This is a genomic window from Nostocoides australiense Ben110 (assembly GCF_001050535.1).
Classification (GTDB): domain Bacteria; phylum Actinomycetota; class Actinomycetes; order Actinomycetales; family Dermatophilaceae; genus Nostocoides_A; species Nostocoides_A australiense.
This window is the reverse complement of the sequence record NZ_HG764815.1, coordinates 1-55,284: the sequence shown is the minus strand read 5'-3', so window position 1 is coordinate 55,284 and position 55,284 is coordinate 1. Positions and strand designations below refer to the sequence as shown.

The 55,284-nt window shown below is 68.7% G+C and carries 52 protein-coding genes and 1 pseudogene; 27 read left to right on the top strand and 26 right to left on the bottom strand.

The annotated features are described in order from the left end of the window. Together BN11_RS00265 and BN11_RS00260 are read right to left on the bottom strand one after the other, a co-directional pair. Positions 1-972 (bottom strand): AAA family ATPase (locus BN11_RS00265; protein ID WP_048692948.1); only part of this gene is annotated, 972 nt, incomplete at its 3' end. After that, positions 969-2,144 (bottom strand): exonuclease SbcCD subunit D, encoded by a 1,176-nt coding sequence (locus BN11_RS00260; protein ID WP_048692945.1) that lies wholly within the window; start codon positions 2,142-2,144, stop codon positions 969-971. The genes BN11_RS00265 and BN11_RS00260, both read right to left, overlap by 4 nt. A 141-nt stretch (positions 2,145-2,285) precedes the next feature. Here BN11_RS00260 and BN11_RS00255 point away from each other — a divergent pair, with 141 nt between their 5' ends. Further along, a complete protein-coding gene (locus BN11_RS00255; protein WP_048692941.1) occupies positions 2,286-3,770 on the top strand; it encodes a glutamate--cysteine ligase family protein in 1,485 nt (494 codons plus the stop codon). Between the two features lie 3 nt (positions 3,771-3,773). Here BN11_RS00255 and BN11_RS00250 read toward each other — a convergent pair whose 3' ends face one another. Beyond that, positions 3,774-4,388 carry a histidine phosphatase family protein gene (locus tag BN11_RS00250; protein ID WP_048692940.1) on the bottom strand — a complete coding sequence of 205 codons (615 nt, stop codon included), beginning with the start codon at positions 4,386-4,388 and terminating at the stop codon, positions 3,774-3,776. Positions 4,389-4,427: 39 nt separating this feature from the next. On the opposite strand from BN11_RS00250, the gene BN11_RS00245 reads away from it, so the two are divergent. Together BN11_RS00245 and BN11_RS00240 are read left to right on the top strand one after the other, a co-directional pair. Next, a complete protein-coding gene (locus BN11_RS00245; protein WP_048692937.1) occupies positions 4,428-4,886 on the top strand; it encodes an OsmC family protein in 459 nt (152 codons plus the stop codon). 41 nt (positions 4,887-4,927) lie between these two features. Next, positions 4,928-6,868 (top strand): alpha-amylase family protein, encoded by a 1,941-nt coding sequence (locus tag BN11_RS00240; protein WP_048700490.1) that lies wholly within the window; start codon positions 4,928-4,930, stop codon positions 6,866-6,868. A 25-nt stretch (positions 6,869-6,893) separates the two neighbouring features. Here the strand turns inward: BN11_RS00240 and BN11_RS00235 are convergent, their stop codons facing one another. The 6 genes from BN11_RS00235 to BN11_RS00210 form a co-directional block, all read right to left on the bottom strand. Then, the gene (locus BN11_RS00235) at positions 6,894-7,091 is read right to left on the bottom strand and encodes a hypothetical protein (RefSeq protein WP_048692934.1); all 198 of its coding nucleotides are present in this window, start codon (positions 7,089-7,091) and stop codon (positions 6,894-6,896) included. A gap of 109 nt (positions 7,092-7,200) precedes the next feature. Further along, positions 7,201-9,477: a hypothetical protein gene (locus BN11_RS00230; RefSeq protein ID WP_157043892.1), complete on the bottom strand. Its 2,277-nt coding sequence runs from the start codon at positions 9,475-9,477 to the stop codon at positions 7,201-7,203. Beyond that, positions 9,470-10,483: a thiamine pyrophosphate-dependent enzyme gene (locus BN11_RS00225; protein ID WP_053083947.1), complete on the bottom strand. Its 1,014-nt coding sequence runs from the start codon at positions 10,481-10,483 to the stop codon at positions 9,470-9,472. The genes BN11_RS00230 and BN11_RS00225 overlap by 8 nt, the downstream gene beginning before the upstream one ends. Further along, a complete protein-coding gene (locus BN11_RS00220) occupies positions 10,480-12,390 on the bottom strand; it encodes a 2-oxoacid:acceptor oxidoreductase subunit alpha (RefSeq protein ID WP_083433409.1) in 1,911 nt (636 codons plus the stop codon). The genes BN11_RS00225 and BN11_RS00220 overlap by 4 nt, the downstream gene beginning before the upstream one ends. Beyond that, a complete protein-coding gene (gene gltA / locus BN11_RS00215) occupies positions 12,387-13,892 on the bottom strand; it encodes an NADPH-dependent glutamate synthase (RefSeq protein WP_235435308.1) in 1,506 nt (501 codons plus the stop codon). The genes BN11_RS00220 and gltA overlap by 4 nt, the downstream gene beginning before the upstream one ends. Before the next feature lie 2 nt (positions 13,893-13,894). Next, a complete protein-coding gene (locus tag BN11_RS00210; protein WP_053084213.1) occupies positions 13,895-14,878 on the bottom strand; it encodes a sulfide/dihydroorotate dehydrogenase-like FAD/NAD-binding protein in 984 nt (327 codons plus the stop codon). A 193-nt stretch (positions 14,879-15,071) separates the two neighbouring features. On the opposite strand from BN11_RS00210, the gene tpx reads away from it, so the two are divergent. Beyond that, positions 15,072-15,569 (top strand): thiol peroxidase, encoded by a 498-nt coding sequence (tpx, locus tag BN11_RS00205; RefSeq protein WP_048692927.1) that lies wholly within the window; start codon positions 15,072-15,074, stop codon positions 15,567-15,569. Here tpx and BN11_RS00200 read toward each other — a convergent pair. After that, positions 15,539-16,705: a methyltransferase domain-containing protein gene (locus BN11_RS00200; RefSeq protein WP_048692924.1), complete on the bottom strand. Its 1,167-nt coding sequence runs from the start codon at positions 16,703-16,705 to the stop codon at positions 15,539-15,541. The genes tpx and BN11_RS00200 overlap by 31 nt on opposite strands. Before the next feature lie 30 nt (positions 16,706-16,735). Here BN11_RS00200 and BN11_RS24540 point away from each other — a divergent pair, with 30 nt between their 5' ends. The 5 genes and pseudogenes from BN11_RS24540 (at position 16,736) to BN11_RS00180 (ending at position 19,201) form a co-directional block, all read left to right on the top strand. Beyond that, a complete protein-coding gene (locus BN11_RS24540) occupies positions 16,736-17,005 on the top strand; it encodes a DUF167 domain-containing protein (protein WP_048692918.1) in 270 nt (89 codons plus the stop codon). A 31-nt stretch (positions 17,006-17,036) separates the two neighbouring features. Next, positions 17,037-17,660: an L-threonylcarbamoyladenylate synthase gene (locus tag BN11_RS00190; protein ID WP_048692915.1), complete on the top strand. Its 624-nt coding sequence runs from the start codon at positions 17,037-17,039 to the stop codon at positions 17,658-17,660. Between the two features lie 60 nt (positions 17,661-17,720). After that, a pseudogene (locus BN11_RS21485) lies at positions 17,721-17,945 on the top strand (redox-sensitive transcriptional activator SoxR); the annotation flags it as partial. Between the two features lie 64 nt (positions 17,946-18,009). Continuing rightward, the gene (locus BN11_RS00185; RefSeq protein WP_048692912.1) at positions 18,010-18,684 is read left to right on the top strand and encodes a 4a-hydroxytetrahydrobiopterin dehydratase; all 675 of its coding nucleotides are present in this window, start codon (positions 18,010-18,012) and stop codon (positions 18,682-18,684) included. A gap of 10 nt (positions 18,685-18,694) precedes the next feature. Continuing rightward, complete coding sequence (locus BN11_RS00180; protein ID WP_048692909.1) at positions 18,695-19,201, top strand: 4'-phosphopantetheinyl transferase family protein; 507 nt, start codon at positions 18,695-18,697, stop codon at positions 19,199-19,201. Here the strand turns inward: BN11_RS00180 and BN11_RS00175 are convergent. Together BN11_RS00175 and BN11_RS00170 are read right to left on the bottom strand one after the other, a co-directional pair. Next, entirely contained in the window at positions 19,155-20,468 is a 1,314-nt protein-coding gene (locus tag BN11_RS00175; protein WP_235435307.1) for a M1 family metallopeptidase, read from the bottom strand. The two genes, BN11_RS00180 and BN11_RS00175, sit on opposite strands and share 47 nt — an antisense overlap. A 2-nt stretch (positions 20,469-20,470) precedes the next feature. Beyond that, positions 20,471-24,415: a Pls/PosA family non-ribosomal peptide synthetase gene (locus BN11_RS00170; protein WP_083433407.1), complete on the bottom strand. Its 3,945-nt coding sequence runs from the start codon at positions 24,413-24,415 to the stop codon at positions 20,471-20,473. Between the two features lie 735 nt (positions 24,416-25,150). On the opposite strand from BN11_RS00170, the gene BN11_RS00160 reads away from it, so the two are divergent. Then, positions 25,151-26,512 (top strand): GntP family permease, encoded by a 1,362-nt coding sequence (locus BN11_RS00160; RefSeq protein WP_048692897.1) that lies wholly within the window; start codon positions 25,151-25,153, stop codon positions 26,510-26,512. Between the two features lie 54 nt (positions 26,513-26,566). Then, positions 26,567-27,163, top strand: coding sequence for an N-acetyltransferase (locus BN11_RS00155; RefSeq protein WP_048692894.1), 597 nt, complete (start codon positions 26,567-26,569; stop codon positions 27,161-27,163). A 16-nt stretch (positions 27,164-27,179) separates the two neighbouring features. On the opposite strand, the gene BN11_RS00150 is transcribed toward BN11_RS00155, so the two are convergent. After that, complete coding sequence (locus BN11_RS00150) at positions 27,180-27,761, bottom strand: dihydrofolate reductase family protein (RefSeq protein ID WP_048692891.1); 582 nt, start codon at positions 27,759-27,761, stop codon at positions 27,180-27,182. Positions 27,762-27,834: 73 nt separating this feature from the next. On the opposite strand from BN11_RS00150, the gene BN11_RS00145 reads away from it, so the two are divergent. Next, entirely contained in the window at positions 27,835-28,356 is a 522-nt protein-coding gene (locus tag BN11_RS00145) for a winged helix-turn-helix transcriptional regulator (protein WP_048692889.1), read from the top strand. On the opposite strand, the gene glmS is transcribed toward BN11_RS00145, so the two are convergent. Both glmS and BN11_RS00135 read right to left on the bottom strand, forming a co-directional pair. Next, positions 28,343-30,163, bottom strand: coding sequence for a glutamine--fructose-6-phosphate transaminase (isomerizing) (gene glmS, locus BN11_RS00140; RefSeq protein ID WP_048692886.1), 1,821 nt, complete (start codon positions 30,161-30,163; stop codon positions 28,343-28,345). The two genes, BN11_RS00145 and glmS, sit on opposite strands and share 14 nt — an antisense overlap. A 65-nt stretch (positions 30,164-30,228) precedes the next feature. After that, the gene (locus BN11_RS00135) at positions 30,229-30,489 is read right to left on the bottom strand and encodes an HU family DNA-binding protein (protein WP_201329185.1); all 261 of its coding nucleotides are present in this window, start codon (positions 30,487-30,489) and stop codon (positions 30,229-30,231) included. A gap of 138 nt (positions 30,490-30,627) precedes the next feature. Between BN11_RS00135 and BN11_RS24535 the strand changes: the two genes are divergently transcribed. Then, positions 30,628-31,332: a hypothetical protein gene (locus tag BN11_RS24535; protein WP_048692880.1), complete on the top strand. Its 705-nt coding sequence runs from the start codon at positions 30,628-30,630 to the stop codon at positions 31,330-31,332. A 6-nt stretch (positions 31,333-31,338) separates the two neighbouring features. On the opposite strand, the gene BN11_RS00125 is transcribed toward BN11_RS24535, so the two are convergent. Beyond that, positions 31,339-32,961, bottom strand: coding sequence for an FAD-dependent oxidoreductase (locus BN11_RS00125; RefSeq protein ID WP_048692877.1), 1,623 nt, complete (start codon positions 32,959-32,961; stop codon positions 31,339-31,341). A gap of 86 nt (positions 32,962-33,047) precedes the next feature. Between BN11_RS00125 and treS the strand changes: the two genes are divergently transcribed. Beyond that, positions 33,048-35,279 (top strand): maltose alpha-D-glucosyltransferase, encoded by a 2,232-nt coding sequence (treS, locus tag BN11_RS00120; RefSeq protein WP_048692875.1) that lies wholly within the window; start codon positions 33,048-33,050, stop codon positions 35,277-35,279. On the opposite strand, the gene BN11_RS00115 is transcribed toward treS, so the two are convergent. Continuing rightward, positions 35,257-35,640 (bottom strand): single-stranded DNA-binding protein, encoded by a 384-nt coding sequence (locus tag BN11_RS00115; protein ID WP_083433406.1) that lies wholly within the window; start codon positions 35,638-35,640, stop codon positions 35,257-35,259. The two genes, treS and BN11_RS00115, sit on opposite strands and share 23 nt — an antisense overlap. 237 nt (positions 35,641-35,877) lie before the next feature. Here BN11_RS00115 and BN11_RS21155 point away from each other — a divergent pair, with 237 nt between their 5' ends. Both BN11_RS21155 and BN11_RS00105 read left to right on the top strand, forming a co-directional pair. Next, positions 35,878-37,161, top strand: coding sequence for a M15 family metallopeptidase (locus BN11_RS21155; protein WP_053083946.1), 1,284 nt, complete (start codon positions 35,878-35,880; stop codon positions 37,159-37,161). 81 nt (positions 37,162-37,242) lie between these two features. Continuing rightward, positions 37,243-38,631 (top strand): MFS transporter, encoded by a 1,389-nt coding sequence (locus tag BN11_RS00105; RefSeq protein WP_048692873.1) that lies wholly within the window; start codon positions 37,243-37,245, stop codon positions 38,629-38,631. A 127-nt stretch (positions 38,632-38,758) separates the two neighbouring features. Here BN11_RS00105 and BN11_RS00100 read toward each other — a convergent pair whose 3' ends face one another. The 4 genes from BN11_RS00100 to lnt form a co-directional block, all read right to left on the bottom strand. Next, a complete protein-coding gene (locus BN11_RS00100; protein ID WP_048692870.1) occupies positions 38,759-39,115 on the bottom strand; it encodes an RNA polymerase-binding protein RbpA in 357 nt (118 codons plus the stop codon). A 193-nt stretch (positions 39,116-39,308) separates the two neighbouring features. Continuing rightward, positions 39,309-39,827, bottom strand: coding sequence for an FxsA family protein (locus BN11_RS00095; RefSeq protein ID WP_235435306.1), 519 nt, complete (start codon positions 39,825-39,827; stop codon positions 39,309-39,311). Between the two features lie 27 nt (positions 39,828-39,854). Then, complete coding sequence (locus BN11_RS00090; protein WP_048692864.1) at positions 39,855-40,640, bottom strand: polyprenol monophosphomannose synthase; 786 nt, start codon at positions 40,638-40,640, stop codon at positions 39,855-39,857. After that, positions 40,633-42,261 (bottom strand): apolipoprotein N-acyltransferase, encoded by a 1,629-nt coding sequence (gene lnt, locus BN11_RS00085; RefSeq protein WP_053083945.1) that lies wholly within the window; start codon positions 42,259-42,261, stop codon positions 40,633-40,635. Before lnt ends, BN11_RS00090 begins: the two co-directional genes overlap by 8 nt. 119 nt (positions 42,262-42,380) lie before the next feature. Between lnt and BN11_RS00080 the strand changes: the two genes are divergently transcribed. The 8 genes from BN11_RS00080 to BN11_RS00045 are packed head-to-tail and all read left to right on the top strand — an operon-like array spanning position 42,381 to position 47,737. Beyond that, positions 42,381-42,743: a hypothetical protein gene (locus tag BN11_RS00080; RefSeq protein WP_048692859.1), complete on the top strand. Its 363-nt coding sequence runs from the start codon at positions 42,381-42,383 to the stop codon at positions 42,741-42,743. Between the two features lie 9 nt (positions 42,744-42,752). Continuing rightward, complete coding sequence (locus tag BN11_RS00075) at positions 42,753-43,439, top strand: response regulator transcription factor (RefSeq protein WP_048692854.1); 687 nt, start codon at positions 42,753-42,755, stop codon at positions 43,437-43,439. Continuing rightward, complete coding sequence (locus BN11_RS24875; protein ID WP_048692851.1) at positions 43,436-43,972, top strand: hypothetical protein; 537 nt, start codon at positions 43,436-43,438, stop codon at positions 43,970-43,972. Before BN11_RS00075 ends, BN11_RS24875 begins: the two co-directional genes overlap by 4 nt. Next, positions 43,905-44,300, top strand: a complete 396-nt coding sequence (locus tag BN11_RS21480) for a histidine kinase dimerization/phospho-acceptor domain-containing protein (protein WP_235435305.1) — start codon at positions 43,905-43,907, stop codon at positions 44,298-44,300. The genes BN11_RS24875 and BN11_RS21480 overlap by 68 nt, the downstream gene beginning before the upstream one ends. Next, positions 44,301-44,702, top strand: a complete 402-nt coding sequence (locus BN11_RS00060) for a sensor histidine kinase (RefSeq protein ID WP_048692846.1) — start codon at positions 44,301-44,303, stop codon at positions 44,700-44,702. It begins immediately after the preceding gene. Positions 44,703-44,748: 46 nt separating this feature from the next. Next, on the top strand, positions 44,749-45,531 hold the full coding sequence (locus BN11_RS00055) for an ABC transporter ATP-binding protein (protein ID WP_048692843.1): 783 nt from the start codon (positions 44,749-44,751) through the stop codon (positions 45,529-45,531). A gap of 2 nt (positions 45,532-45,533) precedes the next feature. Beyond that, positions 45,534-47,471, top strand: a complete 1,938-nt coding sequence (locus BN11_RS00050; protein WP_235435579.1) for an ABC transporter permease — start codon at positions 45,534-45,536, stop codon at positions 47,469-47,471. Beyond that, the gene (locus BN11_RS00045) at positions 47,471-47,737 is read left to right on the top strand and encodes a hypothetical protein (RefSeq protein WP_048692836.1); all 267 of its coding nucleotides are present in this window, start codon (positions 47,471-47,473) and stop codon (positions 47,735-47,737) included. The genes BN11_RS00050 and BN11_RS00045 overlap by 1 nt, the downstream gene beginning before the upstream one ends. A 27-nt stretch (positions 47,738-47,764) precedes the next feature. Here BN11_RS00045 and kal read toward each other — a convergent pair whose 3' ends face one another. The 3 genes from kal to kamD are packed head-to-tail and all read right to left on the bottom strand — an operon-like array spanning position 47,765 to position 50,600. Then, positions 47,765-48,148, bottom strand: coding sequence for a 3-aminobutyryl-CoA ammonia lyase (gene kal / locus BN11_RS00040; RefSeq protein WP_048692830.1), 384 nt, complete (start codon positions 48,146-48,148; stop codon positions 47,765-47,767). Beyond that, positions 48,145-49,005: a lysine 5,6-aminomutase subunit beta gene (gene kamE, locus BN11_RS00035; RefSeq protein ID WP_235435304.1), complete on the bottom strand. Its 861-nt coding sequence runs from the start codon at positions 49,003-49,005 to the stop codon at positions 48,145-48,147. Before kamE ends, kal begins: the two co-directional genes overlap by 4 nt. Continuing rightward, complete coding sequence (gene kamD / locus BN11_RS00030; protein ID WP_235435303.1) at positions 49,002-50,600, bottom strand: lysine 5,6-aminomutase subunit alpha; 1,599 nt, start codon at positions 50,598-50,600, stop codon at positions 49,002-49,004. Before kamD ends, kamE begins: the two co-directional genes overlap by 4 nt. A gap of 236 nt (positions 50,601-50,836) precedes the next feature. Between kamD and BN11_RS00025 the strand changes: the two genes are divergently transcribed. After that, on the top strand, positions 50,837-51,490 hold the full coding sequence (locus BN11_RS00025; protein ID WP_157043889.1) for a hypothetical protein: 654 nt from the start codon (positions 50,837-50,839) through the stop codon (positions 51,488-51,490). A 4-nt stretch (positions 51,491-51,494) separates the two neighbouring features. On the opposite strand, the gene BN11_RS00020 is transcribed toward BN11_RS00025, so the two are convergent. Then, positions 51,495-51,788 carry an MTH1187 family thiamine-binding protein gene (locus tag BN11_RS00020; RefSeq protein WP_048692825.1) on the bottom strand — a complete coding sequence of 98 codons (294 nt, stop codon included), beginning with the start codon at positions 51,786-51,788 and terminating at the stop codon, positions 51,495-51,497. Positions 51,789-51,887: 99 nt separating this feature from the next. Between BN11_RS00020 and BN11_RS00015 the strand changes: the two genes are divergently transcribed. Together BN11_RS00015 and mgrA are read left to right on the top strand one after the other, a co-directional pair. Next, the gene (locus tag BN11_RS00015) at positions 51,888-53,606 is read left to right on the top strand and encodes an NAD-dependent malic enzyme (RefSeq protein ID WP_048692822.1); all 1,719 of its coding nucleotides are present in this window, start codon (positions 51,888-51,890) and stop codon (positions 53,604-53,606) included. 72 nt (positions 53,607-53,678) lie between these two features. Then, complete coding sequence (gene mgrA / locus BN11_RS00010) at positions 53,679-54,746, top strand: L-glyceraldehyde 3-phosphate reductase (protein WP_048692820.1); 1,068 nt, start codon at positions 53,679-53,681, stop codon at positions 54,744-54,746. Here the strand turns inward: mgrA and BN11_RS23270 are convergent. Next, the coding region (locus tag BN11_RS23270) for a hypothetical protein (protein WP_048692817.1) at positions 54,715-55,284 on the bottom strand (570 nt) is incomplete at its 5' end. The two genes, mgrA and BN11_RS23270, sit on opposite strands and share 32 nt — an antisense overlap.

The following is a 55,284-nucleotide window of genomic DNA, read 5'->3' as shown; positions in this document are numbered from 1 at the left end:
CAGCCCGTCGGCCGCCCGCTGCCGGAGGACCTCGATCCGGGTGGCATCCTCGCGCAAGCGCGTGAGAGCGTCAGACGCCACGCGCGCCCGAGCCCGCAACCCGGCGATGCGCTCGGCCTCGTCCCGACGGGCACCCGCGGCCTGCTCCTGGGTCTCGGCTCGCTGGAAAGCGCCGAATTCGTCACCCGCCCAGGCCGACAGGGCCACCTCGAGCCGCGGCACGAGGCCCGCCCATTCCCCGACGGGCACCGCCGCGAACGCGAGTTCGTCGGCATCGGACAGGGGAGCCAGCGCCGCCGGGGGCGCAGTGGCCAAGACGTCGGTCAACGTCGCGATCTGGTGGTGCAGCGCCTGCTGCGCCGCGGCGACCTGTTGCGTCAGCGTCCGCCGCCGCTCGGCGAACCAGGACTCCAGTGTCGTGAAGCGCTCGACGTCGAAGAGCCGCTCGAGCAGGGCGCGGCGCGCCTCGGGTGTGGTGTGCAGGAAGGCAGCGAAGTCGCCCTGGGGGAGAAGAGCAACGCGCCGGAACTGGTTCAGGCCCATCCCGAGCAGATCCTGCAGCACCTCGGCCGCCTCGTCGATGCGCGTGCTCACCGGCCGCCACTGGCTGCCCGCGAACTCGCTCAACGTCACGGTCGACTGCACGCGCACCTGTCCGGTGCCGCGCCGCTTGGGCCGGGTGAACTCCGCGGTGCGCTCGACCCGCATCCGCCGGCCGGCCGCGGTGAACTCCAGGCGCACCCGCGGCGGGCAGTCGGGTTCGGCGAGTTCGCTGCGCAGGCCGCGGGCCTGCCGGTCGCCCGGGACGTCGGAGAAGAGGGCGAAGCAGATCGCGTCCAGCAGGCTGGTCTTGCCGGCCCCGGTCGGGCCGTGCACGAGGAACACCCCGGCCCCGGACACATCGTCGAAGTCGATCTCCTGCCGCGCGACGAACGGCCCGAAGGCCTCGACGCTGAGATGGTGCAGTTTCATGCCACCCCGGATGCCGGCGTGACCACACCCTCCTCCTCCCGCACCGCGCGACCGACCCGACTCGCCTCGACCGCCTCGCGCAACAGCCGGCGCTCCCCGGGCCCCGCAGCGACACCACCGCGCACATGGGCGAGGAAGTCGCAGCAGATGTCGAGGTCGCTGCGGTCGGCGATCCGGGCGGCATAGGTGCGGCGCTCCTGCCCGAAGCCGCCCTCGGGTTGCCATTCGAGCTTGATCGCGTGCGGGAACCGGCGCCGGATCCGGTCCATGGCGCCCAGCGGACGCACCGGATCGGTGAGGGTGACGGCGACGAACGAAGCCTCGGCGGCGGCATACTGCGGCTGCGTCAGCAACTCCTCCAGCCGGCCCCGCAGCACCGCCAGCGCCCGCTCGACCGGCGCCCGGACCAACTCGACCCGCGGCGCGGCCATACCCTCGATCTCGACGACGGCATAGCCCTTGACGTGCCCGGCCTCACCGAACGACATCGCCACCGGCGACCCGCTGTAGTGGACGTTCGGACCCGCCTGCTGGCGACCGTGGAGGTGACCCAAGGCGGCATAGGACACCCCGGCGAAGGTCTCGACCGGCACGGCGGCGACCCCGCCGATGGAGATATCGCGTTCGGACTCACAGGAGAGGCCACCGGAGACGAAGGCGTGCCCCATCACCACCGACGGCCCGCCCCGGGACGCAAGATCCGCGCGCACCCGCGTCATCGCCGCCTCGAGGACGGCCGCGTGCGAGCGCCTTGACGCCTGCAGGGCGTCGGCGGTCAGCGCCGGCTCGAGATAGGGGAGGGGGTAGATCGCGACCCCGGCGACGAGCACCGGCGTGCCCACCTCCGCGAGCGAGGTCCGCACGTGCAGGCCGGCACGCTGGAGCAGCCGGGAGGCGAAACCCAGGCGGATCGCCGAGTCGTGATTGCCGCTGGTGACCACGACCTGGGCACCGGCGTCGACGAGCCGCTCGAACGTCTCCGACAACAGCGTGACCGCATCGGGATTGGGGAGCGCCTTGTCATAGACATCACCGCTGACCAGCACAGCATCGACCTGCTCGCGGCGCACCGTCGCCACCAGATCGTCGAGCACGAGCGCCTGGGCACCGAGCAGCCCGACGCCACCGAGGGAACGCCCCAGGTGCCAGTCGGAGGTGTGCACAAGCCGCATGTCCTGCAGGCTAGGAGAGCCCACCGACAACCCTGCGGATTTGCCCCGGTGCGCCGCCCGCGACCCGCCGTGGGGGCGCGATTCCAGTCAGCTGTCAAGACAAGCCGCCGCTGGGCCCCCGGGTGTGGTTCGCTTGAGCGCATGGGTGCGGAGGTCGATGCCAAGAGTTACAGCCGCGAAGAGCGACAGCGCTACCGCGAGAAGGTGCGCCAGAACCTCGACGTCTTCGAGCGCATGCTCTCCAACAGCAAGTTCGAGTTCGAGAAGCCGATGACCGGCATGGAACTCGAACTCAACCTCGTCGACGGCGACTTCCAGCCCCGGTTCGCCAACCTCGATGTGCTGGCCGCCATCGCCGACGCCGATTTCACGACCGAACTGGCGCAGTACAACATCGAGATGAACGTCCGGCCGCGGCCGCTGCCGGGCGACGCGGCCCTCGAACTCGAGGAGGACCTGCGCCGGGCGCTGAACAATGCCGAGCAGAAGGCCCACAGCGCCGAGGCGCGCATCGTCCCGATCGGGATCCTCCCGACGATCATGCCCGAGCACTTCGAGGGCGACTGGATCACGGACAACAACCGCTATTGGGCCCTCAACGACTCCATCTTCTATGCCCGCGGCGAGGACATCTACCTCGACATCGAAGGCCCGACGGGGGAGCGGGTGTCGACCTACAGCGACACCATCGCCCCGGAATCGGCGTGCACCTCGATGCAATTGCACCTGCAGGTCGCGCCCCAGGATTTCGCCGCCTACTGGAATGCCGCCCAGGCGATCGCGGGCCCGCAGCTCGCGCTCGGGGCCAATTCGCCCTTCTTCTTCGGCAAGCGCCTGCACGCCGAGACCCGCATCGAGCTCTTCAAGCAAGCCACCGACACCCGCTCGATCGAGTTGAAGAACCAGGGCGTGCGCCCGCGGGTCTTCTTCGGCGAGCGCTGGATCACCTCGATCTTCGACCTGTTCGAGGAGAACGTCCGATACTTCCCGGCCCTGCTGGCCGAGTGCAGCGACGAGGATCCGCTCGCGCAGCTCGACGCCGGCATCGCGCCGAACCTGCCCGAGCTGCGCCTGCACAATGGCACCGTCTATCGCTGGAACCGCCCGATCTACGACGTCGTCGGCGGCAGGCCGCACCTGCGTGTCGAGAACCGTGTGCTGCCCGCCGGGCCGTCGATGATCGACGTGCTCGCCAACGCTGCCTTCTACTACGGAGTGGTGCGCACGCTCGCCGACGATGACCGACCCGTATGGTCGCGGATGAGTTTTGCTGCGGCAGAAGAGAATTTCCGCCGCTGCTCTCGCGACGGCATCGACGCGCGCATCTACTGGCCGGGTTTCGGCGAGGTGCCGGCGGACGAGTTGGTGCTGCGTCACCTGCTCCCGATGGCCCACGAGGGATTGGCCGTATGGGGTGTCTCGCAGGCCGTGCGCGACCGCTATCTCTCGGTGATCGAGGGACGGTGCACCACCGGGATCAACGGCGCCGTATGGCAGTCCGAGACGGTCGCGCACCTGGAGGCCCGCGGGATGGAGCGGCCCCAGGCGCTGCGCGAGATGCTCTCGCGCTATATCGAGCACGTGCACGGCAACGAACCGGTCCACACCTGGCCCCGGGCCGAGTGATCCCTACTCGGGCAACGCCGGAAGGCGGTTCCACGTGCGCACGGACGGAAACTCCTTGTCGTACTGGAGCACGCTGACCGAGCCCGCATCGAGCAGCAGCTGCGCCGCGAAACGGACCTCCTGACGCAGCCATACGGTCGTCAGGATCCGCAGCGCGTGGCCGTGACCGATGAGTGCGACGTCCCGCTCCGCGAGCACCGGCATGGCCTTGGCGATGATCCGCGACATCCGGGCCGCGACCTCCTCGACCTGCTCGCCCGGCGTCGCCCCGGGTTGCACGCCGTGGGTGAACACCGACCAGTCGTAGCCCAGCTCGGCCCGGATCTCCTTGGTGGTGCGGCCCTCGGCCGAGCCGTAGTCCCACTCCACGAGGTCGGGGTCGGTCTCGGCGTGCAGGCCGGCGAGTTCGGCGGTGCGGGCCGCCCGCTGCAGGGGAGAGGCGAGGATGAGACCGAAGTCGTAGCCGCCGAGCAGGCTGCCGGCGGCTTGGGCGAGTTCCTCGCCGTGCGCCGTCAGCGGCAGATCGGTCAGGCCGGTGTGCTGGCCGGACTTCGACCACTCGGTCTCGCCGTGCCGGAGCAAAACCAGTTTGCCCTTGGGCGGGTTTTCGGGACTCATGGAAGTCGACCCTAAGGCCTGTTCGGTAGCGTGCCGCCCATGGCTGACATCGAATCGACGGGTCCCGGCCTCGGGCACCGGGAGATCAGTTTCACCCGCACCGACCAGGGACGGTATGCCGCCCGCAACGCCAGGGGTGGCGAGCTGGCGTTCGGGTCGGGAGACGACACGGACTTCACTCCCGTGGAGTTGCTGCTCGTCGCCATCGCCGGATGCAGCGCCGTGGACGTCGACCTGATCACCGGCAAACGCGCCGACCCCACGCGCTTCGAGGTCACCGCGACCGGCACCAAGGTGCGCGACGAGCAGGGAAACCGCCTGCAGGACATCACGATCAGCTTCACCGTCGAGTTCCCCGAGGGGGAGGCCGGCGACCGTGCCCGGGAGATGCTGCCCAGAGCGATCGAGATGTCGCACGACCGGCTGTGCACCGTCTCCCGGACGGTGCAGATCGGCACGCCGGTGACGATGAGGGACACATCGCCGGGGGTTGGCTGACCACCATGGCGAAGCTGCTCGCGAGTGTCAGAATGGGCGCCATGCCCGGTGCCCCGACCGCTGTTCATGCCGCCATCGATCGGCTCCTCTCTCGCCTCGACGCCGAGCATCGTGACGAGTTCGCCGATCGCGTGGACCGGTGGTGGCCGGATGTCGAGTCGGGTGTCACGGCCCTCTATGGCCAGACCCACGACGTCGAGACCTTGTGCGTCGACCTGATCTCGCGTGCCGCGCGAGCCTTCGCCGATCGCGACCCCGAGTTGCACCGGCTCGACCGCATCAGGATGCTCACCCCCGACTGGCTGCAACAGCCCGGGATGGTCGGATACGCCTGCTACACAGAGCGGTTCGCGGACGACCTGCAAGGGGTCGCCACGCACTTGGACTATCTCGGAGAGCTCGGTGTCTCCTATGTCCACCTGATGCCGCTGCTGCGTCCTCGGGAGGGTGACAGCGACGGCGGGTATGCCGTGGCGGACTATCGCTCGGTCCGGCCCGACCTCGGCACCACCGAGGACCTGCGCAACCTCGCTCGCCAGATGCGCGCGCACGGCATGTCACTCGTCATGGATCTCGTGCTGAATCACGTTGCACGCGAACATGTCTGGGCGGAGAAGGCCCGCGCGGGGGAGAAGGAGTATCGCGACTACTTCTATATCTACCCCGACCGCACCAAACCGGACGAGTACGAAGCGACCCTGCCCGAGGTCTTCCCCGACTTCGCCCCCGGCAACTTCACATGGGACGAGGACGTCGAGGGCTGGGTGTGGACCACCTTCAACGAATGGCAGTGGGACGTCAACTGGAGCAACCCCGCGGTCCTCGGCGAATACGCCGACATCATCCTCTTCCTCGCCAACCTCGGCGTCGAGGTCATGCGCCTGGACGCCATCGCGTTCACGTGGAAGCGGGTGGGCACCAACTGCCAGAACCAGCCCGAGGTGCACGACCTGACGCAGGTCCTGCACGCCCTCTCGCGCATGGCCGCACCGGCGGTGGCCTTCAAGGCCGAGGCGATCGTCGGCCCTCGCGACCTGATCCAATACCTCGGCACCGGCACCCACGTCGGCAAGGTGAGCGATCTGGCATACCACAACTCCCTCATGGTGCAGGCGTGGTCGATGCTCGCGGTCAGCGACACCCAACTGACCCGACAGGCGCTCCGGGCGCTCCCGTCGACACCCAGCACCGGCACCTGGATCACCTACGTCCGCTGCCACGACGACATCGGCTGGGCGATCGACGACCGCGACGCGGAAGCCGTGGGGCTCAACGGTTTTCTGCACCGGCGCTTCCTCGCCGACTGGTATGCCGGGGACGTCGCCGAGTCGTGGGGCCGGGGCATGGTCTTCCAGTTCAACGAAGAGACCGGCGACAAGCGCACGAGCGGCACCGCGGCCTCCCTGGCCGGTCTGGAGGCGGCCCGCAACGACGACGAGACCCAGCATGCGCTGGCGCGCGTCTTCCTGATCCACGCGCTCGCCTACGGCTGGGGCGGCATCCCCGTGATCTGGTCCGGAGACGAACTCGGCACGCTCAACGACCCCATCTGGGCCGCGGAACCAGGTCACGCCGAGGACAACCGGTGGGCGCACCGGCCGCGACTGGACTGGCAGGCCGCCGAGCGACGCGGCGATCTGCGCACCCGGGAGGGGAAGATCTTCCAGGGCCTGGCGCACCTGGCCAAGGTCCGCGCTTCCCTGCCGCAGTTGCACGCCTCCGCCGAGTCCCGGATCTACGGTGAGCACATCGATCGAGGGCTGCTCGCGACCCTGCGCAATCACCCCTCCGGACCGATGCTGTGCATCTACAACGTCACCGAGGACTGGCGTCCCTTCCCGGGCATGGAGTTCGAGCCGATCGGCTTCACCAACCCGGTGAACGCCCTGGGCAACAACCACCCGGTGGCCATCGGTGAGGACGGCTACATCTGGCTGTCGCCCTTCGCTGCGTGGTGGGTCGTCGATCAGCCGGTGGGCTGATCGACCCGCATCCGTTCGTACCCGGTCAGACGAAGACGAGCGTCGGCAGGTCGGCGGCGCCGACCCCGGACAGCGCAGCCACGACGGCGACCCGGTCGGGAGCGGTCACGTGCGCCGAACCGGCCCGGGCGGCATACGCCGTGCCGTGCAGCAGCGTGCACTCCTCGGCGCGCAGGGTGACAGCGGTGGTGGCGTCAGTGGCGGCGGCAGTCGTGACGATCATCTGGATTCCGTTCTCTCAGGTGGTTTTTCGCGTCCATCAGAGAATCGCGGGCCTTCCTGTGACCGGGCTGTGACTCGGCCAGAACTTGCCTGAGAGAGGGATCAGCCGCTTACGCGAACTGCTCCGCGCGCTTGACCAACTCCTCCAAGCCGGCCTCCGCGGGGTTGCGGGGCTTGGCCGGGTGGATGATCGCGACCTGACAGTTCTCCGCGGCCTGCACCAGTTCGGCGTAGGTGCCGGCGTCGGGGTCGGCGATGAATGCCTGCCGGTTCTCGTTGTAGGCGAACATCCTGTCGTTGATCAGCGTGCACTCGTTGCACGTCGAGCAGCGCAGGGTCTCGATCCACGGCAGGTAGGGGTCGCGGGCGACCGGTTCGTGATCGTCGGGATCCGGCGCTCCCGGCTCTCCCGGCTCTCCCGGCTCTCCGGTGGGCGCGGTGGTCGTGGCCACCGGACCGGGAGCCGGTGCCGGCGCCGGTGCCTCTCGCGCCGCATCGAGCTCGGCCTCAAAAAGGGCACGTTGGCGGGCGAGTTCGCGTGCGACGTGGGAGTTGTGGACGCCGCCGAGTTCCTGCAGGCGCCGCCACTGTTCGACGTCGCGCTGGGCCCGGTGCACCAGGGGCCGGTCCACGAACACTCTGCTCAGCCGGTCGTCGCGGTCGACCATGAGCACATAGGGCAGTTCGTCGGTCCAGATGCCGGGGTTGGACGCGAAGTGCTCGGCAAAGGGCGCGATCGTCCCCTCCGACCGGTCCGGCCCGGCGATGGCCAGGTGCGGCTGCATACGGGCGTCGCCGGCCCAGAAATCCGCTGCCGTGAACGGGAGTTCCAGCGTGACGCGTTGCAGCTGCTGGTCCGCGTAGCTCACGCGATGCACCGGCCAGTCGAGATCGGTCTGCGGGTTGCATCCGAGCGAGAGACGGTCCGCCCAGGTCTCGCCCGCAGACGGGTCGTAACAGAAGGCGGGGAAGACGCGGGCCTCGGTGGCGGCGGCCGACGCAAGATAGGGCGGCAGGTCGCCGAGCCACTGCCCTCCACCGGAATAGACGACGAAGAGGGCGGCACCCGGCAGGCGAGAGCCGGTGACGATCCGCTCGCGCACGTGGAACAGGCCCGCGCTGGCGGTCTGCAGCACGAACGCCTCGCCGGCTGCGAGGACGTAGCGCCCGAGCTTGCGTGCCGGCACGCCGCCGCCGGGCGATCGCTCCTTGGAGGAGGTGCCGCGCAGCAGGTCGTTGACCTGGACGAGAACCTTGACGGGTATGCCGGCGGCCAGGGCGTCGAGGAGGACCACGCTCTGCTCGGCCGTCATGGCCTCGGCGTCGATCTCGACGAGATATTTCGGGAACAGGTCGAGGATGTCGCTCTCGAGGTCCTCGACATCCCACTTCGCGAAAAGCGCGTCGTGCACCTCCTCGCGGTAGCGGCCGTCGGCCTCCATCTCCGCGACGACCAGCGCCTTGGCCAGTTCGGCGGTGGCAGCAAACCGCTCCTGGTAGGCCGTGACCGCAGCCACCGGGTCGGTGTAGACGAATTCGAAGAGGTCCCCGTCGCCGTCGATGTCGTCTTCGTCCGGCACGAACCGCTGGGCGTCGAGCACCCCCAGGAGCCGTTGGACCCGCTCGCGGCGCGCATCCGAGAGCAGGGTCGCCGGCCGGTTGCCGGTCAGCAGCCGTGACAGCGCGTCGGCGTCCAGTTCGGCGCCGACCACGGGCCCCAGGGACTGGGCGAGCCGGTCGGGCCGCAGGCCCGCCACCGAGTTGGCCTGTTCGGCGGCGAGGATGTCGCCGAGCTGCTGGCGGAGCCGCTCGATCCGCGCGGCCAGCCGGTCGGTCCGCTCCTGCTGCACGAGCCGCCAGAGGTGGCCGACGACCTGTCGGGAGCTGTCTGCAGTGCAGGCGACGAGTTGCCCGTCGATGCGCAGGGCTGCCGTCAGGCGGGCCAGGCTGTCCGCAAGGTGCTCGTCGCCGCCCGCAGCGACGAGTGACGTGGCAGCTGCGGCCCAGACGTCCGAAAGCCGTTGGGGCCCGTGGCCGGACCGGGCCCGGATCTCGGTCTCCAACGCCATGGCGTGGTGGCGGATCCGGTCGGAGTCGGGGGCGTCGCCCATCTCGGCGAGCAGGGCATCGACGAGTCCCGACAGCGACTGCAGCGCGTTGGTGGCGTCGCGGTCGTCGGTCAGCACCAGCGGATAGTCGTAGCGGAGCCGGTCGAGATCGCCGTATGCCGCAAAGTGGGCCGACCGCAGCCCCAAGCCGTCGACGTCACCGAGACCGGTCCCCATCCGGTGTCCGGTCAGATAGAAGGAGGCGCGGTTCTGCTGCCCGTTGCGCACTCCGGTGGTGGGCGTTTGGGCCTTTGCCGCGAGATGCCGTGTGTCAGTCATCGACGCCCCCACCTTCGCCGTCGCTGACCACGGCGAACCGGTCGAACTCCTCATCGAGCAGCTGACGCACCGCCGCGGGCGAGTGGGTGGTCTCGGCCCGAACGAGTTCGTCGTAGCGGGGCACCGTGGGATCGTGGAAGAGAACCCCTATCGGGATCGGATCGTGTTGCGAGGCAAGCTCTCTGGCCCGGTGAATGTCGCTCGGGTCGTGATCGAGGCGGGTCGGATAGAGCGAGGCGAGGCCCGACGAGAATGCCGGCATGCCCTCGTGATGCAGCAGCTGCACTCGGGAAGGGTCGTGCAGCCAGGGCTCGAAGTTGTCGGGCATCCATTCGGGGCAGCGCTGGACGATGCGGATGAAGGAGAGTCCGTCGTGGTTAAAGGCCGCTTGCAGGATGGCGTAGAGCACCTCAGGGATCCAGTCGGCGGCCTGGGCCACGAAGGAGACGTTCTGGACGCCGAGGGTGACGGTCAGGGGATTGAGCCCTTCGAGGAAGGACCCCTGCGGGGTCGTATTGCTGCGGGTGCCGCGTGGTGAGGTCGGGGACGCCTGCTTCTTGGTCAGCCCGTAGATCTGGTTGTCGTGCACCATCACGACCATCTTCATGTTGTAACGGATGGCGTGGATCCAGTGTGCCGCACCGATACTGAAGCAGTCGCCGTCGCCGGAATTGACGAAGACGTTCAGGTCCGGGCGCGCGATCCGCACGCCCTCGGCGACCGGCAGCGCGCGCCCGTGGATGCCGTGGAATCCGTAGGTGTTCATATAGTGCGGCAACCGGCTCGAGCAGCCGATGCCGGAGACGAAGACCGTCTTCTCCGGCCGCAGCCCTTCGTCGCGCAGCAGGCGCTGCAACGCGGCGAGGACCGCATTGTCTCCGCATCCGGAGCACCACCGCGGCACGCCCTTCTGGAAGCCCTCGATCTCGACGCGCTCGTCGTAGAGGCGTAGCAGGCATTCCGCGGCGCTGGCGTGGGTGAGGTCGAGGTGGTCGAGATCGGTCATCGCTGGTCCAGCTTCCTGAGCATGGCGGCGTGCACGCGGCCCGGTTTGAGCGGTTGCCCGCCCACTTCGCTCCAGGTGTCCACGTCGAGGAGATAGCGCGAGCGCAGGAGCATCGCCAGCGCGCCATAGCGGCGGTTCGACTCGTCGATGAGGGTCTCGTCGCTCCGGTCACTCCAGTTGCCCTCGACGGTCATGACCGCGTCGAATCGTTCCATGATCTCCCGCAGCCCGGGTGGCAGCGGGTTGAGGAAGCGCAGGTGCAGCGCGGACACCTGCCGGCCCTCGGCGCGGGCCCGGTCGACGGCTTCCTCGATAGCGCCCTTGGTCGAGCCCCACCCGACGACGAGCAACTCTCCGGAGTCGTCACCGTAGATCGTTGGAGGATTCAGGCTCCGTTGCAGCGCAGCGAGTTTCAGGCTGCGCGCCCGGATGCCCTCCTCGTTGGCCGCTGGTTCGTATGCGACGTGTGCGGACGCGTCGTGCGCGAGTCCGGTGAGCGTGTACATGCCGCCCGGCTGGCCCGGGATGAACCGGCGCGACAGCCCGGTGGTGGTGTCCCAGGCATACGGCTGCATCGCCTCCGGCACCTGGCTCTGATCGATCGGGGGAGCGAGCCAGGCCGGGTCGAACTCGGGACGGGCGAACGGCTGCTGGGCCGTGGCCAGGCTGGCGTCGGACAGGACGACGACCACGACATTGAACGTCTCCGCGATGCGCCGGGCCGCGATGACCGAATAGAAGCAGTCCTCGATCGTGCTGGGGGCGATGACGACCTTCGGGGCGTCGCCGTGGCTGCCGAAGATCGTCGTCAACAGGTCGCCCTGCTCGACCTTCGTCGGCTGTCCGGTGCTGGGGCCGCCGCGTTGGACGTTGACGACGACGAGCGGGATCTCGCCCATGACGGCCAACCCCAGGGCCTCCTGCTTGAGGGAGTATCCGGGGCCGGAGGTGATCGTCACCGCGCACTTGCCGACGAAGGAGGCGCCGATGGCGAACGTGGCGGCGGCGATCTCGTCCTCGGCCTGGTGGACGATGCCGCCGACCTTGGGGAAGATCTCGCTCAGATAGTGCGAGGCAGAGGTGGCCGGCGTGATCGGGTACATGGCGCAGATCTCCATGCCCGATGCGACGACCCCGAGGGCCAGGGCCGTGTTGCCATTGGTGACGACCTGGCGCCCGCCGGCCGCGACGGCCGGGATGTGGAATGCCAGGTCGAGGTTGGAGCGGGCCCAGGTGTAGCCGGCGACCAGCAGGTTGGTGTTGGACTCGATCAGCGCCGCCGACTTCTTGCGGAAGGTCGTTGCGACCTGCTCGCGTGCGAGGCCGAGGTCGAATTGGTAGATGGCACAAAGCATTCCGAGCGCGAACATGTTCTTGCCGCGCCGCGGGTCGGCGACGAGCTTGCGGCACTCGCGTTCCATCGGGATCTCGATGAGACGATAGCCGGTCGCCTCCAGCGCGTCATAGGTCTCCCCGTATGCCTGCCGGATGCGCGGATCGCGATGCTCGCGCCACATGTCTTCGAGCAGGATGATGCAACCGGGCTTGAGTTCCTTCATGTGCACCCGGCCGAGCAGCACCTGCTCGTTGAAGGCGACGACCAGGTCGGCCTCGTCGCCGCCGTTGGTGATGCGCTGCGATCCCAGTCGGATGCGGTTGCCGCTCGCGCCGGCGACGCTGCGGGCCGGGGGTTGGATCTCGGCGGGGATGATCTCCACCGTCCAGACGCCATTGCCCGCGCGCGCGGCGACGGCCCCGAACGACTGCCCGCACCGCTGCGCGCCCTCGCCGGAGTCGCTGATGATCTCCACGACGTGTTGCGAGATCTCCGTTATCTCCTCAGCCGCCGGTCTGCCGGTTGCTGGGTCGCCGTCCCGCCTGAGGTGATCGTCGAGGGAAAGGGTCATAGGAGTGCCGCCACCTCTCGCACGCGGGCGTGGCCGCGCTCGTGCGCGGCAATGCCGAAGATCCGTTCTTCGCCGTCGTCGTAGCGCCGGCGCACGTCGCGGATGCCGAGATGGCGCACGATGCCGGCCGCGGCCGTGCGGCCGGCGCCCATCGCTTCGATGACGGTCGCGGCGCCGGTGACGATATCGCCACCGGCGAAGACGCCGTCGATGGACGTGGCCAGGTCGTCGTCGGTCTGCAGATAGCCCCACCGGTTCAGCGTCAGCCGCGAGGTCTGCCCGATGATCGGGTTGGCGTTGGTGCCGATCGCGAAAACGACTTGGTCGCAAGGGAATTCGAACTCACTGCCGGGGATGGGCACGGGCCGGCGGCGGCCGGAGTCGTCCGGCTCGCCGAGTTCCATGTGCACGCAACGCATCGCCCGGACATTGCCCGCGCCGTCGTCGAGCACGGCGACCGGGTTGGTGAGCCAGTGGAACTCGATGCCCTCCTGCTCCGCGTGATGCACCTCTTCGGCCCGGGCGGGTGCCTCGGTGCGCGAACGGCGATAGATGCAGTGCACCTGCTCGGCGCCGAGGCGCAGACAGACGCGCATCGCGTCCATGGCGGTGTTGCCGGCCCCGACGACGGCGACCTGCTTGCCGAGGGGAATCGGGGTGTCGTGCACCGGGAAGTCGCGGGCCTGCATCAGGTTGGCGCGGGTGAGGAGTTCGTTCGCCGACAGCACACCGCCGAGCGAGTCGCCGGGGATGCCGAGCATCGTCGGGTAGCCGGCACCGGTGCCGATGAAGACGGCGTCGAAGCCGAGGTCCTCGAGCATCTGCTCGATGGTGAAGAGCCGTCCGACGACGGTGTTGCACTCGAAACGCACCCCGAGCTTCTCGAGGTTGGCGACCTCGGCGTCGATGACCTCCCCGGGCAGCCGGAAGTCGGGGATGCCGTAGCGCAGCACGCCCCCGGGCAGGTGCAGCGCCTCGAAGACCGTCACCTGGCAGCCCGCCTTGGCCAGGTCGGCTGCGCACGCCATGCCCGCCGGCCCGGAGCCGACGATGCCGACCCGGTATGCCGTGGGGGAGATGTAAGGGCGGCGCGCCCAGTCGTTCGCAATGGCCAGGTCGCCGACATACCGCTCCAGCCGCCCGATCGCGACCGGCTCGAGGCTCTCACCGACCGTGCAGACCCCTTCGCATTGGTTCTCCTGCGGGCAGACGCGGCCGCACACGGCCGGCAGCAGGTTGGTCCGGGCGATCGTGTCGTAGGCGCCCTGGTGGTCCTCGTGGCAGATCTGCCGGATGAAGCCCGGGATGTCGATCGAGACGGGGCATCCGCGCACACACGGCTGGTCAGCGCAGAAGAGACAACGCTGGGCCTCGCGGGCGGCCTCCGACGCGTCATACCCGAGATTGACCTCGACAAAGTTCCTCGCGCGTTCCAGCGGCGGTTGCTCGCGCACCGGAGTGCGCTCCTGGGGGATGCTGCGGATGGTGCGTTTCGCGGCCACGGTCAGCCCCGCGCGTCGGGGAGGGCGGAGGCCAAGCTGTCGGCCTGTGTGTGCTCGGCGCGGCGGCATACCGTCTCCCACTGCGCCATCGCATCGGCCTCCTCCTCGCCGTAGCGGCGCAGCCGCGAGGCCAGGTCGTCGAAGTCGACGAGGTGGGCGTCGAAGTCCGGCCCGTCGACGCACGCGAACTTCACCTCACCACCCACGCGCACGCGGCAGCCGCCGCACATCCCCGTGCCGTCGACCATGATCGGGTTGAGGCTGACGCTGGTGCGTATGCCGTGCGGCCGGGTCACTTCGGCGCACGCTCGCATCATCACCGGCGGCCCGATGGCGATCACTTCGCTGGTCTCCGGGTGGGCTTCGAGCGCCAGCCGCAGGCCGTCGGTCACCATCCCCTGGGTGCCCGCCGAACCGTCGTCTGTGCAGAGGATCAACTCGTCGCACACGTCGCGGAACTTGTTCTCCCAGAACACCAAATTGCGGTTGCGGAAGCCGAGGACGCCCATCACCCGGGCGCCCGCGTCGTGCCAGGCACGTGCCTGCGGATAGACCGGCGCGACCCCCAGACCGCCACCGACACAGACGATGGTCGGTGGGGCACCGGAACGGGTGCTCGCCTCGATGGGGGTGGGTATGCCGAGTGGTCCGGCGATGCCGTGCAGGCTGGTGCCGACCTGGCAGAGTCGTTGCATCTCCCGGGTCGACTTGCCGACCGCCTGGATGACAAGGGTGATCGTGCCGGCGGCGGCGTCGAAGTCGGCGATCGTCAGCGGGATACGCTCACCCTCGGCGTGCGACATGACGATGACGAACTGTCCGGGACGGGCGGCCTTGGCCATGAGCGGGTGGCGCACCGTCAGGCTGAAGGTGACCGCGGAGATGTCCTCACGCTCGACGATCGGGAAGGCGCTGGCCCAGTGACCGGCGGTCGACGGCGCGGAGTCGTTCGCTCCGGAGTTCTGCTTCGCTGCGGGGTTCTGCATGGTGGCACCGTCCGTCACATCGCGCGGGCCGGTGCGGGGGGACACCCGAAGCGAGGCCGCCTGGCCGACACCGGGCTCGCCCTTGCTATCTCCCTTGCAGCCTACTCCTGGGCAGGGGTGATCGACGGCGTTTCGACCGCGACCGACAAGACGCCCTGTCCTCGGTGCGGGCCGACGTGCTAGACACTGTGCCATGGCTGAAACAGCATTCAAGGGCAATCCCGTCAACACCGTCGGCGACCTCCCCGCGCCCGGAGCCGCCGCTCCCGAACTGAACCTCACCGGCACCGACCTCGGCGACATCACCCTGGCCGGGCTGGCCGGGCGCCGGGTCGTGCTGAACATCTTCCCGAGCGTCGACACCGGCGTGTGCGCCGCCAGCGTGCGCAAGTTCAACGAACTCGCCGCTGGCCTCCACAACACCACCGTCGTGTGCGCCTCGGCCGATCTGCCGTTCGCGCTGGGCCGCTTCTGCGGGGCCGAGGGCATCGAGAACGTCGTGTCCGGGTCGAGCTTCCGCAGCGACTTCGGCGATGACTACGGCGTGACGATGACGGACGGTCCGCTGCGTGGCCTCCTCGCTCGCTCGGTCGTCGTCGTCGACACCGACGGCAAGGTGCTGCACACCGAGCTGGTGCCCGAGATCACCACCGAACCCGACTACGACGCGGCGGTTGCCGCCCTCGGCTGACCGGTCGTTGGCACCCGCCCCGCGAGGATCAGCACCTCGGCGTGCGTCGTCTGCGGGAACATGTCGAACAGGCGCGCGGCCCGGACCTGGAAGCTCGGCATCCGGTCCAGGTCGCGCGCCAGCGTCTGCGGGTTGCAGCTCGAGTAGAGCAGGTATGCCGCGGGCCCGTTCTCGATCTGCGCGGCCAGGTCGGCGTCGAGGCCGCGCCTGGGCGGGTTCACGATCACGAGATCCGGTGCCGGCCAGCTGGATTCGGCCAGCACGCGGGCGGAGTCACCGGCTTCGAAGTGCACCTCGCCTCCGCGCTCGGCCGCGCTGATGCGAGCCGAGGCGATCGCCTCGGCGGAGACCTCCGAGCCGAAGACACGCCGCCCCGGTCCGGCCGCGTTGAGCGCGAATCCGCCCACGCCGCAATACAAATCCCACACGACAGTCGGGTCGAGGTCCGAAATCCATTCCCGGGCTTGGCGATACAGACCCTTCGTGACGGACGTATTGGTCTGGAAGAAGCTGTTGGGTCGCAGGTGCAGGCGGATCCCGTCGAGGTCCATGGGCAGGGTGTCGTCGTCGGTGAGGACGATCTCGTCGGCGCCTTCGATGACCGCTTTGTGTTCGGGCTGGATGTTGGCCGACACCACCCGCGTCCCGGGCACCTCACTGAGGAGACGCGGCAGCGCATCCCGGATCCGCGCGAGCTGGCCGGTGCTGCGGAGCACGAACCGGACCATCAGCTCACCGGCGGGCGAGGTGGTGAGCAGGAGGTGCTTGAGTTCGCCGCGGCGTCTGGGCACGTCATACGGCAGCAGCCGCAGGTCCTCGACGATCCGGACCACAGGAGTCATGGCGGCCTGCAGCGGCGCTTCATAGAGCCCGCAGTCGCGCAGGTCCACACCTCGGCCGCGGGCGTCGAGGATGCCGACCGTCACCTCGCCGGGCGCGCCGCCGGTGACGAGCTTGGCCTTGTTGCGAAAGCCGGATTCGGTGCCGGCGAAGGGATCTCGCCAGGCCGACGGTGCGGCATGTGCGGCGAGAACGGCGGCGGCCGCGGACTGCTTGTCGCGGAGCTGATCGGCATACGGCATTCCCATGCGGGTGCACGAGCGGCACACGCCGGCGTCGTAGTAGTGACAGTCCATGGCAGGCCCAGGGTAGGCGAGAATCGGCGTGTGCAGATCCGCGTCCGCGTCAAGCCCGGGGCTTCCCGCACCCGCGTCGGCGGCCGATACGGCGAGGACCACCTCGTCGTCGCCGTGTCGGCGCCGGCTGTCGACGGCCGGGCCAACGAAGCGGTATGCCGTGCTCTCGCCGCGGCTTTCGGGCTCCGCCTGCGTCAGGTCACGATCGTCTCTGGAGTGACGGCGCGCAACAAGCTGGTGTCGCTCGACGGTGACGCCGAGGTCCTTGCGCGCCGCGTCACGGATCTCCTCGAGGCATAGCGGGGCGCCGTCTCCGGCATACAGTTGGCGAATGGCCCGCCTGCTCGAAGTCCATCCTGTCGATCCGCAGCCGCGCGCGATCCAGCAGGCCGTCGCGCTGCTTCGCGAGGGCGGGTTGATCGCCTATCCGACCGACTCCGGCTATGCCCTCGGGGCGACGATGGGCAATCAGGAGGCCAAGGATCGCATCCACGCGATCCGCAGGCTGGACGACAAACACCATTTCACATTGGTGTGCAAGGACTTTGCCCAGTTGGGACAGTTCGTCTTCATAGACAACTCGGTCTTCCGGGCGGTCAAGGCGGCAACGCCCGGGCCGTACACCTTCATCCTGCCCGGCAGCAAGGACGTGCCGCGAAAACTGTTGCACACCAAGAAGAAGACCGTCGGCGTGCGCATCCCGGACAGCCGGGTGGTGCAGGCCCTCGTCACCGAGCTCGGAGAGCCGTTGATGAGCAGCACGCTGATCCTGCCCGGCGAGAGCGAGCCGATGACCGAGGGCTGGCTCGTCAAGGACGAGTTGGACCATGCGGTCGACATCGTCATCGACACGGGGGAGTGCGGCAGCGAGCCCACGACCGTGGTCGACTTCTCCTCGGACGAGCCTGAGGTGGTGCGGGTGGGCGCCGGCGACCCGGACCGCTTCGGCTGGTGATGCGGAAGTTCAATCCGGCTTCACGTTCTGGACCGGCTCTTGTAGGCTCGGCCGGGACCGACCAAGGCCGACTGGCAACGGATCTCCCGGGGCTGGAGCGAGCGGATCGAGGAGCGCATCGCGGCCCTCGAGACGCTGCGCGACGGCCTGGACTCGTGCATCGGCTGCGGCTGCCTGTCGCTGCAACGCTGCAAGACCTTCAATCCGGATGACACCTTGGCCGGCCTCGTGCCCGATGGTGCGGCCAAGTGGCCGGCATACCTGCGCGCGACCGAAGCCGGTTGACGCATCGGGGGATTCGCGGCGGAACCGGACGCAATTCGTCCGGCAGATGTGGGACTGTCGTGGCATGACGGATCCGAAGCAGCAGCTCACGACGGCCGAAATCGACGACTCGGGCCTGGGTGACTGGCGATTGGTGTGCAATCGGCTCAAGGCGCGGTTCCGGACCGGGGATTTCGCCACGGGACTCGCGTTGGTCGACCGGATCGGGGCCGCCGCGGAGGCTGCGGACCATCACCCGGACGTCACGCTCACCTATCCGGAGGTCATCGTCGCCCTCTCCAGCCATGACGTGCGGGGGATCACCAGCCGCGATATCGAGCTGGCCCGCAAAATCAGCGAGTTCGCCGCCGAGATGGGCGTGTCCGCAGACGTGGCCGGCCTGACACAGCTCGAACTCGGGCTCGACACCGCCCGCGGCGATCAGCTGGCGGGCTTCTATGCCGCGCTGCTCGGCGGCGAGGTCAAGGACGGCGAACCGGTCGATGCCAGCGGCCAAGTGCCGACGGTGTGGTGGCAGGAGACGGATCGCGAGCACGACGAGTTCGCATTGCCGGCCGCCGGTCACGAGCAACGCTGGCACTTCGACGTGTGGGTCCCCGCTGACGACGCCGAGCGCCGGGTCCAAGCCGTCCTGGAGGCCGGTGGGACACTCGTCAGCGATGCGGCCGCACCGGCCTATTGGGTGGTCGCCGACGCCGACGGCAACCGCTCCTGCATCTGCACGCCCGCCGGTCGCTGAACCGCGGCCGGTGCGGATCGTCGTCCTCGGTGCGACGCCGCAGGGCAGCGGGGTCGCTCTCGTCCGGGACGCCCTCGCGTCGCCCGTGGCGCGAGTCACCCGGTTGTGCCCGCGCTGCGGGAGTTCGCGTCACGGGCCGGTCATCGCAACGGGAGTCACTCCGCGGCACTGGGTGTCGGTCAGCCACAGCCCGCAGGCCACCGTGGTCGTCCTCGACACCGCCGGCCCCGTCGGCGTCGACATCGAGCCCCTCGACCGCGCCGACGCGGCGGTGCTCGGGCAGTGGACGGCTACCGAGGCGGCGCTCAAGGCGACGGGCCGGGGCCTGGCCGACGACCCGGACTCGGTGCGCCTGCTCGAGGGGGACTGGGCCGGCGATTGCCTGCTCGAGGTGCCGGGCCCGGCCACTCCGTATCGCGTGCGCGTGACCCGGGTCGACGTGGCCGGCCACGCCGCGCGAGTGGCCCAGCTCATCCCAGCTCTGGGAGCGGGGCGGCATACACCCAGGTCTGGATGATCGAATCCACCTGCGGCACAGCACGATCCGCCGGTGCGTCCACGGAGCCGAAGTGGGCGATCAGGTCGGGTGTCGTGACGACCCCGTAGGCATGGGCTGCCGTCCACGCGCGCACGGCGGCGAAGAACGACTCGTCTCCGAGCGCGAGCCGCAGGGCATGGACGGTCAGCGCGCCGCGCTTGTAGACGCGGTCGTCGAACATCCGGTCCGCTCCCGGCGCGCCGATGACGAGGTCCTGGGGGAGTCGAGAGAGCCGCTTCCACTGCTCGCGTGCCTGGTCCTCGACGCTGCGCATCCCGCGGTGCTCCGCCCAGAGCCACTCGCTGTAACAGGCGAATCCCTCGTGGAGCCAGATGTCCGCCCACGACCGTGCGGTCAGAGAGTTGCCGAACCACGAGTGCGCCAGTTCGTGGGCGACGAGCCGTTCGTTCTCCCAGGCCGGCGTGACGTGGTTGATCCCGAAACTCGCCAATCCCTGTGCCTCGAGCGGGATTTCGAAGGTGTCAGCGGCGACGACGGCACGATAGGCGCCGAACGGGTAGGGCCCGAACCACGCGCTCATCGCCGTCACCATCGCGCCCTGATGCTCGAACGCGGACCCGGCCCCGATCCGCGCCCCCGCCGGCGCGACCACGTCGACCGGCACCGGTTGAGCGGTCAGGTGAGTGACGGCATACCGCCCGATCTGCACGCACGCGAGGTACGGCGCCATCGGCTCCCGCTGCTCATACGTCCATGTCGTCCGGCCCGATCGTGTCCGCTTGTCGACCAGGGCGCCGTTGCCGACGAGGTGGTAGCCGCTCTCGACACTCATCGCGATCCGGTACGGCGCTTTGTCGTCGGCACGGTCGTTGCACGGGAACCACGACGGCGCACCGTGCGGCTGGGAGCCGACGAGCACGCCGTCGGTCAACTCCTCCCAGCCCGCGCGCCCGTCGGGGCCGGGCATCGGCCGGGGCTTGCCGGCATAGGCGACCGAGAGTCGTATGCGGTCGCCCCCGTCGGGCCGCAGGGTCACCTTGAGCCGAGAACCATTGTGGGAGTAGTTCTTGGCCTTCTGGCCGTCGATCAGGACCGAAGAGACGCGGAGCCCGTAGAGGTCAAGTTCGATGTCCCGGCCGGCCTCGGCGAGCTGGACGTCGACATGCGCCCATCCGGACAGGTGGTTGGTCGCCACCTTGTAGTCCAGCTCGAGCGTATAGGCGGTGGCGGACCAGCGGCGGTCGCCGTGGCCGGGCACATAGGGATCGGTTCCGGTGCGTGGCACCGTCACTCCTCGTCGGGGTCGTCGCGGTTGGTGTCGTGGGGGTCGAACGCCCTATCTTGCCTGACGGTCGGCTCCAACCAGGGGCCGATGGGGTTGCCGATCCAGCGCGTGCGGTCGGGCACGACCTCGCCGCGCATCACGAGGGACGCCGGACCGATCGTGGCGTGGCGCCCTATGACGGCGGCCGGCAGGACGACACTGTTGGGGCCGAGCGTGGCGCCGCGGTCGAGAGTGACGGTGTCCATGCGCAGCAACCGGTCGTGGAAGAGGTGGGTCTGCACGACGCAGCCGGCGTTGACGGTCGCCCCTTCCCTCAGGTCGATCAGATCGGGCTCGGGCAGCCAGTAGGTGTCGATCCAGGCGCCGTGCCCGATCCGGGCGCCCATGGCCCGCAACCAGTGCACGAGAACTGTTGTCCCGGTGGCCGGTTCGGCAAACCATGGCGCGGCGAGGCTTTCGACGAATGCGTCGGCGAGTTCGTTGCGCCACACGAACGAGCTCCACAGCGGGTGCTCGCCCGGGTGCACACGGCCCACCAGCAGCCACTTGGCGAGCACGGCGACCGCGGCGGCCACCAGCCCCGCGACCATGAACACCACCCCAGCCAGGACCGCTGCCAGCCACCACCCGCGGCCGGCGAGGGCGAGCAACGCGACGGTGACCAGGACGAGGAGTGCGGTGTGCGCGAGGACGGCGAGCAGGCGGCATACCTCGACGGCGCCGCGCAGGATCCGCAGCCGCAACGCGGGCCGGTGGGTGCGGGCGGCGTCCACCTCGTCGCCTTGGCGGCGCAGCCGCTCCGGCGGACTCCCGACCCACGAGGTGCCGGCCTTGGCGCGTCCACGTCGCGGCGCGGCGGACAACACCGCGACGAGGCTCGCCTTGGGCACCTTGCGGCCCGGGGCAGCCATCCCCGAGTTGCCCACGAAAGCGCGTTTGCCGATCTTGACCGGCGCGACCCGCAGCCAGCCGCCGCCGAGTTCGTAGCCGCCGATCAGGGTGTCGTCGGCGAGGAAGGCACCCTCGCCGACGGCAGTGAGCTTCGGGATCAGGACGGCTGTGGAGACTTCGGCGTCCGCGCCGATGCTCGCGCCGAGGGAGCGCAACCAGGCCGGGGTGAGGCTGCTGGCATACAGCGGGTAGAGCCACCACCGGGCCTCGTCGAGGATCCGGAAGGTCGTCCACGCCTGCCAGGCCGGGCGTGAATGGATCGGGTGGTGGCCCTCGGCAAGACCGATCCCGAGCAGCCGCACGAGGATCCAGACGGCTGCGACGAGGGTGGCTGCAGCAGCGAGGGTCGCGGGGGCGAGCCAGACCAGAGCGGCCCGTGCCGCCGCGCTACCGGAGTCGGCCGCCCGCACGTGGGGCCACAAAACACCGAACCCGACCAGGCCGGCGAGGAAGGGGAGGATGTCGATGAGCACGGCGGTGGCGGCATACGCGACGCGCCAACTCGACCTGATGGGGGCGGGCCGGCTTTCCCACGGCCCGCGGGCCGGGGCGATCTTTCGGCTCGGTGAACCGGCCCAGTATTCGCCACGGCCGACCTCGCCGACGACGCCCGAGCCGGCCGCGATCTCGGCTTCCGCGTGCACGTAGGTGTCGGGCGCGATGGTGGTGCGGGCACCGATCCGGCAGCGAGGACCCAGGCGGATCGATCCGACGAAGAGCCGGTCGCCGTCGAGCCAGTGGGTCATCAAGTCCACTTCCGGTTCGACGGACGCGCCGTCGCCGATGCGCAGCAGGCCGGTGACCGGGGGAGCAGTATGCAGGTCGACCCCGGTGCCGATGCGGGCGCCGAGAAGGCGGGCATACCACGGGAGCAACGGGGCTCCGGAGATGCGCACGGCGCCGCATTCGGCCGCCCAGCGTTCCGCCAGCCAGATCCGCAGGTGGGTCCGGCCCCCGCGGGGGTAGTTGCCAGGTCCGACGCCCCGCAGGATCACCCGGATGCCGCCGGCCGCGAGCAGCATGCGGCCCGGGGGAGTGATGAGCACGAGCCAGCCGAGGGCGAGCCACCACCAGGAGGCGACAGTGGCCATCGGCATCCCGGATCGGTGGGCGAGGGTCGAGGCGGTGGCGACGAGGGTGAGCCAGCGCAACCCGGCGATAGTCCGCAACCCGACGGTCGCGAGCACCTGCGCGATCTGGGTCTTGCGCGGGACCCTTTCGGTGGGCCTGTTGCGCGGGCCGGTGGGGCCCTCGAGTTCATCGAGGTATGCCGCCAGTCCGGCGAGGGTGGGATGCTCATAGATCTCGGCGACCGTGAATCCGGGGTGCCGGGCGCGGATCAGGCCCACGGCCTGGGCGGCGCTGAGCGACCCGCCGCCCAGGTCGAAGAAGTCGGCGTCGGCGCTCACGTCGTCGGCGCCGAGGACGTCGCGCCAGAGTTCGGCGATCCACTGTTCGGTGACGGATCGGCTTGGGTCGGAGGGCTGTTCGACGGTTTCGTGCACGGGCCAGGGGAGGGCGTCACGGTCGATCTTGCCGGAGGTGCGGGTCGGCAGGTCATCGACGACGGCCAGCCGTGGGACAAGCGCGGCGGGCTGGTCGCGGCGCAGGATCGCGATGGCGGCGGCCCGGTCGAAGGTGTCGTCGACGGCGACATAGCCGACGAGGAGACTGTTGCCGGTCTTGGTCTTGCGCACCGCGGCGGCGGCCCCTTTGACACCGGGGAGCGCGGTCAGGGTGGCGTCGATCTCGCCCAGTTCGATGCGGCGCCCGCCGACCTTGACCTGGTCGTCGGCGCGGCCTTGGAAGAGCAGTCCGGCGGCGGGGGAGTCGGGGTCGAGGCGGACGAGGTCCCCGCTGCGGTAGGCACGTTCCCATCCGAGGGTGGGCATCGGGGCGTATTTCTCGGCGTCCTTGGCCGGGTCGAGATAGCGGGCCAAGCCGACGCCGCCGATGATCAGTTCGCCGAGTTCGCCACCCGGCACGGGTATGCCGGTGTTCGGGTCGACGACGGCGAGATCCCAGCCGTCGAGGGGCAGCCCGATGCGGACGGGCTCGCCGGGGTGGACCCGGGCGCCGCAGGCGACGACGGTGGCTTCGGTAGGGCCGTAGGTGTTCCAGACCTCCCGTTCGGGGGTGGCGAAACGCAGGCCGATCTCCGGCGGGCAGGCTTCGCCGCCGAGGATGAGCAGGCGCACCTGGTCCAGGGCCGCGGCGGGCCAGAGCAGGACCAAGGTCGGGACGGTGGAGACGACGGTGATCTGGTTGGCGACGAGCCACGGGCCGAGATCGGTGCCACTGCGGACCAGCGAACGGGGCGCGGGCACCAGACACGCGCCGTAGCGCCACGCGAGCCACATCTCTTCGCAGGACGCGTCGAAGGCGACCGAGAGGCCGGCCATGACGCGGTCGTCGGGGCCGATCGGGTTGTCCTGCAGGAACATTCGGGACTCGGCGTCGACGAACGCGGCGCCGTTGCGGTGCGTGACGGCGACGCCCTTGGGCTTGCCGGTGGAGCCGGAGGTGAAGATGATCCACGCGTCGTCCTCGACACCTGGCTCCTCCCGCGCAACAGGTGGCCGCCCGGGGTCGGTGGACGTGATCGTCAGCGCGTTGCCGATGATGGCGGCAACGCCGGCCTCGCCGAACACGGTTCGTGCGCGCTCGTCCGGGTCGTCTGCGTCGACCGGCACATAGGCCGCGCCGGCCAGCAGCGTGGCGGCGATGGCGACATAGAGATCGGCGGTGCCCGACGTGATCCGGATCCCCACCCGGTCGCCGAGCCCGACACCGTGGACGGCGAGCTCGAGGGCGAGTTCCTCTGCGGCGGTGAGGAATTCAGCGTATGTCAACACCGTCTCGCCATTGTCGATGGCAGGGGAGTCTGGCCATGCGTCAGCGGTGGTCCGCAGGATGTCGACGAGGGTGCGTGGAGGCGGCGCAAGAGGCCCGCGGCGCAGCGGGTCGGCCGTCGGGAGCTGGCTCGGCACGGACATGGTGGGATCAGTCTCCCGGACCAGTGCGCCTTCCCGCCGCAGGTTCTCGCGTGTCTCGCCGAGTTCGCCATAGCTTGAACGCGCGCAATTGCCGCGACCTGAGCATCATCCGGGAGTCGTCGCATTAGCTGCACCTCCCGTTCTTAACCGCCGATAAGCGACATTATGTCAAGTCGATTCGGTACATGCCCGCCCTCCGAACTGGTCCATCCACGACGGCAAGGGCTCGGCGCCAACGTCCGCAGCCGCCGCTGTTGCTAAGGCTCTTGCCCCAACCGCGCTTGGGAAGCCGCCCGCCTGCGGCGTGATCCGCAACAGGGCCTTGCCTTGATTCACCAAGGAGGTCCTCAAGGTCGCGACCAACTCGACCAGTTGCGCGGGCAAGCCCGTCGGCATCATCCCCGCGATCAAACACGGCTCCTACTTCGACTCCATCGGGCTGTCCATGGAGGAAGAGGTCGTCCGCCTCCTGCACGCCTAGAGCTTCGACACCAAGCGCTCCCCCGCCGTCATCCAGAGCTTCGAGGTCGGTAACCTGGTCGAACTCAACACGATGACCGACGTGCGCTTGGTGCAGTTGATCGACACGCGCCGCTGACATACCGGGCTCGACAGCCCAAAGCGCTCGGCGCCCCGTCCCAAAACGGGCGGGGCGCCGTTGCGCGTCCCGATGCGCGCGGCGAGCGACTTGCCGCTAGCGTGACCCCACCAGGTCGCGAAGAAGGGACAGGGCTCATGGTCGCGCTGCACACCACGATCGCCATCGTGGCGATCGTCGCATTGATCATCCGCTTCAAAGTGGATCCGGTCATCTCGCTGATCATCGGCTCGATCTATCTGGGCCTCGCGGCCGGCGTCGGCTTCGAGAAAACGGTGGAGGCGATCACCGGCGGCTTCGGGGAGATCATGGCGAAGGTCGGCCTGCTGATCGGCTTCGGCGTCCTGATCGGGTCGCTGCTGCACGCCATGGGCACCTTCCGAAAACTCGTAGGCACCCTGATCGGCGTCTTCGGAGCCAAACGGATGCCCTATGCCATGACCACCGCGATGTCAACGATCTTCCCGTCGATCTATGTCGACGTGCAGGTGGTCCTGGCCTCCCCCGTGGCCCGCTCCGCCGCCCCGCACATCGGCGACCGCGGCCTTCCCCACCTCGCCGGCGCCATCGGTGCCGGCATCTTCGCCGGCTATGTCTTCATGATCCCGGGCCTCGCCGCCATCTCTATCTGTGCCCTCCTCGACATCAGACTCGGCAACTGGCTCATCTACGGCATCATCCTTGGGCCGCTCACAGCGATCCTGACGACGCTCATCTATGGGCTGCTGCTGCGCGCCGGGTGGTGGAAGAAGGATCGCGACGAGGAGTATGACGAGGCGCTTGCCGAGCTCGAAGCGCAAGATCTCGCGGACGCCGAGGCCGGGGCTTCCGAGGTGACACGCACTCCCCCGCTCGGCGTCGCACTGCTCCCGATTCTCATCCCCTTGTTGATGATTGCCTTCGGCGCCTTCGCCGAGGTGCTCGAGTTCAACACGCCTTTCATCGACTTCCTCGGCAATGCGACCATCGCCCTCTTCGTCGGACTTCTCGGCGCCTTCCTGCTCGCTCGCAAGTATCGCGGCACCGACGGCACGAATGAGGCTCTCTCCGAAGGCTTTCACACCACCGGCGAGATCCTTCTCATCACCGGAATCGGTGGATCTCTCGGCCAGGTCATCGACGAGACCGGCCTCGACGAGACCCTCGCCGGGCTCTTCACCGCCGACGCCGGCGCCCCGGTCATCGTCAGCATTCTCCTCGCGTGGTTCATCGCCGCACTGCTGCACATCGCCATCGGGTCGGTGTCCGTCGCGGCCATCGCCGCCGGTGGCATCATCGGTCCCGTCCTGCCCTCGATCGATGTCAGCCCGATCGCCATCGGTCTGGCCATCGCGTCCGGTGCGCTGTTCGCTCTGCACGTCAACTCGAACTTCTTCTGGATGTTCAAGTCACTCCTCGGCTTGTCCACAACCGGCGCCCTGAAGTCGCTCACCACGGTGACGACCATCGCGTCCTTGACGTCGCTGCCGATCGTCATCGCCCTGGGACTGGCGCTGTAGCGATGTGCACGTCACGGACGCAGAACGTCCGGGACAGGATCTAGGGTCATCGGTATGACGGACACGACGTTCCGGATCGAGCCGCTCAGCCCCGAGACGTGGCCGGCGTTCGAAGCGCTGGTGGAGCGCCACAACGGCATCTTCGGCGGTTGTTGGTGCACGTGGTTCCACGGCGGTCACCCCAGCTGCGAGGGTCGCGGTGAGAGCTACGAGGGCAATCGCGCCATCAAGAAGCGCCTCGTCGAGGAGGGCGTCGCCCACGCCGCCCTCGTCATGGACGGCGACGAGGCCATCGCATGGGCGGAATACGGGACGCCGGCCGAGCTGCCATCCCTCCACCACAAGAAGCAATACGACGCCACAAGTGCGACGGAGCCCGACCACCGGATCACGTGCGTCTTCGTCGACAGGCGATTCCGTCGCCAGGGCGTGACCGAGCTGGCTATCACCGGGGCGCTGGAATTGATTGCGCAGGCCGGTGGTGGCCGGGTCGAGAGCTATCCGCACGACCTGAGCGAGCAGACGAAGAAGATGTCATCCTCGTTCCTCTACAACGGAACCCGCCGGCTCTATGAGCGTCTCGGCTTCACCTACGACCGGCCCAAGGGGCTCAAGAACTGCGTGATGGTCAAGGCCGTCAAGCCCCGCTGAGACCCGGCCGGCTGGATCACTGACGAGTGCGGACGGCATACCGGTGCAGAGTGACGCCACCGTCGAAGGACCGCTGCTCGAGCACGTCGCACTCGACGGACGGCGTGCCCTCGTCGAACAGCGGCCTGCCCTCCCCCAGCACGACCGGATGCACATAGAGCACCAACCCGTCGAGGAGACCGGACGTCACGAGCTGGGACGCCAGCGACGCTCCCCCGACGCCGATGTCCCCCTCTCCCCCGGCCCGCAATGCCGCCAGCCGCTCCATCGCGTCATCCCCGTAGATCTCCGTGTTGTGCCCGGCTGTCGTTCGCGTCCGGGAGACAAGGATTTTGGGTATGTCGGTCCAGATCGTGCCGTACTCGCGCAAGTAGTCGGGAAGGCCGGCATTTTCGCGAGCGGTCGGCCAGAACCCTTCCATGGTCTCGTAGATGCGCCGGCCCTGGATCATCATCGACAACGTGCCGGCGCGCTCGTTGAAGTCGCGATGCAGTGACTCCCCGATCCGCAGCCAGTCGCCGCCACCTTGCTCGTTGGCGCGGCGTTCGATCTTCAGGTCGAGCGAGACATTCATCCAGTAGACGAATCGTGCGGGCATGATCCCTCCTGATGTGGTTGCGAGTTGCAAGCACTGTCACCCTATGCGCTACTGGTGGTAAATTGCAAGCACTATGACCACGCCGCGTTCGCACTGCCCGATCAACGCCGCCGTGGAGGTCTTCGGCGATCCGTGGTCGCTGTTGGTCTTGCGCGACATCATGTTCGGCAACCGCCGCCACTTTCGGGAGTTGCAGACCGGCAGCGACGAGGGCATCGCGAGCAACATCCTCAGCAGCCGTCTCAAGACGCTGACCCAGGCCGGCTTGCTGACGCGTGAGGAGGCCGGGCGCGGGCGCCGGGCGGCCTATTCGTTGACAGAGGCCGGAATTCAGGCCCTGCCTGTCATGGTGGCCCTCGGGACCTGGGGACTCGCGCACCGGGAGGGCGAGCGCCAGTGGCGTATCCGCGCCGAGATCATGCGCGACGGCGGACCGGCCATGACGACGGCTCTGATGGATGAGTTGCGCGAAGCCCACCTCGGCATCCCCCGCCCGGACCCGAACGCCCCGCGCGCCAGTGAGCAACTCCAGGCGGCCTTCGACGATGCCATGAAAGACCTCGCGGCAACCGGGCCAAGGGTCACTCGACGGTGACGGACTTGGCGAGATTGCGCGGCTTGTCGATGTCGTAGCCGAGGGTCAGTGCCGCGTGATAGGCCAGCAGTTGCGTGGGAATCACCATGAGGATCGGGTCGAGTTCCGGCTCCGACTTCGGCACATCGATGCGCTCCACATCAAGGCCCTGCAGGTCGACGGACTCGTGCGACAGGGCAACCACCTGCCCCCCGCGCGCCAGAACCTGTTGCACCGCACCGACATTGCGCTCGGTCAGATCGTCGTCGGGCACGATGGCCACGGTGATCATCGACTCGTCGATCAGTGCAAGCGGTCCGTGCTTGAGTTCGCTGGTCGGATAGGCCTCCGCGTGCACATAGCTGATCTCCTTGAGCTTCTGCGCGCCCTCACGAGCGACCGGATACTGCCGCACGCGGCCGATATAGAAAGCGTTCTGCGCCTGAGCCAGCGCCTTGGCGACCTCGGCGATCGCCGGCTCGTTGTCGAGCACCTGCTGGATCTGCTCGGGAATCCGCTTGAGCGCGTGCAGGATTCGTTCGCCATCGGCGACCGAGAGGTCACGCAGCCGGCCCATGTGCAGTGCGAGCATCGCGAAGGCGATGGCCATATTCGTCAAGGCCTTCGTGGACGCGACCGCGATCTCGGGGCCGGCGTGCAGGTAGATCCCGCCGTGCACCTCTCGCGCGATGGTCGACCCGACGGCGTTGACCACGGCCACGACCGTCCCGCCCTTGCGCTTGATCTCCGACACGGCGAAGGCCGTGTCGGCCGTCTCGCCGGACTGGGAGACGACGACATACAGCGTCTCGGGCTCGATGATCGGGTTGCGATAGCGAAACTCCGAGGCGGCCTCGGCGTCCGCCGGGATCCGGGCGAGGTCTTCGATCAACTGGGCACCGATCTGCCCGACGTAATAGGCCGACCCGCAGCCGAGGATCTTGACTCGCCGGAAGGCGCGCAGTTCCTTGGGCGAGAGGTTGAGCCCGTTGAGCCGGGCCGTGGCGAAGCGTTCGTCGAGCCGGCCGCGGATGACGGCCGCGGCCTTGTCCGGCTGCTCGAGCATCTCCTTGTACATATAGTGCTGGTGCCCGGTCAGCTCCCACTCGGCCGCCGCCACCTCGATCTCGACCGGTTGCCGGCCGGTCGCCTCGGCGTTCCGGTCGAAGGTGTGGAACCCGCCGGCGGTGACGGTCGCCAGTTCGCCGTCGTCGAGGTGAATGACCTGCGAGGTATGCCGCACCAGCGCCGCGGCGTCGCTCGCGACGAGCGTCTCCTTCTCTCCAACCCCGATGATGAGCGGAGAACCGTTGCGGGCCAGCACGATCCGATCCGGGTGCGCCTCGTCCATCACCGCCAGCGCATAGGTGCCCGAGATCTGCCCGAGCGCATCGAGGACCGCGGCCTCGAGCGTGTCGGCCGTGGAGCGCGCCACGAGATGCGCGATGACCTCGGTGTCGGTGTCGCTGGCGAGTGTCACGCCCGCATCGGTCAGCCGGTCACGGAGCATCCCGGAGTTGTCGATGATCCCGTTGTGCACCACCGAGATCCGCCCGTCCTCGCTGCGGTGCGGGTGGGCGTTGGCCTCGGTGGCCGGGCCGTGCGTGGCCCATCGGGTGTGCCCGATGCCGACCTTCCCGGCGAGGCGCTTCGGGAGGGCTGCCTCCAGGTCGCGGATGCGCCCCACCGACCGCACGGCTGTCGTGCCCTTGGCGCCGAGCACGGCGAGGCCCGCGCTGTCGTAGCCGCGATACTCCAGCGTCTTCAGCCCCTCGATGAGGAAGGGGGCGGCCGGCTGGTCGCCGATATAGGCAACTATTCCGCACATGGGGTTGGACTCCTCGTGATCAGTGGTGGTGGTGATGGTCGGGGGCGGTCAGCGGGTATGCCGCGTCAGCCGTAGACGAGGCGGCGCAGTTGTCGTTCCGTCAGTTCGGGCGCGGCGACGACGCGTCGCCGCAATTCCGCGGCGATGCGGGCGAAGGCCTCGGCGTTACGCACTCCGTGCAACTGCAGATCCGCGTGCCGACGGCGCACGAAGGCCTCCACCGGCTCGCCATACCAGGCCAGGACGTCGTCGACGACCCGCGCCGCCTCCCCGGGACTCAGGCCCGTCGAGGCGGCGACCCGCTCGACCAACTCCCGATCCGGCATACCCCCAATCATCCTGCCGCGGAGCCCGAAAACAAAGAATCTGCCCGAATTCGGGCAAATCACGCCACTTGTCTCTCCACGCGAGATGATTACGGCGCCTCATGCCGCGCAGGCGGAATGTCCCCTAGCGTCCAGGACATGTCTCGTTTTCTCGGGGGTGTCGCCAAGGTCCTCGGCTGGTTCATGGCACTCGTGGTCGGGGGCTACGTGGTCGTCAACGGCGCCCTGGTCGTCAAGGCCCAGTTCAAGCGCAATGACGTCGGCGGCCGGCTCACCGACAAGCTCGCCGCCGCAGTGCCGGCCGCGACGAGCCACCGCGACGCCTTGACCGCGGCGGCCGGCACGGCACCGGAGCACGCGTGGATCGTCCAGGTCTGCGACTTCCCGACCACGGACAGCGGCTGGATGGTCAATTCGTACAACCAGGAGTGCGAACTGCGGTCCGCCGTGGCGTTCGCGGTCGCGACACCCGAGGCCGCGGAGGCGCTGGCCCGCCAGTTGCCGGACGAGCTTGGCGGAGCCGTCGTCGAGGAGATCGACACCGATGGCGCGTGTCGCACCATCCGCACGTCGGGTCGCCCGTACAGCGAAGAAGTCCAGGTGCGGACCCTTGCCATCACTCGACGCACCGGCTCCGAAGGCTGGTGCGGCCGGCTGTCGACGACCGGGCAGCACCGCGTCGTCTCCGGTGAGGTTGGACCCCTCGACGCGAACTCGGACTGGGTGGTCGTGCTTCGGGACCAGCCGCTCGACCGCACCGACATCGGCTGCCTGCGCTGGTCGGTCCTGTTCTGTGACAACCCCTTTTTCGACAAGCCCGCCTGGGGCGACTTGCCGAAGTAAGGGCGCTTACTGCGTTGTCTCGCCGGCCTTCCAGGTCATGTAGCCGCCGTCCAGGTTGCGCAGCCGCCGCCCCGGACGCGCAAGCATCATCGCGGCCACGTGGCCGCGGACGCCGACCGCGCAATGCACCACGACGTCATCCGAGACGATCTCGCCAGCGCGATCGCGCAGTTCGTCCACGGGGATCAGGACCGCGCCGGGGATGGCGCCGGCCGCGTGCTCCTTCGCCGTGCGGACATCGATCAGTGTCGCGCCCGCGTCGAGGGCGTCCTGGAGCTCGTGCCATTGGATGTTCTCGGTCAGGCCGGTGGCGAGATTCTCCGCGACATAGCCGAGCATGTTCACCGGATCCTTGGCCGACCCGAACTGCGGGGCGTAGGCGAGTTCCAGATCGGCGAGGTCACTCGCCCCGAGGCCCCCGCGCATCGCCGTCGCGATCACGTCGATCCGCTTGTCGACGCCGGCCTGCCCCACGCCCTGCGCGCCGAGGATGGCGTCGGTCTCGGCATCCACCAGCAACTTCAGGGCCATCGTCGACGCGCCGGGATAGTAGCCGGCGTGGTCGGCGGGATGGGTGTGGATGGCCCGATAGGCCCGGCCGGCGGACCGCAGCCGCTTCTCGTTCCAGCCCGTGCTCGCCACTTGCAGACCGAAGACCCCGACGATCGCCGTGCCCTGCACCGGACGCACCTCCACGGCCCGCCCCGCGATGACGTCGGCGACGCGCCGCCCCTGCAGGTTCGCGGTGTTGGCCAGGGGCACGAGCACCGACGAGCCGTCGCCGGCATCGCGCTTCTCCACCGCGTCACCGACGCCGAAGATTGCGGAATCGCTTGTGCGGCAATGCTCGTCGACGACGATGCCGCCCCGCTCCCCCACCGCGAGCCCGGCCATCCTGGCCAGTTGCGTGTCGGGTTGCACGCCGATCGCCGCCACCACGAGATCGGCCGCCACGCGCTCACCGCCGTCGAGGGTCACGCCCTCCTCGTCGATCGACACCACGAGCCCCTGAAGGCGCAGATCCACTCCGGCAGAACGCATTCGGGCATGCACCGGCTCGACCATCTCTGGGTCGAGCGGCGCCATGCATTGAGCTGTCGCCTCGATGAGGCTCACCTCGACACCCGCGTGCACGAGGTTCTCCCCCATCTCCACGCCGATGAACCCGCCCCCGATGACCACCGCCCGGGTCGCCCCCTGGGCAGCGGCGGCGAGCGCGTCGGTGTCCTCGATGTCCCGCAGACTCAGCGCCCGCTCGATGCCCGGGATCGGCGGGCGTACCGGCCGCGCACCCGGAGAGAGGACCAGCCAGTCATACGTCAGCGAGTCCTCGGTCCCGCCGTCGAGGTCGCGCACCGTGACCGTGCGCGCCGCGCGGTCGATGGCGACGACCTCGTGGCGCACGCGCACGTCGAGCCCAAAGCGCGCCGCCAGCGACGACGGCGTCTGCAGCAGGAGCGCCGACCGCTTCTCGATCACACCGCCGATGTAGTACGGCAGACCGCAGTTCGCGAACGACACATGGCCGCTGCGCTCGAGGACGACGATCTCCATCTCGGGTTCGAGACGGCGCAACCGGGTCGCGGCGGACATGCCACCCGCGACCCCTCCGACGACGATGGTTCGCATGTCCCCAAAATACCCCGCTGGGTATGGTGTCTGCGCCGGTCGGGATGTGACACGGCCAAGCGCGCGGATCCGTACCATAGTCCCTCGTGACCGACACCACACTGCCTCCCGACGAGATCCTCGACCCCAGCGACGCCGTGCCGGAAGAGGTCAGTTTCGAAGGTCACAGCTTCCCGGCCCGCCCCACCCGGCTGCGTCCGCGCGCGAGATTGCGCGACATCCTCTGGCAGCGCAAGGCCAAACAGCCCGGCACCGCGAGCGGAGACAACCCGGAGTATGTCGCGTGGCTGGAGTCGGAGTCGATGCTCGCCGACGCCCGGCAGTTCGCACGCAAGTTCGCCGGCCAGGGCAGCATGTGGCAGAACCCGTATGCCGCCCCGGATCCCCGCGCCGCCATCGAGAAGGCGCCGGTCTGGTTCACGGCCTACCCGATCTCGATGATCACCCCGGCCGGGGCGACCTTCCTCGGGACGCTCGGCAGCACGCAGCTGTGGGATGCGTTCCAGCAGATCGGCATCACCGCCATCCACACCGGCCCGGTCAAGCGCGCCGGCGGCGTCACCGGCTGGGATACCACCCCCAGCGTCGACGGTCACTTCGACCGCATCTCGACCCAATTCGACGACGCCTTCGGCACCGAAGACGAGTTCCGGGCGATGTGCGAAGTGGCCACTGATCACGGCGGGCTGGTCATCGACGACATCGTCCCTGGCCACACCGGCAAGGGGGCGGACTTCCGGCTCGCCGAGATGAAGATCGGCGACTACCCCGGCATCTATCACATGGTCGAGATCCCGCGGGAGGACTGGCACCTGCTGCCCAAGGTGCCGAAGGGCCGCGACTCGGCCAACCTCGATGCCGAGACCGAAAAGTCCCTCACCGATGCCGGCTACATCGTCGGGGAGATGCAGCGGGTGATCTTCTTCGAACCCGGGGTCAAGGAGACGAACTGGTCGGCCACCGGCGCGGTCCTCGGGCCCGACGGCGAGGAACATCGGTGGGTCTACCTGCACTACTTCAAGGAGGGCCAGCCGTCACTGAACTGGCTGGACCCCACCTTCGCCGGCATGCGGCTGGTCATCGGTGACGCGTTGCACTCGCTCGGCGACCTCGGCTCCGGCGCGCTGCGTCTGGACGCCAACGGCTTCCTCGGCGTCGAGAAGTCCGCGACCGGTGGCCCGGCGTGGTCGGAGGGCCACCCGCTCTCCGAGGCGGCCAACCAGCTGATCGCCAGCATGGTCCGCAAGGTCGGCGGCTTCACCTTCCAGGAACTCAACCTGACCATCGATGACATCCACTCCACGTCCGAGCGCGGCGCCGACCTGTCCTACGACTTCGTCAACCGACCGGCATACCACCACGCCCTCGCGATGGAGGATGCGGAATTCCTCCGGCTGACGATGCGCACCGCCCGCGAGATGGGCGTCGACACCGTCTCGCTCGTGCACGCCCTGCAGAACCACGACGAGATGACCTACGAGCTGGTGCATTTCGCCACCCTGCATGCCGGCGACACCTTCATGTTCCGGCGCAAGCCGATCCGCGGCGCCGACCTTGCGACCCTCATCCGGGCCGAACTCACCGAGAAGATCGCCGGCGAGACCGGCACCTACAACGCCCTGTTCACCACCAACGGCATCGCCTCCACCCTCGCTTCGGTCATCTCCGCCTCCCTCGGCATGGCCGACCTGAGCGCCCTGACCAACGACGACGTCGAGGCCATCAAACGCGCTCACCTGCTGCTCGCGATGTACAACGCGTGGCAGCCGGGTGTCTTCGCCCTCTCCGGCTGGGACCTCGTCGGCGCCCTGCCGGTCGAGCGCAAGCAGGTGGCAGCGCTGATCCGCGACGGTGACACCCGGTGGATCCACCGCGGCGCCTACGACCTCCTCGATTTCCAGCCGAATGCGAGCGAGTCGACCTCGAAGATGCCGAAGGCCCGCGCCCTGTACGGCCCGCTGAACGTGCAGCTCGAGGACCCGAACTCCTTCGTCTCGCGGCTGCGCGAGATCCTCGCCGTCCGCGACCGGCATGGTCTCGCCACTGCCCAGCAGGTCGACATCCCCGCCGTCTCGAACAAGGCGATGCTCGTGCTGGTCCACCGTCTCGCCGAAGCGGACCAGGTCACCGTGCTGAACTTCTCGGCGCAGACGATCTCCGGCAGCGTCCGCTCCGACGAGCTGCAGCCGGGCAGCAAGGTCATCGACATGGTCACGGGTGCGCCGGTGGGCGAGGTCGACGATCTGCATTCGCTGTATGTCGTTCTGCAGCCCCACGAGGGCCGGTCGCTGCTCGTCACTCCCCCGGTGGAGCACTGACCCGGCGAATCTCCGCCGCCTCCACCTCATACCGACTCGCGGCGCCCGCAGGCGTCTTGAAGAACCGCCGGTGCAGCGAACCCGTCACGGCAACCTCGTCGCCCGGCCCCAGGCGGCCGGCGATCCGCCGGGTCGCCGCGGTCCAGCAGGCGATGTCGATGGTGTCGACGGTGGCCTTGCGGCCCTTGACCGGGACACGCGGCACGACCAGACGCAGGGTGCGCAATTCGTCGCCGCTGGGCATGACCCGGGTCTCTTCGACCGCGCTGACGCGGCCGCGGAGCAGGACGGTGTTGCAGCTCCCGGCCGCCGCCGGTTCGGTCAGCGGGAGGGTGGCTTTGGGCGTGGTCTTGGCTGTCATGACCCCACGCTCCCCCGCCGGCCCGCTGCTGCCAAGACCCCTCGCGTGCACCTGTGGACGGCGCGAATTGGCCCTTCGGCTGTGGACAACCGGCCGTGTCAACAACCACAGGCCGGGGGGTTGGGCCGCATGGAAGATCACGATACGATTGCGGCCGGATCAGTGTTTCTGGGCCGTGGCCTAGGCATGCGTCCGCAGGTGCGCAACCGGTGCGCCTGAACGGATTTCGGAGTTGATGTGCGCTTCCTGGCTGGCCCCGGTCTCATCGCGGCGTCCCTCACGCTCGCCCTGGCCGGTCCCGCCTCCGCCGCCGAGACCAGCCCCGGCACCGAGAGCCCATCCGTGTCCGTCACCGGGTCGATGACGATCACGATCCCTCCGACCGGCAGCACCGAGGCCGGCCTGACGAAGGAAGAACTCCAACGCCAGATCGCTCGTGCCGAAGCGCTGCGGGCCGAGATCCTCAAGGGCGGAGCCGACATCGCCGCCGCCATGACCAAGCTGGACAAGGCGACGGCCAAGGCCAACGCGGCACTCGAGGCCTACGCCAAGGCCAAGACCGAGGGCCGCGATGCTCGCCTGAAGGCCAAGCTGCAGTCCGAGACCGCCAGCAACCTCCAGGAGCGTCTCGATAAGGCCCGCGAAGAGCTTCGGGAATGGGCCGTCAGCGCCTACACCCAAGGCGGACCGCTCGCCGAACAACTCGGCTACCTCGACGCCCTCTCCAAGGACGCCGACAAGGCCTCCAACCCCCTCTCCGACCTCAACTACCTCACCGACAACCGCATCCGCTCGGTCGAGGACATCCGCGAGATCGCGGTCGCGCAGAAGCGCGCCTCCATGGATGCCGACGCCGAGCGCGACAAGGCGGTGGCCGCCGAGGCCAAGGCGGCGAAGGCCAAGAAGATCGCCACCGACCTGGTCAAGGACCAGCAGGCTAGCGTCGATGAGGTGCGCCGGCTGCACCAAGAACGCATCGCCGAGGTTGCGCCCATCGCCGGCCTGCTGCTGGGCAGCGGCGACGAGGACGCCATCAGCACCAGCGAGCGCCTCACCGACGCCCTCAGCGAATACGACATCGCGATCAAGGACCTGAGCACCAAGCCGTGCACCGAGAACACCGGTGTCTTCCCCAACGGGCAGATCCCCCCGTCACACCTGTGCCCGATGATCGGCTCCAGTGACGAGTTCCTGGTGCCCGATGCCGCCGCGGCCTTCAATGCGATGTCCAAGGCCTACGCCGAAGAGACCGGCTCGCTGCTGTGCGTCACCGACGGTTACCGCTCGTATGCCGAGCAGGTCGCCGTCAAGGCCAGCCGCGGCCCGTGGGCGGCCACCCCGGGCACCAGCGAGCACGGGCTCGGCCGCGCCGTCGACCTGTGCGGTGGCGTCCAGGACTACAGCGCCCCGGCGCACCTGTGGCTGAAGCAGAACGCCGCACTCTTCGGCTGGTTCCACCCCTCCTGGGCCGAACAGGGTGGCACCCTTCCCGAGCCCTGGCACTGGGAATACGCAGGCTGACCGCGGCCGTTCCGCACCCGGCTTACTGCTGAGTAGGTGCGCCTATGCCGCTCGGGGCGCGCGGTGTGCCAGAGTTCCGGCATGACTTCCGCGCCGGCGCACGTCGACTCACCGGACTACGCGGCGAACGCCAAGTACGTCCGGCCGTGGTACTGGTACGACTGGGCCAACTCCGCCTTCGTCACCACCATCGGCACCGTCCTCTACGGCCCCTACATCACGACCATCGCCAAGCAGGCGGCCTGCCCGGGACAGGACACCGACCTGGCGTGCCACACCAACTTGAGCCTGCTCGGCATACCAATCGCCCCCGGCTCGCTGGCGCCGTACACGACGACCTTCGCCACGATCGTCTCGGCGATCTTCCTCATCTTCATCGGCGCGGTCGCGGACCGCTCCCCACGCCCGGCGCGCCTACTCGGGATCTTCGCGTGGCTGGGCGCGCTGGCCGCCGCCGGGCTCTTCTTCGTCGAGGGCACCCGCTGGCAGCTGGGCGCCATACTCATGGTGTTGGCGACCATCTGCCTGGGCTCCTCGCTGGTCATCTACGACGCGATCCTCAACGACATAGCCCATCCCAACGACCGGGACAAGGTCTCCTCACGCGGGTGGGCGCTCGGCTATCTGGGCGGCGGGCTGCTGCTCGCGCTGAACCTGGTCCTGGTGACGATGAAACCCTTCGGGCTGAGCACCGGTATGGCCGTGCGGATCAGCATGCTGTCCGCCGCCGTGTGGTGGGGCATCTTCACGCTCATCCCGGTGCTGGGGATGTGGAACCTGCGCGGCGTCGAGCGCCCGGTCACCGCGGTCGGCGAGGGCGCCGTCGGCGGCAGTCTCAAACAGTTGCGCAACACCTTCGGGGACCTGCGCCGCCACCATCCGCAGACGATGCTCTTCCTGCTCGCCTACCTCTTCTACAACGACGGCATCCAGACCGTCATCTCCTCCTCGAGCCTCTACGGCGCCGAGGAGCTGAAGTTCGAACAGTCCCAGCTGATCGCCGTCATCCTGCTCGTGCAATTCGTCGCCTTCTTCGGCGCGCTGCTCTTCGGCAGACTTGCGGGCCGGCACGGCGCCTGGCGCACCGTCTTGTGGTCCCTCGCGCTGTGGACCCTCATCGTGATCGTGGCCTACTTCGTCCCGGAGAAGAAGTTCATCCCGTTCATCGTGCTGGCCGTCGGCATCGGCCTCGTCCTCGGCGGCTCCCAGGCGCTCTCGCGCAGCCTCTACAGCCAGCTGGTCCCCAAGAAGCGCGAAGCCGAGTACTTCAGCCTCTACCAGGCGATGGAGCGCGGCACCAGCTGGTTCGGCACCCTGCTCTTCGGGCTCGTCTACCAGCTGACCCACACCTACCGGCTGGCGATCATCGCCCTGATCGTCTTCTTCGTCCTCGGCGGCATCCTGCTCTCGCGGGTCGATGTCCGTGAAGGCATCCGCCAGGCCGGCAACGAGCAACCTGTGCTGATCTAGGACACGCGAAGCCGGTCCAGGACGCGCGAAGCCGGCCCATCTTCTCCGGAGAAGGTGGGCCGGCCACGTCGTGCCTCGAGGTGCGCCGGTGCATCGTCAGCCGCCGCGCCGGGACGGCGAGAGCGGCTCAGGCCGAGCGCTTGCTCGGCTTCTCGCCGCGGGACTGACGCAGCAGCGTCAGCCGCTCCTCGAGGAGTTCCTCGAGTTCGGGGATGGAGCGGCGCTCAAGCAGCATGTCCCAGTGGGTGCGGGCCGGCTTGACCGGCTTGCGGTCGGGCGCGGCGCCGTCGAGAAGCAGCGCCTCGGCGCCGCAACGGCACTCCCAGGTCGCGGGGATCTCGGCTTCGATGGAGAACGGCAACTCGATACGGTGGTCCTGCGGGCAGACGTAGACGACGGTTTGGCGCTCGCTGGGGACGACGTTCTCGGACGTCTCCATGCTGAAGGACACCATGCGGCTACCCCGCAATGTGCGGTCGGCCATGGGTGGAACTCCCTAAATAACTCGGTGCTGGTCTCGCGGTGGGTGCAGGCCGCGAGGGTCTATGGATATGAACGCGCGAGCGCGGCGGCATTGTTCCGAGACGGATATGGTGCGCCGATTCGCGCCCGGCGGACGGGGAGCGCTCGCGCCGGGGGTGTCTTGACCCTCCGCGGTGAGGGCCAGACATTACAGTCTACCGGTCGACGACACGTCCTTCGACCGTGTCCGGGCTCGCAGGCCTGTGACCTGGGCGACTTCCGGGAAACTTGGCTCCGGCGGCGGCTGCAGCGCCCCCGAGAAGGCGGGCGCGCACCGCCTGTTCGAGCAGGCGCCGAGTGATCGGGCGGGTGACGGGCAGGATGAAGAAGAACCCGACGATGTCCGTGAGGAAGCCGGGCGTCAGCAGCAGGGTCCCGCCGATCAGGACCAGCGCCGCGTCGGCCAGCTGACGTGACGGCATGGCGCCGGTGGTCAGGGCGGTGTTGAGGGCCTTCCACGTCCGGGCGCCTTCGCGGCGGACCAACCAGGCCCCGAGGAAGGACTCGAAGAGCAGGAGCGCGACGGTCGGCCAGCCGCCGATCACCTTGCCCACCGCGATGATGGCGGCGATCTCGAGGACCGGCACGATCAGCAGTGCGAGGAGGAGCCACAGCCGCCACGGCCGGCGGCGCGACCCCGCGGCCCCCGCCGCATACGGTGTGGACCCGCTCACCCTAGGCATCCGCGGACTCCGTCGTGACTACAACTTCTCCCATTGCGCTTCCCGCTTCACGAGCTTCTTGACCTGGCCGGTTCGGTGTTCGATTCCCCAACGAGTGACGCGCGCCATGGATTCCTTGACGATGTCGTTGTTCATCTTCGAGGCCCCGATCTCACGCTCGACGAACTCGATCGGCACCTCAACGATCTTCAGGCCGGCCCGCACGGCGCGCACCGTCAGGTCGGTCTGGAAGCAATAGCCCTGCGAGGCGACCTGCTCCAGGCCGATGGTGCGCAGCGCGCTCGCGCGGTAGACCCGGAATCCGGCGGTGGCATCGCGCACACCCATCCCGAGGATCATGCGGATGTAGAGGTTGCCGCCCATCGACAGGGCTTTGCGGGAGGCCGGCCAGTTCACCACGGAGCCGCCGCGGACATACCGCGACCCGATGACCACGTCGGCATCGGCGATGGCGGCAATCATCGCCGGGAGGTATTTCGGCTGGTGAGAGCCGTCGGCATCCATCTCCATGATGGCGTCGTAGCCACGCTCGAGCCCCCAGTCGAAGCCGGCGAGATAGGCCATGCCGAGCCCCTCCTTGCCGGCGCGGTGCAACACGTGCACATGCTCGTCGGCCGCGGCGAGCTCGTCGGCGAGGGCGCCGGTGCCGTCCGGCGAGTTGTCGTCCAGGACGAGGATGTCCGCCTCGGGGGCGTGCTCGCGCACGCCGGCCACGACGAGCGGCAGGTTCTCCCGCTCGTTGTAGGTCGGGATACAGATCAGGACCCGGCGGACGGGTTCGCGGGTGCCAGTGGCGTCAGACACGTGTTGCTTCTTTCGCGCTGCTCGAGCGGGTGGTTGACGGGCCATTATCGCGGCGCCGGGGGCCGCGACCCAATCCCCACGCCAGTGACAGCCCAGCTAGGGCGGTGTATTCCGGTATGCGGCCGAGCCGGTCCGCGATGGTCGTCCCCTGGCCGAGGGGCAGGTCGGCGACGGCACGGTATGCGGTGTACAACGACGACTTGTCGGCATAGCTCCCGTCGGGGCGGATGAAGCCGCTCACCCCCACCGTGGAGACGTGGGCGACGGGCCGGTTGTGTTCGATGGCGCGCAGCCGGGAGATCGCGAACTGTTGCTCGGACTCGGCGGTGTAGCCGAAGGTGGCGTTGTTGGTCTGGACCACCAAGACGCTGGGCACCTGCGGACTGTGCGTGACTGCCTTCCGGATCAGACCGTCATAGGCCACCTCGAAGCAGATCGTCGGCAGCGCGGCGAACGGGGCGCCGGAGCGGGTCCGCAACGCGAAGTAACCCACCTGCGTCCCTGTGGCCATGCCGTCGCGGACGAGGTCGACATTGGAGTTGAAGCGGCGGAAGAAGTCCTTGTATGGAACGTATTCGGCGAACGGCACGGGATGCTGTTTGACGTAACGCTCCGGATCGAGGACGCCGGGGCGATAGAGCAGCGAGGCGTTGGAGACCAAGGGCGCCGGCTCCTCGAGGATGGCGCCGAGCAGGAGCGGGGCTTTGACGGCGTTGCGGGCGTCGGTGATGACGGCGGCGGCGTCGGTGTTGCGCAGCGGGTCGATGTCGGCGGCGTTCTCGGGCCAGATCACCAGGTCGAGAGCGCCGGCGGTGGCGGCCAGGGCCTCGGTCCCGCGGACGTGGTTGTCGAGGACCGCCCGGCGTTCGGCGTTGAAGTCCAGTCCGGCCTTGGGGACATTGCCCTGCACGATCGCCACTCGTGCGGTGGTGCTCGACGTCCCAGCGAGCGGTATGGCGAGGGGCAGCGTCGCCAGCGCGACGGCCGCGACGGCGGGCACCAGGACGCGGCGACTTGACGTCAGGACGCGGCGACGAGACGTCAGGGCGCGGCTGCGAGTGGCCAGGGCGGCGCGAGCCACGGCATACAGCAGCACCCCGAGCGTGGCGACGGCGGCCGTGAGCAGCGGCGCACCACCAAGGCTCATCAGGTTGCGCAGCGGCGAGTCGGCCTGGCTGAAGGCCAGTCGCGCCCAAGGGAATCCGCCGAAGGGGGTGGTGCTGCGGGCCCACTCGCCCACGACCCAGCCGAGAGGCACGGTCGCGGAGGCCGCCCACCCCAGCCGGCGCTCGACCAACCGTCGCTGGATCGGGCCGATGACGGCGACCATCGCCGCGACATACAGCGCCTCCAGCGTCGCCAGAGCAATCCACGGCAGCTTGCCGACGAACACCCCCGACCACGAGAGCGTCGGGACGAAATAGGCCAGGCCCGCCACGAGACCGACGAGGAATCCGGTGCGCCAGCGTGCGACCCAGCCGGCCGCGGCGATCAAGCCGCAGCCGAGCCACGCGGCATACCACTGATTGTGGTCGGGGAAGGCGAGCGCGATCGCGCCGCCGCCGGCGAGGGCGAGGAGCAGGCGCGCCGGCAGGATCGGGGCAGGCACGTCGCGACTCACGGAGCAACGGTACGTCCTGCGGGGTCGCAGCTTTGCCATGCTGACCGCCAACGACGTCGCCCGGTGCGAGCGGTGGTTCGACGAGAACGGGCTGCCGTACTTCGTCGAGGCGCAACCTGATGCTGATGCTGTTCATCACGCAGGCGGTGCAGCTGTTGTTGGTCTCGCTGCTGGTGTTCGGCTTCTTCGTGCTCTTCGGCTCGCTCGTCATCCGGCCGTCGGTGATCGAGGCGTGGACGGGGTCGGCTCCGCACTACACCGGGCCACTGCACCTGATCAGTGACGCACTGTTCTCGGTTGCCGTCTTTCTCCCCGGGTTCGCCGGTCTGTATTTCACGGTGCAGGCGGTCATCGACCAGAACTACCGCAAGGAGTTCTTCCGCCGCATCGAGGACGATCTGCAGCAGGCGATCGGGGTGCGCAAGGTCTATACGACGCTGCGGACCCATCTGGCGCCTGGGGCGGGGACCTCTCGGTTCTAGGCTGGAGGCATGTCCGACGCGGTCGACGTCCTCATGGTCGACGACGAGTCCGCGCTGGTCGCCAGCACGCTCGAATATCTGCAGGCGTTCGGGCTCACGACGGCAGGGGTGGCAGATGCCGAGGCGGCACTCGCGTGGCTGACGCGGCATACCGTCCGGGTGCTGCTCCTCGACGTCAACCTGCCGGGGATGAGCGGCTTCGATCTGTGCCGCCGGCTGCGCTCCACCTCCCAGACGCCGATTCTCTTCCTCAGTGCCCGCGCGGCCGACGACGACGAGATCCTCGCCCTGAGCCTCGGCGGCGACGACTGTCTGCGCAAGCCGTATTCGCTCGGGGTGCTGCTGGCCAAGATCCGCCGGATCCTGCAACGCAGCTCGGCCGCCACCGACGTGCCCGGGTATGACGATGGGCACCTGCGCTTCGATCCGGCCGCCGACCGCTTCTGGGTCGACGGGGTCGATCTCGCGCTGTCGGCCATGGAGCACCGGCTGCTGCGCTATCTGGTGCGCAACCGGGAGCGGATCGTGCCCAAGGACGAGCTGTTCGAGCAGGTGTGGGGCGACGCGATCACGGGCGACGGCACGTTGAGTGTGCACATCCGGCGGCTGCGCACCCACATCGAGCCGGATCCGGCGCAGCCGCGCTATATCCAGACCCTGTGGGGGCGAGGCTATTCGTTCCGGGATCTGTCGTGAGGCGCTGGCTGGCGCTGCTGCTGTTGTGGGCGGCGCTCGGGGCGGCCGGTCTGGCCGTCGCTCGGGCGAGCGTGCCGGCCGCTCCGCCGGCGGATGTTGCCCGCGCGAACGACCTCGCGCAGATCGCGGCCGAGCACTGGCCGTCGTTGGCACGCAACGACTTCCCGTCGGATGCACCGCCCTTCGCGGTGGTGGCCGCGGACGGCCGCGTGGTGCTCGACGCGGGTGCGGGGGTGCGTGACGACGTCTCCGCGTATGCCGCTCGAGCGCTGGGTCTCGATGTGGTGACCGATGGCGGGAGCGTCGCGCGGATCTATGTCGTCGATCCGTATGCCGACCTGCTGGCCGACCGCGCCCGGCGGGCCCGCGACATCGCGCTCTGGTCACTGGCGGCGCGGGTGGCTGTGGTGGCTCGACCGCCGGATCTTGCGGCCCTTCCGGCAGCTTCGGGGTCTCGCCGGCCAGGTGGCGCGGGGCCGTCTGGATGCGCCGCTCGCCGTGCACCGTGGGGACGCCTTCGGTGCCTTCAGTGAGAGTTTCGACATCCTGCGCCGTGAGCTGGCGCGCTCGCGAGAGCGGGAGGCGCAAGCCCAGCAGCCCCGCAAAACCCTTGTCTCCCAATTGAGTCACGACATCCGGACCCCGCTGGCGACGATCCACGCGACCAGTGAGGTAATGCAGCTGTCGGACCCGGATCCGCGGTTGCAGGTGATCATGGACAAGGCCGGTCAGATCGATGCCTTGACGCGAGATCTGTTGGCGGCCAACGCAACCGACGCCGAGGACCTCGGTGTGACGCTGACGGCCATCGGCACTCCGGAGCTGCGGGAGCTCATCGCGGCAGCCGACGCCGCCGGTTGAATGAGCGAATGCCACCTGCCCGACGTGCTGATCGTCGCCGACCGGGCGCGGCTGGCGCAGGTGCTCGACAATGTCTTCGGCAATGCGCGCAAGTACGCCGCTCCCCCGGTCCGCGTCGCCGGGGCCCTGGAGGACGATTTGCTGACGGTCCAGATCACGGATCACGGACCAGGAGTCCCCGAGGGCGAGCTGGCGCTGGTGACCCAGCGGCACTATCGCGCGGCCAACGCCGCGGGAGTCCAGGGACAGGGTCTCGGCCTGCACACGGCATACACGCTGATGGACGCCATGGGTGGCGCGCTGGTCGTCGCCAATGCGGCCGACGGGTTCTCGGTGGCGCTCACGCTCGCCTGCGCGGAGCGGCAGCACGACCCGCGGCGGCACGCGTTCAGAACCATTTAAGAGTCTCGAAACGACTCGGCGGCACCGGCTTTCCTACCGTCGAGGTATGACGCAGATCCAGCAGCAGGGGACGGTCCTGAAGGCGTCGCAGATCTCCAAGACCTATGCGCACGACGGCCTCCAACAACACATCCTGGTCAACCTCGACCTGGACATCACCCGGGGCGAGTACGTGGTGGTCATGGGTCCGTCCGGTGCCGGCAAGTCCACGCTCATGCATGTGCTCAGCGGGATGGACTCCCCGACGCTGGGTGAGATCGAGTTCGACGGTGCGGCGATCGGCGCGTTGAACCCGCGGCGCCTGACCGACTTCCGGCGCGACCATTGCGGTTTCGTCTTCCAGCAGATTCATCTGCTCGACTCGCTCTCAGTCCTCGACAATGTGCTGGCCGTCGGCCTGCTCGGGCGCCGCCGCCGCCGCGCCGAGGTCGTCCGGCGCGCCGGCGAATTGCTCGACCGGGTGGGGATCGAGGAGGCGGACCGCGGCAAGTTCCCGGCCATGCTGTCCGGCGGCGAAGCCCAACGCGTCGCCGTCGTTCGGGCGCTGATCAACTCTCCCGCAGTGGTTTTCGCGGACGAGCCGACCGGGCAGCTCAACAGCGAGTCGTCCAGCGCCGTGCTCGACCTCCTCGGGGAGGTGAGCGCGGGCGGACAAACCGTCCTCGTGGTCACCCACGACCTGCGTTCGGCGCTGCGTGGAGACCGGGTGCTCTATCTGCGCGACGGAGCGATCCGTGGCGAGTGCGTCCTCGGCCGGCGCCGGGACGCGGAGCACGATCACGATCGTCTCTCCCGGCTCACCGGGTTTCTCGACGAGATGGGGTGGTGACGATGTCGATCCGGCCGGCGTCCTCCTTCGGGGTGCTCGCGCTGCGCAATCTGCGCCGCGCACGAGTGCAACTGGCTGTCGTAGCGCTCCTGAGCCTTGTCGCCGGCGCGCTGCTCAACCTCGGCGCCCTGTGCGGCATCCGCTATCCCCAGCTGATCCGCGGTGAGGCCGACCGTCTCGACGCACCCCAGATTGTGCTGCTGACGCCCACGACCGAGGCGGCGCGAACGCAGGCCTACTTGCGATCGGATGCCCGTGTCTCGCAGGTCGATTCGATGACGGTGCTCTCCGAGCGAGCCTCCCTCCGCTTGCGGTCGGGCTCCACCGCGGCGGACGTGGTCTATGTCGATCTTGATCAGCAGCCCGCCTTGGGGCGCACCGAGATCCTCGAGCGTCGTGATGCCACGGTCCAGGACCCGGTCTATCTGCCCCACCTTTTTCGTGCGACCGGCGACTATGGCATCGGCGACCCCTTCACGGTGACAACGCCGGCCGGACTGACCCGCACCTTCCATGTCGCCGGCTTCTTCGAAAACGTCTACCTGGGATTCATCACGATGGGTGCCACCGGGCTCGGCCTCCCGCACGACGAGTACGTTGCCCTGGGCAACGCCAGCACGCCGCCCGACCGGCTGGCCTTCCTCCGGGCCAAGGTTCCCGATCGCAAACAGATCACGCCGGTCACGGCGGACCTGACCGCGCGACTGAGCGCTCCCTCCGGCGCCGGCCACCGCAGCTGGGTGTGGAACTGGGATGGAATTCAGATCGTGACCATGACCGGCCCGATGCTCTACGCCCTCAGTCTGGTGCTCTTCGCCCTTGTGGTGACCCTGATCGTTCTCATGGCGATCGGATTCTGGATCCGCGGGGCGATCGACCAGGACCTCCCGGCCATCGGGATGCTGGAGACCTTCGGCTTCCGGTCCGGCCAGATCGTTCGAGGTCTGGCGCTGCCCGCGGCGCTCGTCGTCCTTCTCGGCGCCACAGTCGGGGTCGTCGCGTCCTATGCGGCCGTGCCGCTGATCGCCGAATCCCTTGCGGGACAGACCGGTATGCCGTGGCACCCTCGACCCGACGTCGTCTCTGCCGTCGTGATCGTGCTCATGCTCACGCTGGCGGCGCTGGTGCCCGGCATGCTCGCGGCGCGCTCGCTCCGTCGCCTGGAGCCGGTCGCCGCGTTGCGGAACCGGATTGCCTCACGCACCTTCCGGCGCAACTGGCTGCCGCTGTCCGCGGCGCGCGGCAACCTGCAGATGCACCTGGGCCTCAAACAGGCCTTGGCCAATCGCACCCAGAGCATTCTGGTCGCTGTCGTCTGCCTCGTGGTCGGCCTCGGCTCGATCTTCTCCGCCAGCTTGTTCACCAACGTGCCGAGCAACAAGGAGAACTTCATGCACATGCTCGTCGGCGACTACGGGCAAGTGGCGGCGCGCATTGCCCCGGACGCCGACCCGGACGCTGTGCTGGCTGAAGTGCGCGCCATTCCGGGGGTGCAGAAAGCGGTCCTGAAGGACTTCCTGCAGGGGTCGGCCGCCAACACACAATCCCTCGCTGTGGTCATGGACGACTTCGAGGGGCAGACCTTCTCATCCGTGGCCGAGGGACGAGAGCCGCGGCACGCCAACGAAATCGCCGTCGGGGCCGTCCTGGCGCGCAGCACCGGCAAGAGTGTGGGCCAGTCCATCTCCGTGCGGGTCGGATCGACGACCGCGGATTTCCTCATCGTCGGAACCCTCTCCACGGTGCAGTACGGCGGCGACCGCATGGACTTGACCACGGCGGGCTATCGCCGACTGGTGCCCAATTTCCAGCACGAAGCATTGGACATCGCCGTCCAGCCGGGCACCTCGCCGACGGCCGTGATCGACGCCATGTCACGACGCCTGGACGGCCGGCTGAGCAGCGTGACGAATCAGCAGCAGTACCTCGGCTGCAGTTGATGGGCCAGCTCATCGCGGCATATGTGCCGCTCGTCACCGCAGGCACAGCCGCGGGATGCCTCGCTGGCCTGTTCGTCGTCCCTCGACTGCTCGGCTCCTTCCTGGTCACCGTCGGCGTCGCCCGGGCATCGCTCGACACGTCCGCGGCGATGGTCGGAATCATCGGCGGCGGGCTGGTGGCGCTGGCCGCGATGATGGTCCTCCTGGGTGCCGGCCCGTTGTTGCGCCGCGAACCGGTCACGCTTCTCGCCCAGCGATCCGGGTGAGAGGCGCCTCAACGTGGCGAGTCCGCGTCAGGGGACGACGACGACGCCGCGCGCGGTGGTGGCGACGATCGGTGGGTCGAGCAGGTCGGCGGCGGACTCGGAACGCTCCGGGTTGCCGCGCGCGATGACCCGGACCTCGAACTCCATCTCCCGGCTGCGGGTGCCCGCCCGCACGAGCCGGGCGATGATCTCGATGCAATCGCCGGCTCGCACAGGGGCTTTGAACTGCACATCGCTGTAGGAGGCGAACAGGCCCTCGTCGCCGTCGGTGCGGATGCACATCTCGGTCGCGACATCACCGAAGGCGGCGAGCGAATAGGCGCCATCGACGAGGTTGCCGGCGTAGTGGGCGTGACTGTAGGGGACATACCGGCTGTGCCGGACTTCCATACCGATCTCGGGTGCGCTCATGCGCTCTTTCCCTTCGGGCGCTCGATCATGGCGTGCACGAGGTATGACGCGACCTCACCAGGCGTGGTGCCGCGGCCGAAGATCCGGTCCACGCCGAGCTCCTTGGCGGAGCCCTCCTCGAAGCGCGGACCACCGACGATGAGCAAGGGCACCTTGCCGGCGGGGAACGCCTCACGGAAGGCGGCGCTCATCGCGGTCGTGTTGTGGATGTGGGCGTCCTTCTGGGTGACGACCTGGGAGACGAGGACGGCGTCGGCACGCAGGTCGTGGGCGGCGTTGACGAGCTCGGGGATCGGCACCTGCGCGCCCAGGTTGTGCACGGCCATCTCCCGGTAGTACTCCAGGCCCTTCTCCCCAGCGAATCCCTTGATGTTGAGGATGGCGTCGATGCCGACCGTGTGGGCGTCGGTGCCGATGCAGGCGCCGACGACGACGAGCTTGCGGCGCAAGCGTTTCCGGATCAGGGCGTTGGTGTCACGCGCGGAGAGGACGTCGAAGTCGCGTTCGACCACCTCGACCTCGCGCAGGTCCACCAGGTGGGTGACAGCGCCGTAGACGACGAAGAAGGTGAAGCTGGGGGCGATCGACTTGGCGTGGACCAGGATCGCCGGGCTCATGCCCATCTTGGCGGCCAGCTGGAGGGCGGCGCCCTCGGCCCGCTTGTCGTGCGGGACGGGCAGGGTGAAGGAGATCTGCACCATGCCGTCGCCGGTGGTGTCGCCGTAGGGACGCACCAGCGGCGATTCCTCGTGCAGGCTCAACTCGCCGGGGAGGGCGTCTTCCATGCGGCGTTGCCCGACGTGCTGGCGGGACTTGTTGCGGGTCTCTTGAGCCTCGGTGCGGGGTGGGGGGTTCATCGGTCGCTCCCCTCCGAAAGCAGGTCGGTGGCGGGGTTGAGGTAGCCGGGTGCCTTGCGCGCGACGCCGTCGAGACCCTTGCCCTTGGTGGGCGGGCGTTTCATGGCGCCGAACGTGCCGTCGGCGATGGCGGCCAACAGTGCCGGGTCGCCGGTCTCCTCGGCGTCGTCAACGATCTCTTGGAGCAGGTCGATCGCCTCCCGGAGCACCTGGCGCGCCCTGGTCTGGATGAGGCCCTCGCGGGGCGGATGGAAGTCCTCGGTCAGTCCACCGGCGGCGTCGAGGACGTAGCGCACGTTCTGCAGGGCCAGGTCCCGGTCCGAAAGCCACGGTGTCACAACGGCTTCGGTCATCATGCCCACGAGCAGGATGCCCTGCCCGGTCATCGCGCCGACGAGATTGAAGAAGCCGTCGAGCAGGTAGCCACGGAAGATATCGCCGGTCATGTGCTTGGTCGGCGGCATCCACTTCAGCGGCGCGTCGGGGAAGAGCGTGCGGGCGAGCAGCGCGTGCGCGAGCTCGAGCCGGAAGCTGTCGGGGACGGTGGGGTCGATCTCGAAGGCGTGCCCGAGGCCGAGTTGCCAGTCGGCCAGGCCGGCCTCCTTGGCGAAGTACTCGTTGAGCAGCTGGCTGACGGTGACGGTGTGCGCGGCCTCGACAGCGTCGGCGGTGGTGAGGTAATTGTCCTCGCCGGTGTTGATGATGATGCCGGCGCGGGCGTGGATCTGCCGCGAAAAGCGTTGGTCGACAAAGGTTCTGATCGGGTTGATGTCGCGGAAGAGGATGCCGTACATCGAGTCGTTGAGCATCATGTCGAGCCGCTCGAGCCCGGCGAGGGTGGCGATCTCCGGCATACACAACCCGCTGGCGTAGTTCGTCAGCCGCACATACCGCCCGAGTTCCTTGCTCGTCTCGTCCAAGGCGGCCCGCATCAGGCGGAAGTTCTCCTGGGTGGCGTAGGTGCCGGCATACCCCTCGCGGGTCGCACCCTCCGGCACGAAGTCGAGCAGGCTCTGCCCCGTGCTGCGGATGACGGCGATGATGTCGGCGCCCTCGCGCGCCGCCGCCTGCGCCTGCGGAATGTCCTCGTAGATGTCGCCCGTGGCGACGATGAGGTAGATCCACGGCTTCTGCTTCGGATCCCCGTGCCGGGCAATGAGTTTGTCGCGGGTCGCCCGCTGCCTGTCGATGGTCCGGACGCCGCGGCTGATGGCCGTGCGGGCCGCCTTGCCCGCCGCAGTGGCGTCCTTGCCCTCGGGGAGCCGGAAGGTCACCGCTCCCCCGGCGGCCTTCTGCGCCAAGGTCGTCAGGTCCGGCGCGTCGCCCCGGCGCAGGGCATCCCACACCGGAAGTGCGACGCCATGCTCCAGGCCCACGTCCTGGCGGACCCGGTCGACCAGGTGGTTGACCCACGGCACCCGCTCGTGGTCGGCCCCGCTCAGCCCGGCGAGCCGCAGCGTGGCCCGCTCCACCGAGACGGTCGTATGCCGCTTGGCCAGGTTCACCACGGGCCGCCCCGCCTGGCGCGCCAAAGCACGCGCCCGTTTCACCTCAGCCGGGTCGAGTTCGAGGACGCTCCGTTGCCGCAAAACCACCCGTCCAGCATATCGCCGGTCGTAAATTATCCGCTACATGCGGCCAAAAGCCGCATGTATTGGCGCACAAGTCCCGCTGCAGTGCAGTTTCTGCAGGCCGCCTGCGTATCACTGGCGCCCCCGCAGGAGTAGACAGGCGCCGCTGACGCCCCAAGTGGTCGTCGGTGTTGCCCCCGGGACCTATGATGACGAGGGCTGCGGAGCTCGCGGCTTCACGATCTGCCGAGGAATGCCCAATGCCGTTGTTGGCGAACGTCGCCGCCAGTACGTTAGCCGCAGAGTTAACGACTTTGGAATCGACCCTCTCTACGCCGAAACTCATAGCAGCGCGCGTGCTTTCGGGCAGCACCCGCAGCGCCCTGCTCGCCCAACTCTGTCAACTGCGAAGCGCGGTCGGCCAGGTTCAGGCCGCCGCCCAGCACAAGGTCGACACCACTCGCGCGGCTCTGGCCGGTGCACGAGCCCAAGCGGAAGCGGCGGCGCGGCAGTCGACGCAGGGGGCCAAGGATGTCGCGCGCGCGGCCAAGGATCACCAACGTGCCGAAGCCAAGAAGGCGGAGTCCAAGCGCAAAGCGGAGGCGAAGCGCAAAGCGGAGGCGAAGCGCAAGGCGGAAGCGAAACGCAAGGCCGAAGCAAAGAAGCAGGCGGTCGCTGAAGCCAAGCGCAAGGCCGAGGCCGAAGCGGCGGCCAAGCGCGCCGCGGAGGCTAAGAAGGCTCAGGTGCCCGCAACACCTCGATCGTCCACTCCTACTGCGCCGCGGACACAGCAGCCGACCACACCCAACGTCCCGGCCAATCCGGGATTGACATACACCGGCTGCCGCGCCTACGGGCCAAACGGCATTTGGCTCGACGCGAAGGGGCGGCGGTTCTCGCCAATCCCCTGCTGACGATTCAGTCAGCGAGGCGACGCTCCACGCGCTCGACCTTGCCGTCGAGTTCGCCAGTATGGCCGGGGCGGATGTCGGCCTTGAGGACGAGTGAGACCCGCGGGGCGCCGGCGCCGGCGGCCTCGGTGGCGCGCTTGACGACGTCCATCACCTCGTCCCACTCCCCTTCGATCTCGGTGAACATCGAGCTGGTGCGATTCGGCAGGCCGGACTCCCGGACGACGCGGACGGCGGCGGCGACCTGCTCGGACACCGAGTCTCCCCCGGTCATGGGCGCAACTGAGAAGGCGACGATCATGGCTCCACTATGCCGTGGCTCGGGACGCGGTCACGCCAGATGTAGGTGGGTCCTGGCCGGCACGCCCGGCCACGGCTTTGCGTGTGGGAAGGTTGGGCAATGCCGACGAGCGACTACGAGCAGGACACCTCCACCGGCTTCGGTCCGCTTCGCATCCGCGCCCGCGGCCGAGCGGTGATGACCAATCCGACCATCAACCGCGGCACGGCATTCACGCAGCCCCAGCGCAAGCAACTCGGTCTCGTCGGGCTCGTCCCCTCCAGCGTGACGACTCTGGAGAACCAGGTGCGGCGCGTCTACGAGCAGTACCGTCGCACCACCACGCGCCTGGGCAAGTACCTCCACCTCAACGGCGTCCGGGACCGCAACGAGGTCCTCTTCTACCGCCTCCTCACCAGCAATATCGAGGAGATGCTCCCGATCATCTACACCCCGACGATCGGTGAGGCGATCGAGCGGTTCAGCCACGAATTCTCCCGTCCCCGTGGGGTTTTCCTCTCCATCGACCACCCCGAGATGATGGAGGAGTCCTTCCTCAACTTCGGTATCGAGCCCGACGAGGTCGACCTCGTCGTCGTCACCGACTCCGAAGGCATCCTCGGCATCGGCGACCAGGGCATCGGCGGCATCCAGATCGCCATCGGCAAGCTCAACGTCTATACCGCCGCTGCCGGGATCCACCCGCGCCGCTGCATACCCGTGGTTCTCGACGTCGGCACCGACAACCTCGGCCTGCTGTCGAGCGAGATGTATCTCGGGGAGCGGCACGCGCGCGTGCGCGGGGAGAAGTACGACCAGTTCCTCGACCGCTTCGTCCATACGGTCACCGAGCTCTTCCCCAACGCCATGCTGCACTGGGAGGACTTCGGCACCAGCAACGCGCACCGCCTGCTGACGAAGTACCGCGAGGAGATCTGCACCTTCAACGACGACATCCAGGGCACCGCCGCCGTCGTGCTCGCCGCGATCCTTGCCGCTGTCGACGTCACGGGCCTGCCGCTGGGCGACCACCGCGTGTGCGTCTTCGGCGCCGGCAGCGCCGGCATCGGCATCGCCAACCTCATCCGCGACACGATGCTGCGCACCGGAGCGTCGGAGACCGAGGAGGAGGCCTACGCCCGGTTCTATCCCATCGGGATCAACGGCCTGTATGTCGATGACCAGCCGGAGTTGCTCGCCTTCCAGCGACCGTATGCCCGCACCCGAGCGGAGGTCGAGCACTGGGCGGTGGCTGACCCCGCGCACATCACGCTCGAAGATGTGATCCGCAATGTGAAGCCGACGATCCTCATCGGAACCTCCACGCGCGGAGGGGCTTTCACGCGCGAGATCGTCGAGGAGATGTCGTCGTACTGCCAGCGACCGATCATCTTCCCCCTGTCGAATCCGACGAGCCGCGCCGAGGCGACGCCGGCGGATGTCCTGACGTGGAGTGACGGGCGCGCGCTCGTCGCGACGGGCAGTCCGTTCGGTCCGGTGGACTACGACGGCACCCGCTACACCATCGCGCAGGCCAACAACGCCCTCATCTTCCCTGGCCTCGGCCTGGGTGTCGCGACCTGCCGGGCCACGCGGATCAGCGAGGGGATGATCGCCGCAGCGGCCGAGGCGCTCGCCAGCATGGTCAACGCCTACCGGCAAGGAGCGCCGCTGCTGCCGAGCATCAGCGCGCTGCGGCAGGTGTCGGCCACGGTCGCGGTGGCCGTCGCCAAGCAGGCCGAGAAGGAGGGGCTGGCGCGAGAGCCGCTGACCGACCCGATCCAGCAGATCTACCAGCGGATGTGGCAGCCGATCTACCCGGAGATTGAAGCCGTCTGAAGCCGCACAGCCCCAACGGATTTCACGCTCGGAACCCATTTCACGCACCGAATGACTGACCAAGGAGTTGCCATGACCCAACTGGGCATCGACTATCTCGCCGACGCCGACCGCTACGAGGGGCGGATGCCCTATCGGCCGGTGGGCCGCTCCGGGCTGCGGCTGCCCGCGGTGAGCCTCGGGCTGTGGCACAACTTCGGCGACGATGTCCCGATGGAGCGCCAGCGGGCGATCCTGCGCCGGGCCTTCGATCTCGGTGTCACGCATTTCGACCTGGCGAACAACTACGGCCCGCCCTATGGCTCCGCCGAACGCAACTTCGGCGAGCACCTGGCCGCGGATTTCCGCCCTTATCGCGACGAGCTGATCATCTCCTCCAAGGCCGGCTATGACATGTGGCCGGGGCCCTACGGGCAGGGCGGGGGCATGCGCAAATACCTCATCGCTAGCTGCGATCAGTCCCTGCGGCGCATGGGCCTGGACTATGTCGACATCTTCTACAGCCACCGCTTCGACCCCGACACTCCCCTCGAGGAGACGATGGGGGCGCTGGACTACATCGTGCGCTCGGGCCGGGCCCTGTATGCCGGCATCTCCTCCTACAGCGGTCCGCGCACCTCGGAGGCCGTACGCATCCTGCGGCAGCTCGGCACCCCGCTGCTGATCCACCAGCCGTCCTATTCGATGCTCAACCGGTGGATCGAGGAAGAGCCCGCCGAAGGCGGCGAGCCCCTCCTCGATGTGCTCGGCATGAGCGGCGTCGGCTGCATCGCGTTCAGTCCCCTCGCCCAGGGGATGCTCACGAACAAGTACCTCAAGGGCATTCCCGCGGATTCCCGTGCGGCACAAGACAAGAGCCTGAGCGAGTCGCTGCTCACCGTGGACGCCCTCAAACACGTCGCGGCCCTGAACCGCATCGCCAAGAAACGCGGCCAGACGCTGGCGCAGATGGCGATCGCGTGGGTGTTGCGGGACCCGCGCGTCACCTCCGCCCTCATCGGCGCATCCAGTGTCAGCCAACTGGAGGACAGCGTGGCGGCGGTGAAGAACCTCGACTTCTCCGACGCCGAACTGAAGTCGATCGACCGGCACGCCGTCGACTCCGGCATCAACCTCTGGGCCGCTTCCTCGGCCGGCTAGCTCGTGGGCTTGGCGACCTGCTGCTGCTCAGGGTCGACCGCCTCCGCCGGGACATCGGCGGGAAAGGCGTCGCGAGCGGGTGATAGGTCGTCGTCGCGCGGTAGCTGACCTCGCTGCCGGCGAAGCCCTCCTCGATGACGTCGGCGGTATCGGTGTCGAAGATCACGTAGTGATTGCCATCGCGCGTGCCGGGATCGTCGAAGATGACCTTGACCTGCGAACCGGTGGTCTCGGTTCGCACCTCGGGCAGCCGGCCGAGAACCTCGATCGCCGCCCGCGCGACACCGGCTGGCACGTAGCCCGTGCGCAGCATGTCACCGACCCCGACGAACACGGCCTCATCGGCGCTATTGGAGCCGCTGGTGTTGTCCCGTAGCCACGTCGCAACGTCGTCCGCGTCGGTGGGCAGGCCGGCCACGACGGATGGGGCGAAAGACGTCGCGCCCTGGTCGACCGATGCCGATGTGGAGGTCGGGGAGAGAATGGCGGGTCCGATGGCCAGCGCGCCCGCGGCTGCGGCGGCGACGGCGAGCCAGCG

Coding starts and splice junctions, on each gene's coding strand:
- BN11_RS00260 (WP_048692945.1), bottom strand. CDS start 2,144: ATGCGGCTTGTGCACACCTCCGACTGGCACCTGGGGCGTTCCCTCGGT.
- BN11_RS00255 (WP_048692941.1), top strand. CDS start 2,286: ATGGGTGCGGAGGTCGATGCCAAGAGTTACAGCCGCGAAGAGCGACAG.
- BN11_RS00250 (WP_048692940.1), bottom strand. CDS start 4,388: ATGAGTCCCGAAAACCCGCCCAAGGGCAAACTGGTTTTGCTCCGGCAC.
- BN11_RS00245 (WP_048692937.1), top strand. CDS start 4,428: ATGGCTGACATCGAATCGACGGGTCCCGGCCTCGGGCACCGGGAGATC.
- BN11_RS00240 (WP_048700490.1), top strand. CDS start 4,928: ATGCCCGGTGCCCCGACCGCTGTTCATGCCGCCATCGATCGGCTCCTC.
- BN11_RS00235 (WP_048692934.1), bottom strand. CDS start 7,091: ATGATCGTCACGACTGCCGCCGCCACTGACGCCACCACCGCTGTCACC.
- BN11_RS00230 (WP_157043892.1), bottom strand. CDS start 9,477: ATGACTGACACACGGCATCTCGCGGCAAAGGCCCAAACGCCCACCACC.
- BN11_RS00225 (WP_053083947.1), bottom strand. CDS start 10,483: ATGACCGATCTCGACCACCTCGACCTCACCCACGCCAGCGCCGCGGAA.
- BN11_RS00220 (WP_083433409.1), bottom strand. CDS start 12,390: ATGACCCTTTCCCTCGACGATCACCTCAGGCGGGACGGCGACCCAGCA.
- BN11_RS00210 (WP_053084213.1), bottom strand. CDS start 14,878: ATGCAGAACCCCGCAGCGAAGCAGAACTCCGGAGCGAACGACTCCGCG.
- tpx (WP_048692927.1), top strand. CDS start 15,072: ATGGCTGAAACAGCATTCAAGGGCAATCCCGTCAACACCGTCGGCGAC.
- BN11_RS00200 (WP_048692924.1), bottom strand. CDS start 16,705: ATGGACTGTCACTACTACGACGCCGGCGTGTGCCGCTCGTGCACCCGC.
- BN11_RS00190 (WP_048692915.1), top strand. CDS start 17,037: ATGGCCCGCCTGCTCGAAGTCCATCCTGTCGATCCGCAGCCGCGCGCG.
- BN11_RS00185 (WP_048692912.1), top strand. CDS start 18,010: ATGACGGATCCGAAGCAGCAGCTCACGACGGCCGAAATCGACGACTCG.
- BN11_RS00170 (WP_083433407.1), bottom strand. CDS start 24,415: ATGTCCGTGCCGAGCCAGCTCCCGACGGCCGACCCGCTGCGCCGCGGG.
- BN11_RS00160 (WP_048692897.1), top strand. CDS start 25,151: ATGGTCGCGCTGCACACCACGATCGCCATCGTGGCGATCGTCGCATTG.
- BN11_RS00155 (WP_048692894.1), top strand. CDS start 26,567: ATGACGGACACGACGTTCCGGATCGAGCCGCTCAGCCCCGAGACGTGG.
- BN11_RS00150 (WP_048692891.1), bottom strand. CDS start 27,761: ATGCCCGCACGATTCGTCTACTGGATGAATGTCTCGCTCGACCTGAAG.
- BN11_RS00145 (WP_048692889.1), top strand. CDS start 27,835: ATGACCACGCCGCGTTCGCACTGCCCGATCAACGCCGCCGTGGAGGTC.
- glmS (WP_048692886.1), bottom strand. CDS start 30,163: ATGTGCGGAATAGTTGCCTATATCGGCGACCAGCCGGCCGCCCCCTTC.
- BN11_RS00135 (WP_201329185.1), bottom strand. CDS start 30,489: ATGCCGGATCGGGAGTTGGTCGAGCGGGTCGCCGCCTCGACGGGCCTG.
- BN11_RS24535 (WP_048692880.1), top strand. CDS start 30,628: ATGTCTCGTTTTCTCGGGGGTGTCGCCAAGGTCCTCGGCTGGTTCATG.
- BN11_RS00125 (WP_048692877.1), bottom strand. CDS start 32,961: ATGCGAACCATCGTCGTCGGAGGGGTCGCGGGTGGCATGTCCGCCGCG.
- BN11_RS00115 (WP_083433406.1), bottom strand. CDS start 35,640: ATGACAGCCAAGACCACGCCCAAAGCCACCCTCCCGCTGACCGAACCG.
- BN11_RS00105 (WP_048692873.1), top strand. CDS start 37,243: ATGACTTCCGCGCCGGCGCACGTCGACTCACCGGACTACGCGGCGAAC.
- BN11_RS00100 (WP_048692870.1), bottom strand. CDS start 39,115: ATGGCCGACCGCACATTGCGGGGTAGCCGCATGGTGTCCTTCAGCATG.
- BN11_RS00080 (WP_048692859.1), top strand. CDS start 42,381: ATGCTGATGCTGTTCATCACGCAGGCGGTGCAGCTGTTGTTGGTCTCG.
- BN11_RS00075 (WP_048692854.1), top strand. CDS start 42,753: ATGTCCGACGCGGTCGACGTCCTCATGGTCGACGACGAGTCCGCGCTG.
- BN11_RS00060 (WP_048692846.1), top strand. CDS start 44,301: ATGAGCGAATGCCACCTGCCCGACGTGCTGATCGTCGCCGACCGGGCG.
- BN11_RS00055 (WP_048692843.1), top strand. CDS start 44,749: ATGACGCAGATCCAGCAGCAGGGGACGGTCCTGAAGGCGTCGCAGATC.
- BN11_RS00050 (WP_235435579.1), top strand. CDS start 45,534: ATGTCGATCCGGCCGGCGTCCTCCTTCGGGGTGCTCGCGCTGCGCAAT.
- BN11_RS00045 (WP_048692836.1), top strand. CDS start 47,471: ATGGGCCAGCTCATCGCGGCATATGTGCCGCTCGTCACCGCAGGCACA.
- kal (WP_048692830.1), bottom strand. CDS start 48,148: ATGAGCGCACCCGAGATCGGTATGGAAGTCCGGCACAGCCGGTATGTC.
- kamE (WP_235435304.1), bottom strand. CDS start 49,005: ATGAACCCCCCACCCCGCACCGAGGCTCAAGAGACCCGCAACAAGTCC.
- BN11_RS00025 (WP_157043889.1), top strand. CDS start 50,837: ATGCCGTTGTTGGCGAACGTCGCCGCCAGTACGTTAGCCGCAGAGTTA.
- BN11_RS00020 (WP_048692825.1), bottom strand. CDS start 51,788: ATGATCGTCGCCTTCTCAGTTGCGCCCATGACCGGGGGAGACTCGGTG.
- BN11_RS00015 (WP_048692822.1), top strand. CDS start 51,888: ATGCCGACGAGCGACTACGAGCAGGACACCTCCACCGGCTTCGGTCCG.
- mgrA (WP_048692820.1), top strand. CDS start 53,679: ATGACCCAACTGGGCATCGACTATCTCGCCGACGCCGACCGCTACGAG.